This window comes from Micromonospora sp. ANENR4 (assembly GCF_015354395.1).
Classification (GTDB): domain Bacteria; phylum Actinomycetota; class Actinomycetes; order Mycobacteriales; family Micromonosporaceae; genus Micromonospora; species Micromonospora aurantiaca.
Map to the genome: position 1 here is coordinate 1 of NZ_JADKYQ010000024.1, position 56,073 is coordinate 56,073.

A 56,073-nucleotide genomic window follows, 5' to 3' on the forward strand; every position below is an offset into this window, starting at 1 on the left:
GGTCAGCTCGTGCCGCCAACTTCATGATCGCCCGTCGTGCCTTCAGCTTGTTCACCTCGCGCGGCTCTCCGCCGGAGATCTTGGAGGATTTCGGCCCCCATGAGGGCCGTTTCCTTCCAAGATCGGACATCATGTGCCGCCAACCTCATGATCGACGCGGCAGGGGCGGCCGAGCGGGCGCGACGTGAGCGGGCGCGACGCGAGTCGGCTAGCGGGCGGGGACGGGCGCAACGTGAGCCGGGGCGGGGGGTCGGGCGCGACGTGAGTGGGGGCGGGAGCAGGCGGCGGACGGCGGGAGTGTGCGTCGGCGGAGTGGGGGAGCGGGCGGGTCGAGGGCGGTGTCCGGGGTGAGTCCGGTGTCCGTTTCGGGGTGGTCGGGGACACCCGGGCGGCGGAATCGGCGGCGGGGCCGGGGCGTTATACCTGGTGAACGACCGCAGCAGCGGCCCCCGCACCCCGAGTACGCGGGCGGCAGCGTCCGGGAATGATCCCGGGCCGGCGGTCGTTGGACATGTCTCCGGCGCGACCAGTGCGCCCCGCACGCCACCCCCGGCGTCCGCGGGCCGCGTGAGAGCAAGGCGCCGGATCCCCCCGAAGACTTCCTTGAGCGCCTGACGGTGCCCACGCATCCACCCCCGGGTGCGTCGACCCCCGAACGGAGCCCACCATGAACAGCATCCTGCGTAAGAGCATCCTCGGTATCGCCGGTCTGACCGTCGCCGGTGGCCTCGCCGCCGGCCCGCTCAACCACGACACCAGCACCCCCACCGCCCGGGACGCCGCGGTCACCACGACGCAGGCCGCCGGCAAGCTGGACAGCGCCGCGCTCATCCCGCACGGTGTTCAGGGCGCCCAGTCCCACATCGACCTGAACGACGAGCAGACCGCCAACGTCAAGGCGATCATCGCGGCGACGAAGAAGGCCGGCATGGACGAGCGTGCCGCGGTCGTCTCCATCGCCACCGCCCTGCAGGAGTCGAAGCTGGAGAACCTCGGCCACCTCGGTGACCGGAACGACCACGACTCGCAGGGCCTGTTCCAGCAGCGCCCCTCCAGTGGTTGGGGCACGGTCGAGCAGATCACCGACCCCGAGTACTCCACCACCGCCTTCCTGAAGGGTCTGAAGCAGGTCGACGGCTGGCGCGACATGCCGCTGACCGCCGCCGCCCAGACCGTCCAGGTGTCGGCCTACCCCGACCACTACGCCCAGTGGGAACAGCAGGCCGCCGACCTGGTCGCCCAGCACTGGAACAGCTGACCCGGCGGTGACCGGGGTCACGACGAGCGAGCGGAAGAACCGTGACCCCGGTACCGTTGTGCAGAGCGTCGGTGTGTCCAGTGTCCCCGGGCCTCACCTAAATTGCCTTCGCGGAATACCGTTCGGCTGGAGCCGCGTCGCGCCACTCGCCGAGAGGCGACATGCACACCGACGCCCAGAGCCGCCCCGGCCATCCGGCCGGGGCGGCTCTGTCTGTGGGCTCGAGTCGCACGCCCCTGGTCGCTGGCCTAGGGTTACAGGCAGAGGTGAGCCGTTCTCGACGGAGAGGGGGTGCGCGGATGGGTTTCAAGACGTTCATCCAGGGGTGGCCGGTCTACCGGCAACTCACCGGCACCGACCCGCTCGGTCGCGGCGCCGCCGCCCAGTCGGCCCGCTCCGCGGAGCTGAGCCCTCGCACCGAGACCGCCGACGGCATGGCCCGCTCGGTCTGCCCGTACTGCGCGGTCGGCTGCGGGCAGCGCGTCTTCCACTCCGGCGGCAAGGTCACCCAGATCGAGGGCGACCCGGACAGCCCGATCTCGCGCGGCCGGCTCTGCCCGAAGGGCTCGGCCAGCAAGAGCCTGGTGACCAGCCCGCTGCGCCAGACCACTGTCCGCTACCGCCGGCCGTACGCGACCGAGTGGGAAGACCTGGACCTCGACGTCGCGCTCGACATGATCGCCGACCGGATCCTCGCCGCCCGCGCGGACACCTGGGAGGACGTCGACGACGAGGGCCGCCCGCTGAACCGGACGCTGGGCATCTCCAGCCTCGGCGGCGCGACGCTGGACAACGAGGAGAACTACCTCATCAAGAAGCTGTTCACCGCGATGGGGGCACTCCAGATCGAGAACCAGGCCCGTATTTGACACTCCGCCACCGTCCCCGGTCTGGGGACCAGCTTCGGTCGCGGCGGCGCGACGGACTTCCAGCAGGATCTCGCCAACGCTGACGTCATCATCATCCAGGGCTCGAACATGGCCGAGGCCCACCCGGTGGGCTTCCAGTGGGTGATGGAGGCGAAGAAGCGCGGCGCGAAGGTCTTCCACGTCGACCCGCGGTTCACACGTACCAGCGCGCTCGCCGACACGTACCTGCCGATCCGCGCGGGCACGGACATCGCGCTGCTCGGCGGCGTGGTGCGCTACATCCTGGAGAACGAGCTGGACTTCCGGGAGTACGTGCTGGCGTACACCAACGCGGCGAACATCGTCAGCGAGCAGTTCGCCGACACCGAGGACCTGGACGGCCTGTTCTCCGGCTACAACCCGGACACCGGCTCGTACGACCACGCGAGCTGGCAGTACGAGGGCCAGGAGGACAATGCCAAGGCCCGGGGCACCGGCAAGGAACGTGACTCGGCCTCCGGGCTGGAGCACGAGTCGCACGGCGAGCCGGTGCCGGCGCAGGCCCCGCGGGACGAGACGTTGCAGCACCCGCGCTGCGTCTACCAGATCCTGAAGCGGCACTTCGCCCGCTACACCCCGGAGATGGTGGCGCGCGTGTGCGGCATCCCGGAGGAGAAGTTCCTCGAGCTGGCGCGCGCCTGGACGGAGAACTCGGGCCGGGAACGCACCGGCGCGCTCGTCTACTCGGTCGGCTGGACGCAGCACAGCGTGGGCGTGCAGTACATCCGGACCGGCTCGATCATCCAGACGCTGCTGGGCAACATGGGCCGCCCGGGCGGCGGCATCCTGGCGCTGCGCGGGCACGCCAGCATCCAGGGCTCCACCGACATCCCGACGCTGTTCAACCTGCTGCCCGGCTACCTGCCGATGCCGCACCACGCCGACCACCCGACGTTCGACAAGTGGGTGGACAGCATCCGGCACCCGGGCCAGAAGGGCTTCTGGGGCAACTCGCGGGCGTTCGCGGCGAGCCTGCTCAAGGCGTACTGGGGTGACGCGGCGACGCCGGAGAACGACTTCTGCTACGGGTACATGCCCCGGATGACCGGCGACCACGGCACGTACCAGCAGGTCCTGAACATGATCGACGGCAAGGTGAAGGGCTACTTCCTGCTCGGCCAGAACCCGGCTGTCGGCTCCGCGCACGGCCGGGCCCAGCGTCTGGGCATGGCCAACCTGGACTGGCTCGTCGTCCGCGACCTGTTCATGATCGAGAGCGCCACGTTCTGGAAGAACGGCCCGGAGGTCGCCACCGGCGAGATCGTGCCGGAGGAGTGCCGGACCGAGGTGTTCTTCCTGCCGGCGGCCTCGCACGTGGAGAAGGAGGGCACCTTTACCCAGACGCAGCGGCTGCTGCAGTGGCGGGAGAAGGCCGTCGACCCGCCGGGCGACGCCCGCTCCGAGCTGTGGTTCTTCTACCACCTCGGCCGGGTGCTGCGGGAGAAGCTGGCCGGTTCCACCGCGCGCCGCGACCGGGCGCTGCTGGACCTGGCCTGGGACTACCCCACGCACGGTCCGCACGCGGAGCCGAGCGCCGAGGCGGTGCTCAGGGAGATCAACGGGTACGAGGTGGCGACCGGCCGCCTGCTGAACGCGTTCGGCGAGGCCCGCGACGACGGCTCCACGGCGATCGGCTGCTGGATCTACTCCGGCGTCTACGCCGACGGCGTGAACCAGGCGGCCCGCCGCCGGTCCCGCCACGAGCAGGACTGGGTGGCCGCCGAGTGGGGCTGGGCGTGGCCGGCGAACCGCCGCACGCTCTACAACCGCGCCTCCGCCGACCCGGAGGGCCGGCCGTGGAGCGAGCGGAAGAAGTACGTCTGGTGGGATCCGGACGCCGGCGAGTGGACCGGGTACGACGTGCCGGACTTCGAGAAGACGAAGCCGCCGTCGTACCGGCCGCCCGAGGGCGCCTCCGGCCCGGCCGCGCTCGCCGGTGACGACCCGTTCGTCATGCAGGGCGACGGCAAGGCGTGGCTGTACGCGCCGAGCGGCGTCCTGGACGGCCCGCTACCGACGCACTACGAGCCGGCCGAGTCGCCGATGCGCAACCCGCTCTACGGTCAGCAGGCCAACCCGACCCGCAAGATCTACGAGCATCCGATCAACCGGATGAACCCGAGTCCGCCGGAGCCGCACAGCCAGGTCTTCCCGTACGTGTTCACGGTCAGCCGCCTCACCGAGCACCACACGGCCGGTGGGATGAGCCGTACCGTGCCGCGCCTGGCGGAGCTGCAACCGGAGATGTTCGTCGAGGTGTCCCCGGAGCTGGCCGGCGAGCTCGGGCTGGCCCACCTGGGCTGGGCGCATCTGATCAGCGGCCGCGCGGTGATCGAGGCGCGGGTACTGGTCACCGACCGGCTCACCCCGCTGCGGGTGGACGGCCGGATCATCCACCAGGTCTGGTTGCCGTACCACTTCGGCACCGAGGGCCTGGTCACCGGCGACTCGGCGAACGACCTGTTCGGCATCACGCTGGACCCGAACGTGCTCATCCAGGAGAGCAAGGTCGGCACCTGCGACATCCGGCCCGGCCGTCGTCCCACCGGTCCGCCGCTGCTGGACCTGGTCGGCGACTACCAGCGGCGGGCCGGGATGACGCCGGATCGGAAGATCCCGGTGGTGACCACCGACGCCGTAGGCGGGGACGACGCCGCCGGCAGCACCGACGAGCAGTCGGCCGCCGCGCACCAGGACGGGGATCGGGATGCCTGACGCCAACAGCCTGTACGGCCCGCTCGATCCGGCCCCGGACGCGGGCTGGGTCGACGCGCCGCCCCGGATGGGTTTCTTCACCGACACCAGCGTCTGCATCGGCTGCAAGGCGTGCGAGGTGGCCTGCAAGGAGTGGAACGGCGTCCCGGACTCGGGTTTCGACCTGCTCGGCATGTCGTACGACAACACCGGCGCGCTCACCGCGAACTCGTGGCGGCACGTCGCGTTCATCGAGCAGCCCCGCCCGGCCGGGCACCGCACGCCGCCGTTCGCCGGCGACCCGACCGGCCCGGCGATCAGCCCGGCGTCGGCGGCGGCCGGGGCGGGCACGGCACCCGACACGGGTACGAATCCCGGTCTGCCGCCGGGGCGGCCGGAGGCGGCGGCGCGGATGGCGGCCGGTCCGGAGTTCCTCGGTATGCCCGGCGCCCAGCCGCCCGGGCGGGACAGCGGCGCGGAGTCCCGCACCGACTTCCGCTGGCTGATGATGTCCGACGTGTGCAAGCACTGCACGCACGCGGCCTGCCTGGACGTGTGCCCGACCGGTTCGCTGTTCCGCACCGAGTTCGGCACGGTGGTGGTGCAGGAGGACATCTGCAACGGCTGCGGCTACTGCATCTCCGCCTGCCCGTACGGCGTGATCGACCAGCGCAAGGGCGACGGCCGGGCGTGGAAGTGCACGCTGTGCTACGACCGGATCGGCGCGGGCATGACGCCCGCCTGCGCGCAGGCGTGCCCGACCGAGTCGATCCAGTACGGCCCGCTCGACGAGCTGCGGGAACGGGCCGCCACGCGGGTCGCCGCGCTGCACGAGCGCGGCGTGCCGGAGGCCCGGCTGTACGGCCACGACCCGACCGATGGCGTCGGTGGCGACGGCGCGTTCTTCCTGCTGCTCGACGAGCCGGAGGTGTACGGGTTGCCGCCGGACCCGGTGGTCACCACCCGGGACCTGCCGAAGATGTGGAAGCGGGCCGGGTTCGCCGCCGTGGCCATGGCGGCGGCTGCCGTCGCCGCGTTCGTCGGAGGATCGTCGTGAGCCCGGACCGCCCGGTCGGTGACCTGTTCCGCCGCTTCCGCGAGCGCCTGTCCACGGGACCGGAGGACCGTGGCGCCGCCGAGCGGGAGAACGGCAGCCGGGCCACCGCCGCCGGTCCCGGTGTGGGACGCACCGACGCGGGTTCCCGCGACGCCGGCCTGGCCCCGCACCCGCCCCGCGACGCGGCCCCGCGCCGACGCCGGGGCGGCAAGGGCGGCGGGGAGCAGCTCAACGTCCCGCCGGCCGAGTTCACCTCCTACTACGGCCGGCCCGTCCTCAAGCCGCCGGTGTGGCGGTGGGACATCGCCGCGTACCTGTTCACCGGCGGCCTCGCCGCCGGCTCGTCGCTGCTGGCCGCGGGCGGGCAGCTCACCGGCCGCCCGGCGCTGCGCCGCGCCGGCCGGGTCACCGCCCTGGCGGCGGTGGGCGCGAGCACGTACTTCCTGGTGAACGACCTGGGCCGGCCGTCGCGCTTCCACCACATGCTGCGGGTGGCGAAGGTGACCTCACCGATGTCGGTGGGCACCTGGATCCTCAGCGTGTTCGGCCCGGCCGCCGGGGTCGCGGCGATCGCCGAGGCGGCTCCGCTGCTGCCCGAGCGTGGCGTGCTGGGGCTCAGCCGCCGGCTGCTGCCGCCGGCCGGGCACGCCGCCGGTGTGGTCGCCGCCGTCACCGCGCCGGCGCTCGCCACGTACACCGGTGTGCTGCTGGCGGACACGGCGGTGCCGTCGTGGCACGAGGCGTACCCGGAACTGCCGGCCATCTTCGCGGGCAGCGCGCTGGCCAGCGGCGCCGGTGTCGGGCTGGTGGCCGCGCCCTGCGCCCAGGCCGGTGCGGCGCGGCGCCTCGCGGTCGCGGGCGCGGCGATGGAGCTGTGGGGTTCGCACCGGGTGGAGAACCGGCTCGGCCTGCTCAGCGAGCCCTATACGCAGGGCACGCCCGGCAAGCTGTTGCGCGCGGGCCGGGCGCTTACCGCCGCCGGTGTCGTCGGCGCGCTGGTCGGCCGGCGCAGCCGGATGCTGTCCGCGCTGTCCGGCGGTGCGCTGATCGCCGCGTCGGTGTGCACCCGGTTCGGGATCTTCCACGGTGGGGTCGCGTCGGCGCGCGACCCGCGGTACACGGTCGTGCCGCAGCGCGAACGCGCCGACCGGCGGGCCGCCGACCAGGTCTGACACCTCCCCGGGCGGCCCGCGCCGCGCTGTGGTTGACTGCTGAGTGGAGGCGTTCAGGCGGCTGGTGCCCCTCCCGGTCTTCAAAACCGGTGTGGTCCGGGACCCGGGCCAGGCGGGTTCGATTCCCGTCCGTCTCCGCCAAGTACCGTTCCCGGGAGTGCGCCGATGCGTGAGGTCGACCCGCGACGGCGGGTGCCGCGCACCGACGCGCTGCTCGCCGATCCCGCGCTGGCCGCCGCCGCCGCGACGCTCGGCCGCGACCGGGTCAAGGCCGCGATCGTCAGCGCGCAGACCCGCGCGCGGCGCGGCGAGCTGACCCCCGATCAGGTACGCGACGCGGCGCTGGCGGACCTGCCCGGCCGTACGCCCCGCCCGGTGCTCAACGCCACCGGCGTCGTGCTGCACACCAACCTGGGCCGCGCCCCGCTCGCCCCGTCGGCGGTGGATGCGCTGGTCGCCGCCGCCGGGCACACCGACGTGGAGCTGGACCTGCGGACCGGCCGGCGGGCACGGCGCGGCCGGGAGGCGCTGGACGCGCTCGCCGCGGCGGTGCCCGACGCGGGGGCGGTGCACGTGGTGAACAACGGCGCGGCGGCGCTGGTGCTGGCCGCGACCGCGCTTGCGGCCGGCCGGGAGATCGTGGTCAGCCGCGGTGAACTGGTCGAGATCGGCGACGGGTTCCGCCTGCCCGACCTGCTGGCCAGCACCGGCGCGCGGCTGCGCGAGGTGGGCACGACCAACCGCACCACGCGCGCCGACTACGAGGCGGCGATCGGCGAGCGCACCGGCTTCGTGCTCAAGGTGCATCCGTCGAACTTCGTGGTCACCGGCTTCACCTCGGCGGTGCCGGTGGCGGAGCTGGCCACGCTCGGCGTGCCGGTGGTGGCCGACATCGGGTCGGGCCTGCTCGCACCGGACCCGCTGCTGCCCGACGAGCCGGACGCGGCCACCACGCTGCGCGCGGGCGCGCACCTGGTCACCGCCAGCGGCGACAAGCTGCTCGGCGGCCCGCAGGCCGGTCTGCTGCTGGGCGACGCCGACCTGGTGCAGCGGCTGCGCCGGCACCCCCTCGCCCGGGCGCTGCGGGTCGACAAGCTCACCCTCGCCGCGCTCGCCGCCACCCTGTACGCGCCGTCCACGCCCACCCGGGACGCGCTGCACGCCGACCCGGTCCGGCTGCGGGAGCGGCTGGAACGGCTGCGGGACCGGCTCGGTGAGGACGGCTGCAAGGCCGAGGTGGTGCCGTCGGCTGCGGTCGTCGGCGGCGGCGGGGCACCGGGCGTGGAACTGGACTCGTGGGCGCTGAGCCTGCCCGAGCGGTACGCCGAGCCGCTGCGCACCGGCGACCCGGCGATCCTCGGCCGGGTGCTGCACGGGCGGCTCCTGCTGGACCTGCGCGCCGTGCCGGACGGCGCCGACGAGCGGGTCCGCGCCGCCGTGCTGAGCGTGGAGGACTGACCGGCATGTTCGTGGTGGCGACCGCCGGGCACGTCGACCACGGCAAGTCCACGCTGGTGCGGGCGCTGACCGGGATGGAACCGGACCGGTGGGCGGAGGAACGCCGCCGCGGCATGACCATCGACCTGGGCTTCGCCTGGACCACGCTGCCGTCGGGCGGCACGATCGCGTTCGTCGACGTACCCGGGCACGAGCGGTTCGTGCCGAACATGCTCGCCGGCGTCGGCCCGGTCCCGGCCGCGCTGATCGTGGTGGCCGCCGACGAGGGCTGGATGCCGCAGTCCGCCGAGCACCTGGCCGCGCTGGACGCGCTGGGCGTGTCGTACGGGCTGCTCGCGGTGACCCGCGCCGACCTGGCCGATCCCGGGCCGGCGGCGGCGCGGGCCCGCACGGAGATCGCCGCGACCTCGCTCGGTGAGGTGGAGGCGGTGTCGGTCTCCGCGGTCACCGGCGCCGGGCTGCCCGAGCTGCGTGCCGCGCTCGATCGCCTGACCGCCCGGCTGCCCGACCCGGCCCGGGACACCCCGGTGCGGCTCTGGGTGGACCGCGCGTTCACCGTGCGCGGCAGCGGCACGGTGGTCACCGGCACGCTCGGCGGTGGACGGCTGCGTGTGGGCGACGAGCTGGAGCTGGCCGCCACCGGCGAGGCGGTGCGGGTACGCGGACTGCACTCCCTCGGTGTCGCGCATACCGAGGTCGACGCGGTGGCCCGGGTCGCGGTGAACCTGCGCGGCCTGCCCCGGGACCGGGTCGGGCGCGGCGACGCGCTGCTCAGCCCCGGCCGGTTCGGGCGTACCGACCTGCTCGACGTGCGGCTGTCCGGCGACCCGGCCGCCGACCTGCCGGCCACGCTCACGCTGCACGTGGGCGCGGCGGCGGTGCCCGCCCGGGTCCGGCCGCTGGGCCCGGACACGGTACGGCTGCGCCTGGCCCGTCCGCTGCCGCTGCTGATCGGCGACCGGGCGCTGCTGCGCGACCCCGGGCGGCACCACGTCGCGGGCGGCGTGACGGTGCTGGACGTGGACCCGCCGCCGCTGCGCCGGCGGGGCGCGGCCGCCGCCCGCGCGGCGGTGCTGGCCGGCCTGGACGGGCGGCCGGACCTGCCCGGCGAGCTGCGGCGACGGCGGCTGATCCGGGCCGGGGACCTGACCCGGATGGGCGTGGCGCCGGTCGCGACGCCGGTGGCCGGGCAGTGGCTTGCCGACCCGGAGCACTGGCGGGACCTGGGCCGCCGCCTCACCGAGGAGGTGACCCGGTACGCCGCCGAGCATCCGCTCGCCGCGGGCGTACCCGTCGACGTGCTGCGGCACCGGCTCGACCTGCCCGACCGTGCCCTGGTGACGGCGCTGCTGCGCCCGCCGCTGCGGCTGCGCGACGGCCTGGTCACCGCCGCCCCGCAGGGCACGCTGCCGGACCCGGTGGCCCGGGCGGTGGACCGGGTCCGGGCCGAGTACGGCGACCGCCCGTTCCAGGCCCCCGAGGCGCACCACCTGGCCGACCTCGGGCTGGGTCCCCGCGAGATCGGCGCCGCGGTACGCGCCGGCGCGCTGCTGAAGCTCGCCGAGAACGTGGTGCTGCTGCCCGGCGCCCCGGACGACGCGGTGCGCGTACTCGCCGGGCTGCCGCAGCCGTTCACGCTCAGCGCCGCCCGGCAGGCGCTCGGCACCACCCGCCGGGTTGCGGTGCCGCTGCTGGAGCTGCTGGACCGGCGCGGCGCCACCCGCCGGCTGCCCGACGACGCCCGCGAGGTGGTCCACCCGCCCGGGTGAGCCAACAGGCGTCGCCCGCCCGCCCCGGTCACCTACCGTGGCGCCATGGACCCTTCCGCGGTCTGGCGGGACAAGAACCACAAGTGGCGGATCGAGGCGTACCGGGCACCGGACCTGCGTTTCGCCATCTACGCCACGAACGGCCCCACCGAGTCGGCGCCGTTGTGGCTGTTCGGGATGGCCGCGCTGGCCCGCTGGCTGATGACCCACGCGATCTCACTGGACGACCTGGAGACGGACTGATGGGTGTCCAGGTCGCGCTGGTGCTGGTGCTGATCCTCGTGAACGCCGCCCTGTCCGGCAGCGAGATGGCGCTGGTGAGCCTGCGGGAGGGGCAGCTGCGCCGGCTGTCGCGCTCCGGGCGGGCCGGGGCGCGACTGAGCCGCCTAACCCGCGAACCGAACCGCTATCTGGCCACCATCCAGCTCGGCATCACGCTCGCCGGGTTCCTCGCCTCGGCCGCCGCCGCGGTCACGCTCGCCGAGCCGCTCGTCGGCCCGCTGGGCTTCCTCGGCGGGGCCGCCCGCCCGGTCGCGGTGTTCCTGGTGACGCTGCTGCTGACGTTCCTCACGCTCGTGGTGGGCGAGCTGGCGCCCAAACGGCTGGCCATGCAGACGGCGGAACGGTGGGCGCTGATCAGCGCCGCGCCGCTGGACCTGCTGGCCCGGCTGTCCCGGCCGGCGGTGTGGCTGCTCGGCCGCTCCACCGACCTGCTGGTCCGGCTCGCCGGCGGCGACCCGCGCGCCAGCCGGGAGGAGGTGACCGAGGAGGAATTGCGGGAGATGCTGGTCAGCCAGCGTGGCCTGTCCGCCCAGCAGCGGGAGATCCTCGCCGGGGCGTTCGACATCGCCGGCCGTACGCTGCGGGAGATCCTGGTCGCGCGCCGCGACGTGACCACGCTGCCCGCCGACCTGCCGGCGGCCGAGGCGATGCGCCGCCTCGCGGCCACCGGCCGGTCCCGGGCGCCGGTGATCGGACCCGGCGGGCTCGACGACGTCCGCGGCACCGTGCACATCCGCGACCTGGTGGACGCCGACGGGGCGCGCGTCGGCGACCGGGCCCGCCCGCCGGTGCTCCTGCCGGGCACGCTGCCGGTGGCCGACGCGATGCGGCAGCTGCGCCAGCGACACGAGCAGCTCGCGCTGGTGGTCGACGAGTACGGCGGCGTGGACGGCCTGGTCACCATGGAGGACCTGCTCGAGGAGGTCGTCGGCGAGCTGTACGACGAGACCGACCGGGACGTGCGCCGCGCCGTGCGGGAGCCGGACGGCGCGCTGCTGCTGCCGGGCGACTTCCCGCTGCACGACCTGCCCGACGTGGGCGTCCGCGTGACGTTCCCGCTGTCGCGGGAGTACACCACGGTGGCCGGGCTGGTGCTGGCCGGGCTGGGCCGGCTGCCCGAGGGCCCGGGGGAGCGGGTGCGGCTGCCCGGCCTCACCGTCGAGGTGGTCGAGGTGGCCGGACGGGCGATCCGCCGGGTCCGGCTGCGCGGCCCCGCCGTCGGCCGCAGCCCGGACTGACACCCGGACGGGGGACAACCGCCCGATCCCTGTCCCGCGCCCGGCCGCCGATCGTACGGTGCGGGCGTGAAGGACCGAGGAATGCGGACGTTCATCACCGTGCTCGCCGGGCTGGCCGTGATCTACTTCGGCTTCACCGGAAGCCGCGACAGTGGCGGGGAGGGCGGCGTCTCCGGCGGCGTGGTGCTGCTCGCGCTGCTCGCCTCGCTGCTGGCCTGGAACCTGACCAAACCCGGCCCGGCCAAGTAGCCCTCAGTGGGCCGTGGCGGCGCTGCGGCTCACCTCGCCCGCCGACTCCTCGCCCAGGGCGACCCGCACCAGCGCCGACGCGAGCCGGCCGAAGTCGGCCTCGCCGACCAGCCCGACCAGCTCACCAGGGCTCGCGGGCAGGCCCAGCCGTTTCGCCCCGGCGAGCGTGCGCCGGTCGGCGTACGGGCGTACGTCCGGCCACACCGACTGCGCCTCGCGCAGGAAGATGTCCGCACCGGTGGGGCCGATGCCGGGGAACTCGGTGAGCAGTCGGCGCAGCACGGCCCGGTCCGCGTCGGCCTCCTCGTGCAGCCGGCGCAGGTCGCCGTGCCAGCGGTCCAGGCACAGCCGGGCGCCGGTGCCGAGCATGGTCGCGGTCCGCTCGTCGTAGCGCCGGTAGTGGCCCCGGCCCAGCGCGTCGACCCGGTCCTGCCAGGTCGCCGCCTCCATCGCCTGCGGGGTGCGGTAGCCCGCCGTGAACAGCTCCCGGGCGGCGGCCACCGCCACCGAGGCCCGGATCCGGGTGCTCAGCAGCGTGGTGAGCACCAGCAGCTGGTAGAGCGGGCCGGGCCGGTCCGCGAGGGCGATGCCGGCCTCCTCCGCGTACGTGCGGGACTGCCGGTCCAGCAGGGCCCGGGCGACGTTGCGATCGTCTGGCATCCACCCGGGTTACCCGCCCCGGCCCGGGCCAGACCCCCGAGCCGATCCGGAATGCGCCGGGCGGCGACGGGTACGCGGGCCGGGTGCGCGGTCGACGGCCGCGCGCTCCACCGGGAAGGAGAGACCCGTGGTCAAGCCGCAGCAGGAGGAACTGCGCCGGAACGACCTCGGCGCCACCAGTCAGGACAGCCGCAAGACGGCCACCCAGGCGGGCGGCCGTTCGCGTGGCAGTGGCACGTCGAACGCCGATGCGGGACGCCCCGTCCCCAGAGGACAGGTGTCGCCGTACGGCCCGGCCGGTGAGCCGGTGGCCGACGACGAGAGCTAACCGCGAGCCGACGTCGGCCGCAGCCGCCGCCAGGTGGCTGCGGCCGACAGCCCGTACGCCAGGTGCGGGATCAGGTCCGAGATCCAGTCGCTGCGCCGCCAGGTGCGTGGGTCGGTCACGCCGAGCGCTGTCATCGAGCCGTCCGAGGTGGCCATCACCCCACCGCCGAGCAGCACCGTGGCCAGCGGCAACGGCATCCGCCGCCGTGCGGCGAGCAGGCCGAACGCTGCGCCCGCGGCGATGCCGGTGGCGTAGCCGAGCAACGGCCCCAGACCGGAGCGGCGGTTCGCCGCCTCGTCGCCGGGGCCCAGATCGACGTGCGTGACGTCGGCCAGCCGTCCGGCGACCGATTCGGGGGTGCTGCTGGCCGGCCGGGCCCGCAGCGCCATGTCGAGGTACGAGACCGCGTTGAGGACGGCGCTGCCGACGGCGCCCGCGATGGCGCCGTCGACAACCGCTGCCGTCCTCACTTCGGGTCACCCGGTTCCCGGTTCCCCTTGGGGCCGTAGGTCCGTTCGCCCCGGACCACACCGCGTTGGCCCCTGTCGTCCTGGAGGATCCGGTTGGCGACCTGGTTCGCCTCCTTGTCGGACGCCCGTCCGGACTGCTCGACGAGGTCGCGAAGGCGTGCTCGCTGCTTGTCGTACGCGTTGCTGCCCGGCCGTGGTCCTGGCATCTCTGCCTCCTGCGGATCGCTGTCGGCTGACCGTAGGCGTCTACCCGCCCGGGCCGGGACCAACCGTTGCCGGGCGGATCCCCGCCAGGCCGGTCGGGCGGTCGGGCGCCGCTCAGCCGGGGCGCGCGGGCCGCCGCTCAGTCGGCCGCGCGGACCACAGCCACCGGGCAGGCGGAGCGGTGCAGGATCCCCTGGCTCACCGAGCCGAGCAGCAGCCCGCCCAGCTCGCCCCGGCCCTGCCGGCCCACCACGACCAGCTGGGCCTCGGCCGACGCGGCGGTCAGCGCCGCGACCGGTTTGGCGCGTACCGCCTCGGCGTGCACCGGCAGGTCCGGCCACCGTTCGCCGATCCCGGCGAGCGCCTCGGTGAGCACCCGCTCCGCCTCGGCGTCGTCCCGGCCGTGCGGGCGGGCGTGCACCGCGCGCAGCGCGGCGCCGCGCGCGGACGCGGTCTCGGCGGCGAACTCGACAGCGGCGCGCGACGGCGTCGAGCCGTCCAGGCCGGCCACGACCGGGCCGCCGTCGTGGGCGGTGCCGCGCGCGATCAGTACCGGGCAGTCGGCGTACGAGGCGACCTGCACCGCCACCGACCCGATCACGAGCGCGGCGAAGCCACCCAGGCCCCGATCGCCGAGCACGACCAGAGCGGCGGTGGGGGACTCGCCGAGCAGCACCGCTGCCGCCTCCCCGTCGATGATCTCGCCGGTGATGCGCAGCCCCGGCGACTCGGCCTCGGCCACCGCCACCGCGTCGGTGACCAGTTGCTCGGCCTGGTTGCGCAGCCCGGCGCCGGGTGGTGAGCCGGCCGGCGCGGAGACCGGTACGCGCAGCAGCGGCCAGATGAACCCGTGCACGACCCGCAGCGGGCGGTTGCGCAGCCGCGCCTCCCGGGCCGCCAGGCGGACCGCCCGGGTGGCCGGTTCGGAGCCGTCCACCCCGACCACCACCGCGGCCCCGTTCGCCGAGTTCACCAGTACCTCCTCGTGGCGGCGCTCCCGCGGCCAGTATCGCGGCCCGGACGGCGGCCCGGGGCGATACCGCCCGGGGTCGCCCGGTGGGTACGCTGGCGTGCAGCGCCCAGGGGAGGGAGCCCCGTCGATGGATCAGCCGGACGGACCGAGCACCGCCCGCATGATCGACTACTGGCTCGGCGGCCGGCACCACCGCCCGGTGGACGTCGCCGCGGCCGCCGCGTTCGAGGCGGCGTACGGGCCCTGCGCGGCGATCTTCCGGTCGCTGCGCGGATTCCTCGGCCGCACCGTGCGGGCCATGACGGCCGACGGGATCGACGGCTTCCTGGTCTTCGGCGCGGGCGTGCCCACCTGCGGCAACGTGCACGAGGTCGCGCCGGAGGCGACCGTGCTCTACACCGACGTGGACCCGGAGACGGTCCGGCTGGGCCGGAGCCTGCTCGACGGCAGCGACCGGGCCGGGTACGGCTACGGCGACGCCACCGACATCGGGACCGTCGACCGGGCGCTGCTGCACCGGTTCGTGCCGGGCTGGGGGAGACGGCCGGTGGGGGTGGTCTTCCTCGGGCTGGCGGCGTTCCTTGACGACGACACGCTCGCCCGTACGCTCGACGAGCTGTACCAGGCGGTGGCGCCGGGCAGCCGGCTGGCGATCGACTTCGACACCGAGGAACTGGCCGGGCACCCGGAGGCGCTGGCCATGATGGGTCCGGCGTTCCGGATGCGGGCGCCGGAGCGGTTCGCGCCGCTGCTGGGCCGCTGGCAGCCGACCGGCGACGGCATCGTGGCCGTGGCGCGGTGGCGGCCGGCCGGTGAGCCCGAGCCGGTGCCGGACGCGTTCCACGGTGCGCTGGCGGTGCGCCCGGCCGGCTGAGCCGGTCCCCGTCACGCCCGGCCGAGGCGGGGCGTTCGCCGTCGGGCGGCCTTCGTATGATGTTTGCCCTGTAGCAATAGTCGTCATCGGAGGATGAGCATGCCGGAGGCGTCCGGATCGGTGTCGCGTGCCCTGCGCACGGCGCCACCCGACCAGCTGGCGGAGACCGCGGACGCGGTGCTGCGCCAGACGCTCGGGGCCGCGCGGGCGGAGGTGTTCGTCGCCGACTACCGCGCCAGCGGGCTCTGGCCGGTGCTCGACCCGGACGTGCCCGACGGCGGCCCGCTGCTGGCCCACAGCGTCGCGCAGCGCTGTTTCAGCAGTCAGGAGCCGGTGCTGGACATCGTCGAGGAGGGCCGCTGCCGCGCCTACCTGCCGCTGTCGGTGTGGGGGGAGCGGCTCGGCGTGCTGATGGTGGAGCTGCCCGGCGACCCGGACGCCGCCACTGTGGAGGCCGCCCGCGACGCCGCCGGTGAGCTGGCCGTGGCGATCCGCGCGGCCGACCGGGAGACCGACCGCTACCGGCGCGCCCGGCGGCGGGAGCGGCTGAGCATGGCCGCCGAGATGCAGTGGGACCTGTTGCCGGGGCGCAGCGTACGGCTCGGTGACGCGCTGCTCGCCGGGCAGCTCGAACCGGCGTACACCGTGGGCGGTGACCACTTCGACTGGTCGGTGGACGGCGACCGCCTCACCCTCACCGTGCTCAACGGCACCGGCAGCGGGCTGGCCGCGTCGATGCTCACGGCGATGACGGTGAACGCCATGCGCAACGCCCGGCGTTCGGGCGGCAGCCTGGTGGAACAGGCGGAGCTGGCCTCGGACACCATCTACTACCAGCACCGGGGGAGCCGGCACGTGGCCACGCTGCTGCTGGAGCTGGACAGCCGGCGGGGCGTGATGCGCGCGGTGGACGCCGGGTCGCCGCAACTGCTGCGGCTGCGCGGGGGCCGCGTCACACCGATCGCGCTGGAGCAGCAACTGCCGCTGGGCATGTTCGCCGAGACCCGCTACGACGTGCAGGAGTTCACTCTGGAGCCGGGCGATCGCCTCTTCGTGGTCAGCGACGGCGTGTACGCGGCGGAGCCCGACGAGCAGGAGCCGTACGGTGTCCGGGCGATGGCGCGCGCGATGCGGTCGACTCGGCTGCAGCCGGCGACCGAGGCAGTTGGTACGGTGATGCGCGAACTGCATGCGTACCATGCCGACGCGGATCTCCGTGACGACGCGGTCGTCGTCTGCCTGGACTGGCGCGGCTCCAGCCGGTCCGACGACGTGACGGGGCAGTGACGGGGGCGGCGGAGCGGACACGAGCGGGACGATCGCAGGGGACAGCGAGTGGAGCGACCTCCGAATCTTGCCGCGGCCATCGAATCGGCTGCGGAGGCGCTCATCGGTGTGCTCGACTCCGCGACCTCCCGGCACACCGTCAGCGTCTCGCCCACCCAGTTGCGGGTGCTGTCGCTGATCGTGTCGCATCCGGACACCAACGTGAACCGGCTGGCCGAGCTGCTGGACGTGGTCCCGTCGTCGGCGAGCCGGCTCTGCGACCGCCTGGAGGCGGTCGGCCTGCTGCGCCGGGTGGCCGACCCGCGCGACCGGCGGGAGGTGCGGCTGATCCCGACCGCTGCCGCCGACACGCTGCTGCGCGACCTCCAGGAGAGACGGCACCGGGCGGTGCAGGCCGTGCTCGACCGGATGCCGAACCGGGTGCAGCACGAGCTGCTGCTGGCGCTGGTGGCGTTCAGCCAGGCTGCGACGGCCACCGCCCCGCAGGCCGGCTCGGACTCGACCGCCCGTACCGCCTGACCACTCGCACCGTCGTCCGGCCTTCCTTCCACTGCTCAACTAGTGTCCTAGGATGCCTTAGCGGTTGTGACGGTCGACACCGTGACACCACTGAGCAACCACGCAGCGGGCATCCGGGCGAGAACAGCGAGCCCGATATAGTGGCAGCGCAACTGGGCGGCCCGTGATCACCACGAGGACGGGCCGCGTCGGGGAGGTCCCAGCCCGGGATCACAGAGGGCGCCGGCGTCTGACCGGCCGGCAACGCGCACGTCCCTCCAGCGGCCGCTCATCCGGCTGCCGGACCGTGCTGCGAAGGGAGGGTTCGGTGTCGCGTCGGCCGGCTCCAGCGGAGGAACCGGATTCCGGGACCGCCACGGTCGTGGGAGACCGCGTCCTCACGCTGCCCAACCTGATCAGCTTCGTCCGGCTCGTCGGCGTGCCGATCTTCCTCTACCTGTTCCTCGTGGTCCGGGCCGACGTCGCCGCCATCGCGGTGCTCGCCGTGGGCGGCACCAGCGACTGGGTGGACGGCTGGATCGCCCGCCGTCTGGGCCAGGTGAGCCGGCTCGGTGAGCTGCTCGACCCGCTTGCCGACCGCCTCTACATCCTCGCCACGCTGCTCGCCTTCACCGCCCGCGAGGTGGTGCCCTGGCAGTTCACCGGGGCGCTGCTGGCCCGGGAACTGCTGCTGCTGGTGCCCCTCGGTGCGCTGCGCCGCTACGGCTACGGCCCGCCGCCGGTGCACTACGTCGGCAAGACCGCGACGTTCCTGCTGCTCGCGGCGTTCCCGATCCTGCTGCTCGCAGACGCGGTGCCGGACGCCGGCACCGCGGCCGGCGCGATCGGCTGGGGGCTGGCCTGGTGGGGCCTGGTCCTCTACTGGGTCGCCGGCGCGATGTACGTGGTGCAGGCGAGCCGTCTCGTGCGGGCCATGCGGGCTCGGCGTACGGAGGCACCGGCATGACCACGTCGCCGCCGCGGGACGCTCAGAACGAGCGCGACCCCTCGAACCGGGTGTACGCGCCGGACTTCCTGACCGAGCTGTTCCGCAATCCGCTGGACCCGGGATACGGGGACGCGGCCGCGCGTCGGGCGACGGGCTCGATGTCGCGGGTGCGGGAGGTGCTCGGCCGGCCGGTGAGCCTGCTGGTGCTGGCGCTGATCGGGTTCCTGTTCGCGGTGGCGTACCGGGAGACGATGGCGGAGGAGCCGAGCCGCGCGACGGCGCGGGCGGGCCTGGTCGCGGAGATCAAGGGGCGCGAGGCGGAGACCGACCGGTTGACCGAGCGGGCCGAGCAGTTGCGCGAGGATGTCAGCCGGCAGCGGGACGCGACGTTGAGCGGTTCGCAGGCGTCCCGGCTGCGCACGCTGGAGGCGGGTACCGGCCTGGCCCGGGTGCGCGGGGACGGCGTGGTGGTGCGGCTGGCCGACGCGGCGGCGGACCAGGACGGTGTGACGAACGGGGACGCGGGTCCGTCACGGGTGCTGTATTCGGATCTGCAGAAGGTCGCGAACGCGTTGTGGGCGGCGGGTGCCGAGGCGGTGGCGGTGAACGGCCAGCGGTTGACGGCGACGTCGACGATCCGGTCGGCGGGTGAGGCGATCCTGGTGGACTACCGGCCGGTGACGGGTCCGTACGAGGTGCAGGCGATCGGGCCGCGGTCGATGCGGGACCGGTTCGACGAGAGCCGGGCGGCTGCGTTGATGCGTGAGGTGGCGCGGAAGACGGGTCTGTCGTTCGGGGTGAAGCGGGTCGGTGACCTCACCCTGCCGGCGGCGCCGCAGCCGCGGCTACGCTACGCCGAGCCTCCGGCGACCCCGGGTCCGAGCGCGAGTGCGAGTGCGAGTGCGGGTGCGCGCCCGTCGGGTTCGGGTGCCGCCGGTTCGTCGAGTCCCGGGTCGTCCGGCCCGGGTGGTTCTTCCAGCCCTTCGGGAGGTGGCCGATGATCGCGGTGCTGGCGTTGCTCGCCGGTGTGGTGCTCGGGGTGTATCTGGACCCCACGGTGCCGGCGGCGTTGCAGCCGTATCTGCCGATCGCTGTGGTGGCCGCGTTGGACGCGGTGTTCGGTGGGGTGCGGGCGAAGCTGGACCGGATCTTCGACGACAAGCAGTTCGTGGTGTCGTTCATCTCGAACGTGCTGGTGGCGGGTCTGATCGTGTATCTGGGTGACCAGTTGGGCGTGGGCGGTCAGTTGTCCACGGGTGTGGTGGTCGTGCTCGGGGTGCGCATCTTCGGAAACGTGGCGGCGATCCGCCGGCACCTGTTCCGGGCGTAGGTTTGTGGCGATGAGCGAGGAACACAGGGAGACGGGTACCGGGTGGCCGCGGCCGGGGGAGCCGGCGCGGCCGTCGGGTCCGGCGGGTGAGCCGGATCCGCGCCCGGATGCGCCCGATCCGGACGAGTTGAGCCCGTTGGCGCCGGCGGAGCCGGTGCCGGACGAGGCGGTGGAGCCCGCGGAGCGGGAGGCGGTGCCGGAGTCCGAGCCGGAGCCGGGTGCGGCCGCGGGTGCGCCGTCGTTGGCGCGGCGGTTCTCGTCGGCGGGCGCGATGATCGCGGTGTTGCTGGCGTTGCTGGGTTTCACGCTTGTGGTGCAGTTCAAGACGACGTCGACGGATCCGACGCTCGCGGCAGCGCGGGAGGAGGACCTGGTGCGGATCTCGTCGGATCTGGATTCGCGGGAGCGGCGACTGCGCCAGGAGATCGAGTTGCTGGAGGAGAGCCAGCGGCAGCTGCGGTCGGGTGAGCAGGGCCGGCAGGCGGCGCTGGAGGAGGCGACGCGGCGGGCGGACGAGCTGGGCATTCTGGCGGGGACGTTGCCGGCGGTGGGTCCGGGTCTTGAGGTGCGGTTCTCGGGGCCGGCCGAGGCGGTGTCGTCGGCCGGGATCCTGGATGCGGTGCAGGAGCTGCGGGGTGCGGGCGCGGAGGCGATGCAGATCCAGGGTGCGGACGGTACGGCGGCGCGGATCATCGCGTCGACGTATTTCGTGGACGGGCCGGACGGTGCGCTGGTGGTGGACGGGCGGCGGTTGACGGGTCCGTTCACGATCATGGTGATCGGTGACCCGGCGACGATGCGTACGGCGTTGAACATTCCCGGCGGGGTGGTCGCATCGGTGGGGAAGGCCGGCGGTAACGTGACCTCCGAGGATCGTGAGGTTGTGGAGGTTTCGCAGCTGCACGCGCCGATCAAGCTGGACCACGCCCGGCCGGTCTCGTGACCGGTCGCGGCCGCGCCGGTTTCTCCGGTGCACCGATGACGAAGGACGCAGTTGGTGATTCCTGAGGATCTGCGGTACACCGCCGAGCACGAGTGGGTGGTCGGCGGTGACGGTGGTGTCGTCCGCGTCGGTATCACGCACTTCGCGCAGGACGCCCTGGGTGACATCGTGTTCGTGCAGCTGCCGGACGCCGGTGCGGTGGTGGCGGCTGGTGAGTCGCTGGGCGAGATCGAGTCGACGAAGAGCGTGTCGGAGATCTACGCGCCGCTGAGTGGCACGGTGACGGCGCGCAACGAGGCGCTGGCCGACACCCCTGAGGTGATCAACACGGATCCGTACGGTGCGGGGTGGTTGGTGGAGATCACTCCGGACGATCCGGCGGCGGTCGAGGGTCTGCTGACCGCCGATGCGTACCGCGAGCTCACCGAGAGCTGAGTTCGTGCTTGTCCGGGCGGCGGCGAGGTTCCGCGCGTCCGGTTGCCCTGCATTTCGGCGCTGGCTAGGCTCGCCCAGTCGACCGAGAACCAATAGTTTGAGCGTTGCGGAATGCGCCTTCCCGGGCACGGGGAGCCAGCCGCCGGGTGTGGTGTTGCCCGGCGGCCAGACCCGCCATTCCCTGACGCCGACCGAACAGATCCGTGAGGTGGTCCCATGACGCGCCCAGACGACGAGTTCCCCCCGCTCGACGTCACTTCGACGCTCAATCTCGGCTCGCTCGACGAAGTGCTGGAGGGCCCGGACACCGATGTGGTGCCGAGCCGGATGTCCGGTTCGTTGCCGCCGGGTATGGCGTTGCTGGTGGTTCGCCGGGGTCCGAATGCGGGTGCCCGGTTCCTGTTGGACCACGATGTGACGACGAGTGGGCGGCACCCGGACAGTGACATCTTCCTGGACGACGTGACGGTGTCGCGGCGGCACGCGGAGTTCCACCGTGACGCCGGGACGTTCACGGTGCGGGATGTGGGCAGCCTGAACGGCACGTACGTGAATCGTGAGCGGGTCGAGGCGGCGACGCTGAGCAACGGTGACGAGGTGCAGATCGGCAAGTTCCGGGTGGTGTTCATCGCCGGTCCGCGCCCGGAGGAGGAGGCCGGCCGGGGGTGAACGAGCCTGCGGCTTCGACGCCGTCCGGGGCGGCGCGGGCGCCTGCGCTGATGAGTATCGGCGAGGTGCTGGCGCAGTTGCGGCCGGAGTTCCCGGACGTCACGATCTCGAAGTTGCGGTTCCTGGAGGCCGAGGGCCTGGTGGAGCCGCAGCGGACGCCGGCGGGTTATCGGAAGTACGGCTGGGACGATGTGGCGCGGTTGCGGTTCGTGTTGACCGCGCAGCGGGATCAGTACCTGCCGTTGCGGGTGATCCGGGAGCAGTTGGCCCAGTGGGACGGGTCTGGTCCGTCGCCGGGGCGGGGGCGGCCGAATCTGGTGGCTGTGGGTCCGGGTGGTGAGGTTCCGGGCCGGGAGCCGGTGGAGTCGGTCGAGTCGTCGGAGGTGCGGCTGGACCGGGCGGGTCTGATCGCCCGTAGTGGTGTGGAGGAGTCGACGCTCGCGGAGTTGGAGCGGCTGGGTGTGCTGGTGTCGGATCCGCCGGGGTGGTACGACGCGGATGCGTTGATCATCGCGAGTGCGGTGGCGGGTCTGGCGGCGTACGGGCTGGAGCCTCGGCATCTGCGGGCGTACCGGTCGGCGGCGGATCGTGAGGTCGGGTTGTTCGCGCAGCTTGTGGCGCCGCTGGCGCGGCAGAGTGATCCGGCGGCGCGGGCTCGGGCGGCGGAGACGGCGCGGGAGTTGGTGGCGTTGTCGCAGCGGTTGCACGCGGCGTTGGTGCGGGTGGGGCTGCGGTCGACGTTGGGCCGGTGAGGTCGGTGCGAGGGGCCGGGTGCGGTGTGCGCCCGGCCCTTCGTCGTGTGTGGGCGCGGAAAGATCTGGTCCGCGGAGCGTGTCGTAGGCTTGCCGGGGTATGCCCGTCCGGCGAGGCGTGGTGCACGTAGCGCGTGGGACTCCCGTGTCCTGGTCCGTGTACCGTGCAGGGAAGGGCGCGGTGCAAGGTGACGACGACACGGAGGCGGCGGTGCGCGAGCTGAGCGTGGTCGGAGTTCGGGTGGAGTTGCCCAGCAACCAGCCGATCGTCCTGCTGCGGGAGGTCGAGGGGGACCGCTATCTGCCGATCTGGATCGGCGCGGTCGAGGCGACGGCGATCGCTTACGAGCAGCAGGGGGTCAAGCCGGCCCGGCCGTTGACGCACGATCTTCTGCGGGATGTGCTGACGGCGTTGCAGGCGCCGTTGCGGGCGGTGGAGATCACCGAGTTGAAGGAGAACGTGTTCTACGCGGATCTGCTCCTCGGTGACGGTGTGCGGGTGTCGGCGCGGCCGAGTGACTCCATCGCGTTGGCGTTGCGGGTGGGTGCTCCGATTCGTTGTGCGGAGCAGGTCCTCAGCGAGGCGGGGATCGTGATTCCGGACGAGCAGGAGGACGAGGTCGAGAAGTTCCGGGAGTTCCTGGAGCAGGTGCGTCCGGAGGACTTCGCGGGTTGAGGTGTCCCGCCCGGGTGGTGGCGCGGCGTGTCGCGGTGTCTCCTGCGGGTGAAGTGCGGGGGGCGGCGTTAGGGTTGCCGTGTCGAGTGGTGCGCGTACGGGGAATCGACGCGGCACCGCCACGGGCGCGGGGAGGTTGGTCCGATGCACGAGCCGCGGGATCCTGGTCCGGGTGTGGAACAGCAGGCGGGTGTGGGGCTCGATCCGGCTGGTGACGGCGAGGTCGGCTACCGGGGTGTGACCGCGTGTTCGGCGGTGGGGATCAGTTACCGGCAGCTCGACTACTGGGCGCGTACGGCGCTGGTGGTGCCGAGTGTGCGTGACGCGTCGGGTTCGGGGACGTCGCGGTTGTACTCGTTCCGCGACCTGGTGGTGTTGAAGGTCGTGAAGCGGCTGCTGGACGCCGGGGTGTCGTTGCAGAACATCCGTAAGGCGATCGAGGCGTTGAGGTCGCGTGGGGTGGACGATCTGGCGGGCATCACGTTGATCTCCGACGGGACGACTGTGTACGAGTGCCGGTCGCCGGAGGAGGTGGTCGACCTGTTGCAGGGCGGCCAGGGCGTGTTCGGCATCGCGATCGGTGGTGCGTTCAAGGAGATCCAGGGTTCGTTGTCGCATCTGCCGGCGGAGCCGGTGGGTGGGCAGGAGCCGGCCGTGCCGGCGGCGGAGCCGGAGTCGGACTCGGTGGGTGACGAGCTGGCGGCGCGGCGGGCGCGGCGCCGGGCCGGGTGACCTGCGTCGCGTCTCGGTGACGGGATCGCGCCGCGCCCGAAAAGGGTGTGGCGCGATTCGTGTTTTGGTGACGGGGTGTGGTCCTTTCTGGCGTGCCGGGGCGGGTGGACGGCGCGGGCCGGGGCGGGTGTGAGTCGTCGCAGGTCACGGCCCGTGCGTGCGGGATGTCCGAAAAGGACGGTGTGTCGTCCACGTTGACGTTGCGTGTCCGCCTGGCTGCGGTGCGTCCATCGATTGGCGCGGTGTCGTTCACTGTCCGTGATTGACAGTTCTCGGGATCGGCACAGGGTGGTCGTGAAGTGTGCCAGCGGGCGCGCTATGGTCCGTTCCGGTCGTCGGCGTGTCGACGTCACGGTGGAACGCTGTGTGACGCCCGCGCCGGACGGCGAGCCCCTGCCGCGGCGCTGCCCGCGGACCCCTGGTGGAAGGACCGAGCATGACGGTGACGAGCGAGACCACCCCGATCTCCCACTACGAGCGCATCGGCGGCGCGGCCGCGGTGAAGGCCGCGGTGGAGCTGTTCTACGACAAGGTGCTGGCCGATCCGGATCTGGCGGGCTACTTCGCCGACGTGGACATGGTGGAGCAGCGGCGGCACCTGGCGCTCATGCTGGCGGTGGTGCTCGGCGGCCCCAACGAGTACGCGGGCCGTGGGCTGGACGAGGCGCACCAGCCGCTGAACATCACCGGTGAGCACTACGCGAAGGTCGGTGAGCACCTGACCGCGACGCTGGTGGAGCTGGGTGTGCCGGCGGACGTGATCGCCGATGTGCAGGTCGTGCTCGGGCAGGTGCGGGAGCAGGTCGTGTCGGCGGGGGACGCCTGAGCGTGGACGTCGCACGGCTCAAGCAGAGCTGGTCCCTGGTCGCCGCGCACGGCGACCAGGTGCCGCTCTACTTCTATTCGACGCTGTTCCTGGCGCATCCGGAGACCCGGCAGATGTTCCCCACGAACATGGCCGGGCAGCGGGACCGTCTGGTGGCCGCGCTGGGGCATGTGGTGTCCCACGTGGACCAGGTGGACCGGCTGGTCGGGTTCCTGCGGGACCTCGGCGCGGATCACCGGAAGTTCGCGGTGCGCGCCGAGCACTACCCGGCGGTCGGTGAGGCGCTGCTGGCGACGTTGCGGCACTTCTGCGGCGACGCGTGGACCGAGGAGCTGGCCGCCGACTGGGCCGCCGCGTACGGGCTGGTGGCGCAGGTGATGACCGAGGGCGCGCAGGCCGCGGAGTCGAAGTCGCCGCCGTGGTGGGTGGCGGAGGTGCTGACACACGAGCAGCGCACGTTCGACGTGGCGGTGCTGACCGTACGTCCGCAGTATCTGCTGCCGTTCACGCCCGGCCAGTCGATCGGGGTGTCGCATCCGGCGGTGCGGTCGTGGCGGTACTACTCGCCGGCGAACGCGCCCCGTCCGGACGGCACGGTGGAGTTGCACGTGCGGGCCGCGCCGGGTGGTGTGGTGTCGTCGCGTCTGGTCTACGGGTGCGCGGCCGGTGACCAGATCCACCTGGCGTCGCCGGTGGGTGACCGGTTGACGTTGTGGCAGGCCGGGGCGTCGGATCTGTTGCTGCTGGCCGGTGGTACCGGCTGGGCGCCGGTGAAGGCGCTGGTGGAGCAGGTCGCGGCGGAGGGTTCGGGGCGGCGGGTGGACCTGTACGTGGGTGCCCGGTCGCGGACGGAGTTCTACGACAGCGAGGCGATCGACAAGCTGGCGGCGACGCATCCGTGGCTGCGGGTGTCGTACGTGGCCGGTGCGGATCCGGCCCGGCCGGGTGAGTCGGTGCGTATCGCCGACCGGGCGCTGGCCGACGGGGACTGGCGGTCGCGGCACTTGTACGTGTGCGGCTCGGACGAGATGGTGGGTCATTCGGTGGCGGCGTTGACCGGCGCCGGGTTCCAGCCGGGTCAGGTGCATCACGAGGGTTACGGCAAGCACTGGTACGGCCCGGCGTGGCGGACGATGACCGGCGCGGACGGGCCGGGAACGACGGAGGTGAGCCGGTGAGCGCGAGGAGTGAGCCGGTGTTGCGAGCCCCGCAGTCGCGAACGGAGGTGTGCCGGTGAGCGCGGGTCCGATCAGCAGTTACGACGCGCAGCAGGTGTCCGGTCCGGTGCAGGTGCGGTTGACCTCGGACCGGGTGCGGCGGTGGGAGTTCGGGTCGGCGGCGTTCACCCGCCGCGGCTACGACCAGACCGATGTGGACCGCTTCCGGTTGCAGGTGGCCGACGAGCTGGATCTGCTGGCGGCGCAGGTGGCGAACCTGCGGGCGGAGAACGAGCGGCTCAACGATCATCTGGAGCTGCACCGGCACGGGGTGATCCCGAGCACGGAGGCGGCGGGGGCGCCGACGGCGAAGGAGGTCAACCTGTTGTCGGCGGCGCAGCGGGAGGCCGAGCAGATCATCGCGCAGGCCCACGACTACGCGCGCCGGGTCGCCGAGTACGCCCGTACCCAGTATGAGAGTTACATGCGGGCGGCGGCGGAGGAGGCGAAGCGGGAGGCCGAGCGGGCGGTGACGGAGTACCGCAGCGCGGCCGGGAGCGGCTTCGACGACTCGGTGGCGACGCGTGAGGCGTTGCGGATCTTCGGCGAGATGATGATCTCGCACATGCAGGCGGCGGCCCGGCACCTCGACGACGGCAGTGAGCAGTTGTCGCGCACGATGGAGCGGATCGCCCGGGAGTTGCCGCAGGGCGGGGGAGCGCCGCAGCCGGCGTTGTCGCGGCACCAGCGTTGAGCGGTGTCCCGGCCCGCGCGTGATCGCGGGCCGGGACGCGCGGGCGGGTGTCAGGCGGTGACGGCGGTGATCGCGTCGGCGATGGGGGTGTCTCCGCCGACGAGTTCCAGGGTGTGCCCGGCGGTGGCGGGGGCGTACAGCAGGGCGAGCAGGACCCGGGCCACGTCGGCGCGGCTGATCGCGCCGGCTTCGACGTGCCGGGCCAGGGTGATCCGGCCTTCGGGTTCGTCGTCGGTGAGGCGGCCGGGCCGCAGCACCGTCACGTCGAGGTCCCGGGCGGTGACGTCGTCCTCGGCGGCCTTCTTGGCCCGCAGGTACGCCGCCCACACGTCGTCGGTGCCCTCGGACGGCGCGGCGTCCACGCCCATGGAGGAGACCAGCAGGTAGCGGCGTACGCCAGCGCGGGTGGCGGCGTCGGCGAGGAGCACGGCGGCGCCCCGGTCGACGGTGTCCTTGCGGCCGGCGCCGCTGCCGGGTCCGGCGCCGGCGGCGAACACGACAGCGTCGGCGCCGGCCAGGTGGGCGGCGAGGGTGCCGGCGTCGGTGTGTTCCAGGTCGCACACGACTGGTTCGGCGCCGGCGGCGCGCAGCGCGGCGGCGTGGTCGGGGTTGCGGATCAGCCCGAGCGCGGTGTCTCCGCGTCCGGCCAGTTCCCGCTCCAGCAGCTTGGCGATCTTTCCGTGCCCTCCGGCGATGACGACGCGCATGGGCTCAACCTAGCCCGGACCCGGCGGCCCCGCCGGGTGACCGGCCTCGTCGATCATGAGGTTGGCGGTGCGACACGCCGGGCCGGACCACCGCCAACTTCATGATCGACGGCATCGGTCGGGTGAGCGGGTGGGAGGTGCGGGGCCGGCGAGGGACGATGGACGGGTGAGTGAGGCGTTCGAGGAACTGGCGCGGCTGGTGACGGCCGGGGACGTGGTGGTGCTCAGCGGTGCGGGCCTGTCCACCGAGTCGGGCATCCCGGACTACCGGGGGCCCAGCGGCGCGGCGCGCGGGCACACCCCGATGACGTACCAGGAGTTCACCCGGGATCCGCTGGCCCGGCGGCGGTACTGGGCGCGCAGCCATCTGGGCTGGCGGACCATCGCCCGGGCGGCGCCCAACGACGGGCACCGGGCGGTGGCGCGGCTGCAGGCGGCCGGGCTGCTCGGCGGGATCATCACGCAGAACGTCGACGGGCTGCACACCGCCGCCGGCGCCACCGGCGTGATCGAGCTGCACGGCCGCCTCGACGAGGTGACGTGCCTGGACTGCGGCAACGCCACCGGCCGCGACGAGCTGCACCGGCGCCTGTCGGAGGCGAATCCGGGTTTCGACGCCCGGGTGGCGCGTGTCAACCCCGACGGTGACGTGGACCTGCCCGACGAGGCGGTGACCGGGTTCCGCACCGTCGACTGCGCGCTGTGCGGCACCGGCACGCTGAAACCGGACGTGGTGTTCTTCGGCGAGACGGTCCCCGCGCCGCGTGTCGCGGACTGTTTCGCGCTGGTCGAGCGGGCCCGGGCGCTGCTGGTGCTCGGGTCGTCGTTGACGGTGATGTCGGGCCGGCGGTTCGTGCTGCGGGCGGCCCGCCACGGCATCCCGGTGGCGATCGTCAACCAGGGCGTCACCCGCGGCGACCCCTACGCGGCGCTGCGTTTGGACGCGCCGCTGGGCGCCACCCTGTGCGCGCTGGCCGACCGGGTGGCGGCGGCTCCGGCGCCGGTGTGACCAACCCCGGGACATGAGCCGGAAACACGCCCGCTGGTAGCGTTGGGGGTGCCGGTACCACCCACGTGGGAGAGACCGTCGACCCGACGGCGCCGAAGGGGCAGATTCTCCCCGGAACCTCTCAGGCAAAAGGACCACGTGGGCAGGCGCTGTGGAGCGCGTCAGCGCGACTCAGGGGGAGGCCGACCCGTCGACCTCGCCCCACCAAGGAGCGCAGCGCATGACCGCAGAGCAGTTCGCCGACCGGCACATCGGTCCCGGCCGCGACGACGAACGCCGGATGCTGGACACCGTCGGTTACGGCTCCGTCGACGAGCTGATGGACGCGGCGATCCCCGAGGTGATCCGCTGGCACGGCACCCTCGACCTGCCCGCCCCGGCCGGTGAGCGGGAGGCCATCGCCGAGCTGCGTGCCCTCGCGTCGCGCAACACCGTCGCCGTGTCCATGATCGGCCTCGGGTACCACGGCACGCACACCCCGGCGGTGATCCGCCGCAACGTGCTGGAGAACCCCGCCTGGTACACCGCGTACACGCCGTACCAGCCGGAGATCAGCCAGGGCCGGCTGGAGGCGCTGCTGAACTTCCAAAGCATGGTGTCCGGCCTCACTGCGCTACCAGTCGCGAACGCGTCGATGCTCGACGAGGGCACCGCCGCGGCCGAGGCGATGACGCTCGCCCGCCGCGCGTCCAAGAGCAAGAGCCCGGTGTACGTGGTCGACGCCGACGCGTTGCCGCAGACCGTCGCGGTGATCGCCAGCCGCGCCGAGCCGCTCGGCATCGAGGTGCGCGTGGTCGACGTGGAGCGCGACGACCTGCCGGCGGAGTTCTTCGGCCTGCACCTGCAGTACCCGGGCGCGTCCGGGGCGGTCCGCGACCACCGTGCGCTGGTCGACGCGGCGCACGGCGTGGGCGCGCTGGTGACCGTGGCGGCGGACCTGCTGGCGTTGACGCTGCTGCGCCCGCCGGGCGAGATCGGCGCCGACATCGCCGCCGGCACCACACAGCGCTTCGGCGTACCGATGGGCTTCGGCGGTCCGCACGCCGGTTACCTGGCGGTGCGCTCGGGCCTGGAGCGGATGCTGCCGGGCCGGCTGGTCGGGGTGTCCCGCGACGCCGACGGCAACCCGGCGTACCGGCTGGCGTTGCAGACCCGCGAGCAGCACATCCGCCGGGAGAAGGCCACCAGCAACATCTGCACCGCCCAGGTGCTCCTCGCGGTGATGGCCGGCATGTACGCCGTCTACCACGGCCCGGACGGGCTGCGCGCCATCGCCCGGCGTACCCACGAGGCGGCGGCTCGGCTCGCGGCCGGGCTGCGCGCCGGGGGCGTGCGGGTCGCGGACGTCGCGTTCTTCGACACCGTCACCGCGACCGTGCCGGGCCGGGCCGCGCAGGTGGTCGCCGCCGCCGCCGAGCGCAACGTGAACCTGCGGCTGGTCGACGCCGACCGGGTCGGCATCTCCTGCGACGAGACCACCACGCCCGCGCACCTCGCCGCGGTGTGGGCGGCGTTCGGCGTCGACGGGTTCGACGGGGAGGTGGACGCGGCCCTGCCCGACGGGCTGGCCCGCACGTCGGACTTCCTCACCCACCCGGTGTTCCACAGCCACCACTCGGAGACGGCGATGCTGCGCTACCTGCGCCGCCTGGCCGACTTCGACTACGCGCTGGACCGCGGCATGATCCCGCTGGGTTCGTGCACGATGAAGCTCAACGCCACCACCGAGATGGAACCGATCACCTGGCCGGAGTTCGCGCACCTGCACCCGTTCGCGCCGGACGCGCAGACCGCCGGGTACCGGGAGCTGATCGCGCAGCTGGAGGGCTGGCTGGCCGAGGTCACCGGCTACGACGCGGTCAGCGTGCAACCCAACGCCGGATCGCAGGGCGAGCTGGCCGGGCTGCTGGCGATCCGCGGCTACCACCGGGAGCGCGGCGAGGCCCACCGGGACGTGTGCCTGATCCCGTCGTCGGCGCACGGCACCAACGCCGCGTCCGCCGTCATGGCCGGCATGCGGGTCGTGGTGGTCGGCTGCGACGCCGACGGCAACGTCGACCTGGTCGACCTCGACGCGAAGATCGACAAGCACCGGGACGCGCTCGCCGCGATCATGGTGACGTACCCGTCGACGCACGGCGTGTACGAGACCGGCATCGCCCAGCTGTGCGCGAGGGTCCACGACGCGGGCGGTCAGGTGTACGTCGACGGCGCGAACCTCAACGCGCTTGTCGGGTTCGCCAAGCCGGGCCGGTTCGGGGCGGACGTGTCGCACCTGAACCTGCACAAGACGTTCTGCATTCCGCACGGCGGCGGTGGCCCCGGCGTCGGGCCGGTGGCGGTGCGTTCGCACCTGGCGCCGTTCCTGCCCGGTGACCCGCTCGGTGCGCGCGCCGACCGGCGGCCGGCGATCTCGGCGGCCAACCACGGGTCGGCGGGGATCCTGCCGATCCCGTGGGCGTACCTGCGGATGATGGGCGCCGACGGGCTGGCCCGCGCCACCGGCGTGGCGGTCCTGGCGGCGAACTACGTGGCGGCGCGGCTGCGCAACCACTTCCCGGTGCTGTACGCCGGCAACAAGGGCCTGGTCGCGCACGAGTGCATCCTGGATCTGCGTCCGCTGACCAAGGCCACCGGCGTGAGCGTCGACGACGTGGCGAAGCGGCTGATCGACTACGGCTTCCACGCGCCGACGATGTCGTTCCCGGTGGCCGGGACGCTGATGGTGGAGCCGACCGAGAGCGAGGACCTGACCGAGCTGGACCGCTTCTGCGACGCGATGATCGCGATCCGGGCGGAGATCGACAAGGTCGGCTCGGGGGAGTGGCCGGCGGGGGACAACCCGCTGTCAAACGCGCCGCACACGGCGGCGATGGTGTCGGCCGACGAGTGGCCGCACCCGTACCCGCGGTCGGTGGGCGCCTACCCGGCGGGTGTGGACCGGGCGGGCCGGTACTGGCCTCCGGTGCGGCGCATCGACGGCGCGTACGGCGACCGGAACCTGGTCTGCTCGTGCCCCGCGCCGGAGGCGTTCGAGGACTGAGCGGCTGACGCCGGGGCGGTGGGCTGTCGCCGCCCCGGCCGGTGCGCGCGCCGGTCATGACCGGCGCGTACGCTCACTGACGCTGCGTGATCGCTCAGGCGACGAGGGCGTGGCGGGCCGGACCCCGGTGCGGGGCGATGGTGCGCCCGTCGGGGAGCAGCTCACCGGTGTCCTCGAAGACGATGACACCGTTGCAGAGCAGGCTCCAGCCCTGCTCAGGGAAGCAGGCGAGGACGCGGGCGGCCTCTCGGTCGGTTGCGTCGGCGGAGGGGCAGGTGGGCTGGTGCTGACACATCGGGTTCTCCGGACTGTGGGGGCACTGTGTCATGGTTCACATGACCAGTGACGCACAGTACCAAGGAAAACTGAGCGGCAACGAGCAAGGATGCGTCTTGTTCACCCAGAATGGGCTGAACGGATGACCCGTAACGGCCCGGACGTCGTGGAAGCGCTCCCACAGGTGGAGGTCGATGCACCCGGCGCGCCGCCCGGATGTCGCCGCTGGCTCGTCGAGACCGCCCGGCTGCACTGGTCGATCGGCGACGGCGGCGACCCCGCCGACCTGGCACAACGCTTCCTCGCCGCACACGGCATCGACCGCAGCGACCTCGCCCGGCCCGGCCGGCACGACCCCGGCGCCGCGGTGTGCGGCGCCGCGCTGTATTTGTCCGCCGCCGCCGGCGCGTACGCCATCGGCGTGTCGCCCGGCGCGCCGAGTCCCGCGCCGGCGCTGCCCGACCTGGTCGTGGTCGTCTACCACCACACCGACCGCCCGGCGGCACCCCGGCCACCGGCCCCGGCACCGTGGCGGCTCGGGCCCTGGCGCGACAGCTGGACCAAGGCCGCGCACGCCGACGCCGTCGGCGCGGTCCGCGCCGCCATCGCCCGCGGCGACGTCTACCAGGTCAACATCGTCGGCCACGCCGCCGCCGGCTACACCGGCGACCCGCGCCCCGCGCTGGCCCGCCTCGCCGCGCTGCCCGGCGCCCGCTACGGCGGCACCCTGCACGGCCCCGGCTGGACGCTCGGCTGCGCCTCCCCGGAGACCCTCATCGCCGTCGAGCACGGCCGGCTGGTCACCCGCCCCATCAAGGGCACCCGCCCCGCCACCCCCGCCGGACGCCGCGACCTGCTCGCCTCGGCCAAGGAACGCGCCGAACACGTCATGATCGTCGACCTGGAACGCAACGACCTGGCCCGCGTCGCCCGCACCGGGTCGGTGCGCGTCGACGAGCTGTTCGCCGTACGCCGCTGGTGTGACCTGTGGCAGGCGGAGTCCACGGTGTCGGCGGCGCCCGCCGACGGCCTCGGCCTGGCCGACCTGCTGCGCGCCGTCTGCCCCGGCGGCTCGGTCACCGGCGCACCCAAACACGCCGCCCTGGCGCAGGTCGCCGCGCTGGAGCCGGTCGGTCGCGGCGCGAGCATGGGCGCGCTCGGCTGGGTCGGACCCGACTGCCTCGACCTGGGCCTGACCATCCGCACCGCCGCCGCCGACGGGAACCTGCTGCACCTGTGGGCCGGGGGAGGCATCACCTGGGACAGCGACCCCGCCGCCGAGGTCGCCGAGGCCGCCGCCAAGGCCGCCCCGATCCGCGCCCTGCTCGCCGGCTGACAGGCTGTCCGCCGCCCCGGCTGCCCGGCCCCGGGCGGCGGCTCTAGCCGTCGGCGGGGCTCCGGCCGGCGGCGAACGCGTCCAGGGCGGCGACGACCCGCTCGCCGATACCGTGCCCGCCACCGTGCCCGCCGGACTCCACGATCTCCAGCCGAGCGTCCGGCCAGCCCTGGGTCAGCTGCCAGGCGATGTCCGGCGGGCCGCTGACGTCCAGCCGCCCCTGCACCAGCACCCCCGGAATGCCGGCCAGCCGGCCCGCGTCGCGCAGCACCTGCCCATCCGGCTGGAAACCCCGGTTCGCGAAGTAGTGCGTCACCAGCCGGGCGAACCCGTACCGGAACACCGGGTCGGCGAACCGGGGACTCGGCGCGTACCCGCCGGCGAGGGACACGTGCACGTCCTCCCAGCCGCACCAGTCCCGCGCCGCCTTGTCCCGCACCGCCGGGTCCGGGTCGTTCACCAGCCGCGCGTACGCCGCCGACAGGTCACCGTCACGGTCGGCCTCCGGCACCCCGTCACGGAACCGCGCCCACTCCTGCGGGAACACCCGCCCCATGTCCCGGGTCACCCACTCGATCTCCCGGTTCGTGTTGGCGACCACGCTGAACAGCACCAGCGCGCTCACCCGACCCGGGTGCCGCTGCGCGTACGCCAGGGCAAGGGACGACCCCCACGACGCGCCGCACAGCAGCCACCTGTCGATCCCCAGGTGCGCCCGCAGCGCCTCCATGTCGGCCAGCAGATGCCCGGTGGTGTTCACCGACAGGTCGGTGGACGGATCCGACGCCGGGGGAGTGCTGCGCCCGCAGCCACGCTGGTCGAACAGCACGATCCGGTACGCGGCCGGGTCGAACAGCCGCCGCCAGGACGCGCCCGCGCCCGAACCCGGCCCGCCGTGCACCACCAGCGCCGGCCGGCCGTCCGGATTACCGCACGTCTCCCAGTACACGCGCTGCCCGTCCCCGGCGTCCAGCATGCCGTGGGCGTACGGCTCGATCGGTGGATACATCAGTGGCCTCCCCGGAGCAGATACAACAGCGCTGTTACATTAGTGGACGTGACCGCCCCCGACCGCGACGCCCTCGGCACCCTGCTGCGCCACGTCCTGGACGTCCTCGACGGCGACGTCGCCGCCGTCCACCAGCGGCTCGGCCTCACCGACTACCGGCCCCGCTACTCGCCGGCCGTCCGCGCGCTCGTCGCCGACGGCCCGCTGTCCATCCGTGACCTCGCCGCCCGCGTCGGCGTCACCCACTCCGCCGCCAGCCAGACCGTCGCCCAGATGCGCCGCGCCGGCCTCGTCGACCTGAGCCCCGGCGCCGACGCCCGCCACCGCATCGTCACCCTGACCGACCGCGCCCGCGCCCTGCTGCCGGCCGTCGAAGCCGAATGGGCCGCCACCACCGCCGCCGTACGCCACCTCGACACCGAACTGCCGGTACCACTCGCCGACGAGCTGCACGCGGTCCTCGCCGCCCTGCGCCGCCGGCCCCTGCGCGACCGCATCGCCGACACCGGGCTGCTGGACACCCCACCGGACACCCGCGAACGGTAAGCAACGGATAGCCTTCCGGACATGACTATGCGCCCGATCCGGATCATCGGCGACCCCGTGCTGCGCACCCCCAGCGAACCCGTCACCAGCTTCGACGCCGAACTGCGCGCCCTCGTCACCGACCTCATGGACACGCTGCTCGGCGCACCCGGCCGCGCCGGCGTCGCCGCACCCCAGATCGGCGTCAACGCCCAGGTGTTCGTCTACGACGCCGACGGCCACCGCGGCCACATGGTCAACCCCACCCTGGAGGTGTCCGACGAACTCCAGGACGACGAGGAAGGCTGCCTGTCCATCCCCGGCCTGTACTTCCCGACCCCCCGCGCCATGCACGCCACCGCACACGGCTACGACCAGCACGGCGAACCGCTCACCGTCACCGGCAGCGGCTTCCTCGCCCGCGCCCTGCAACACGAGACCGACCACCTGCGCGGCCGCCTCTACGTCGACACGCTGCGCGGCGACACCCGCCGCCGCGCCCTGCGCGAGATCCGCGCCGGCCGGTTCGACTCACCCAGCCGCGGCCGCTGACGTCAACGCGCACTCGGTGAACCCGGCCACCCGGGAGAACCCCAGCCGCTCGTACAGCCGCACCGCCGCCGCGTTGTCCGTCCGCACGTTCAACGTCACGTGATCCACCGACGCGCGCAGCCGGGCGCACAACGCCGCCACCACACCCGCACCCAGACCCCGCCCCCGCACGTCCGGATGCGTCGTCACGTTCCCCAGCGCCGCCACCCGCCACCGCGGCGAGAACACGTGCACCCCCGCCACCGCCACCAGCCGGCCACGCTCCCGAACCCCCACGTACTGGCCCGTCTCCAGCATCCGCGGATCGAACCAGTTCCCCGGATACGCCACCGCGTACAACCCGGCCAGCTCCGCCGCGTCCGCCGGCCCCAACGGCTCACCCACCGCCGGCACCGCCGCCAGCCGGCCCGGATCCGTCAACGCCATCCGGTGATGCGCCGCCGCCTCCGACACCACGAACCAGCGCGACACCACCGCCTCCAGACCGGGGGACAGGTGCGCCCACATCCGCGCCGGCAACACCGGCGCCGCCTCCGCCACCAGCGCGGCGAGATCCGCCACCCGATCCGGCGCCGCGAACGCCAGCAACGTCGGCAGCTCGACCCCGTGATACAGCAACACCACCTGGTCGCCACGCCGGAACCACGACGTGTACGGCCAGAAGAAATCGTCCAGATCACCCAACTGGTACGCGTGCAACACCGGATCCCGGCCCAGCAGACCCGCCAGCACCGCCCGGTCGTGCTCCGCCCGCACCGCCACCGCGATCAGCCCGCCATCCACTGGTCGTAACCCAGCCGGGCCACCAGCGCCAGCACCACCACCAGCAGCACCACCCGCACGAACCCGGCACCCCGCCGCAACGCCATCCGCGCGCCCACCGCCGCCCCCACCACGTTGCACACCGCCATCGCCGCACCCAACGCCCACCACACGTGCCCGGTCAACCCGAACACCACGAGCGCACCCAGATTCGTGCCCGCGTTCACCACCTTCGCCATCGCCGAGGCGTGCACGAAATCCGAACCCAGAATCGCCGTGAACGCCAGCACCAGGAACGTCCCCGTACCCGGCCCGATCAACCCGTCGTAGAGGGCGATGCCCACACCGGCCACCGCCACCGCCACCACCACCCGCCGAGGGGTCCGTCGCTGCGGCGACGCCACCACACCCAGCGACGGCCGCGCCAGAACGAACACCGCCACCGCCACCAGCACCACGAGCACCACCGGCCGGTACGCGCTACCCGGCACCGCACCCGCCAACGCCGCACCCAGCCCCGCCGTCAGCACCGCCAACCCGGCCGCCGGACCCGCCACCGCCCAGTCCAGCTTCGTCCGCCGCGCATACGTCACCGCCGCCGTCGACGTACCGAAGATCGCCGCCAGCTTGTTCGTGCCCAACGCCGTCGCCACCGGCACACCCGGCGCCGCCACCAGCAACGCCGGCAACAGCAACAGACCACCGCCACCCACCACCGCGTCCACCCACCCGGCCAGCAGGGCAGCAGTCAGCAACGTCGTCAACGACAGCGCATCCACCGCCGCATTCTGCCCACGCCACCACCAGCGACAAGGCCCCCTGTGGCCAGCCTCACCGCCCCCGGCGACGCCGCAACCACACCCCCACCGACCCCACCGCCACGAACACCAGCATCGAACAGCACAACAGTTTCAGCACCCGGCAAGACTCCCACGACGACGTAGGGTGTCCAGGTGCGCCTGGCCACCTTCAACCTGCTGCACGGCCGATCCCTCACCGACGGGCTCGTCGACCCCGACCGGCTCACCGCCGCCGTCACCGACCTCGACGCCGACGTCCTCGCCCTCCAGGAAGTCGACCGCGACCAGACGCGCAGCGGCAAACTCGACCTCACCGCCGTGGCCGCCCGCGCCCTGCACGCCGACCACCACCGCTTCGCCGCCGCCGTCGTCGGCACCCCCGGCGAACAGTTCCGTCCCCTCACCCACGACGACGACGGCCACGGCGAACCCCTCTACGGCATCGGCCTGATCAGCCGCCACCCCGTCCGCTCCTGGCAGGTCACCCGCCTGCGCGCCGCCCCCGTCCGCTCACCCATCTACGCACCCGGCCCCGGCGGCGGACTCGTCCTGCTCCGCGACGAACCCCGCGTCGTGCTCGCCGCCGTCCTCGACACCCCCCACGGCCCCCTCACCGTCGCCGCCACCCACCTGTCCTTCGTCCCCGGCTGGAACGTCTGGCAGCTACGCCGCGTCGTCCGCGTCCTGCGCACCCTGCCCGCGCCCCGGGTCCTGCTCGGCGACCTCAACCTGCCCGCCGGACCCGCCGCCGCACTCACCCGCTGGCGGCCCCTCGCGAGGCGCCCCACCTACCCGGCCGGGCAACCCCGCGTCCAACTCGACCACATCCTCGCCGACCGCCACGGCCTCGACCGGCTCCCGCCCGTCACCGCCGTCCACACACCGCTGGCCACCATCTCCGACCACCGGCCCCTCGTCGTCGACCTCGGCTGACGCTCAGCCCAGCCCACTCTGCCGCCGCGCCGCGTCCACCGCGTTACGGAACAACATCGCCACAGTCGTCGGACCCACCCCGCCCACACGCGGCGTGATCGCACCCGCCACCGCGGCACACGACTCGTCCACGTCCGGCAGCAACCGCCGTCCCTCGTACCGCACCCCACCACCGACCACCACCGCGCCCGGCCGCACATGCTCCGGCTGCACGATCCCCGGCACCCCCGCCGCCGCGATCAGGATCTCCGCCCGCCGCGCGTACCGCGGCCAGTCCGCCACACCCGTGTGCACCACGGTCACCGCCGCGTTCGCCGTCGGCCGCTTCTGCGCCAGCAACATCGCAAGCGGCCGCCCCAACGTCGCACCCCGGCCCAGGACCACCACCTCCCGGCCCGCCACCGGCACACCGTGGAACGCCAGCAACGCCTCGATCCCCGCCGGCGTACACGGCAACGGACCCGGCAACCCCAACGCCAGCCGGCCCATGTTCACCGGATGCATCCCGTCCACGTCCTTGTCCGGATCCAGCTCCGCCAACGCCCGGTCGTAGTCCAGATGACCCGGAATCGGATACTGCACCAGCACCCCGTGCACCGTCTTGTCCGCGTTGAAATCCGCCAGCACCGCGTGCAGATCCACCTGCGACGCCGACGCCGGCAGATGCACGTGCGGCGACACGAAACCCAGGTCGGCCGCCTGACGTTGCTTGATCCGGATATAACCCGCGCTCGCGTCGTCGTCACCCACCAGCACCGTCGCCAGCGCCGGCGTCACCCCCGCCGCACGCAGCTCCGCCACCGACGCGGCGACCTCCGACAACACCCGCTCCGCCACCGGAGCACCCGGCAGCAACCGCGCAGAAGACATACGACACCTCGCCCGCGGAGGCCCAGGCGGTCGACCCCCGCGACGAGCTCCCCGATGGTTCACCCATCCCCGTGCCGCCAGTCGCGTTCCCCTCAGCCTGCCACAGCCTCCGCCGCCACCGCATCCACCACCGCCTGCCACCCCGGCAACGCCGCCAGCAGACCGTCCGCCCGCCGCCGCCGATCCGCCGCCGACGCCACCCCCAGATCCGCCAGCGCCGCCCCGAACGCCCGCTCCCGCTCCGGCGCCACCGGACCCGACACCACATGACACCGCGCGTACGTCACCAGCACCCAGAACATCGCCTCCCGATGCCGGCCCGCCTCGATCAGCTCAGCCGCACCGTCGAACACCACCGGACGCCCCGCCGCACCCAGATCCGCCCCGAACGCGTACCCCTCCCGCGGCAACCGCGCCACCTCGTCGAACACGACCGCCAACCCGGCCAGATACTCCCGCACCCGCGCCGCGTCCACACCCGCCCCGCCGCCGTCGAGCGTGTCCAGCAGCCCCGGATACCGATCCGCGAACCCGAACCGCGACAACACCCCCTCCGCCCGCACGTACCGCCGCCGCACCGTCGGATCCACCAACCCCGCCACCGCCGGCCACACCGCCAGCAACGACGTCGGAAACACCCACGCCAGCACCTGCTCCGCCACCGGCGCCGGCGCCGAACCGCCCACCGCCCGCAGTCCGCCCTCGATCCGCCGCCGCACCCCGGCGCACCGCGCCCGCACCCACACCGGATCCGCGAACCCCGCCGCCACCCGCTCCCGCACCGCCGCCAGCCGCCCCGACGGATCCGCGATCACCCCATCGGTACGGAACATCGGCGCGAACACCCACGACCCCAGCACATCCTCCGGGCCACCCAACTCCGCCCACGTGACAGTGCTGACCTCCAGCAACACCCCCCGGTGCACGAACTTGCCCACCTTCACACCGGGCTCCCGGCGCACCAGCAACACGTCCACGTCCGACCACACAGGCAGCACCGCGTCGTCCGGCAACCCCACAGTCGACCCGCTGAACAACGCCCCCTCGATCGACGGATCCGCCCGCATCCGCTCCCGCACCCACTCGACCGCCACCGCACGCGCCGTATCCACCCGCATCCGCCCGATCCTGCCAGCCCGGCAGCGCACCGACAGACCCCATTCTGGATACGTACGGTTGTCGATCGGGCACAGAACGTGGAATATCGACGTAAGTGACTGTCGTCGAAATCGTGTGGGGCGATGCGAATGACGGGCTACCACCCGATCCTCAAAGGACGCCAAGCCGAACTCCAGGCCGTCAGCCACGTCCCCGACGAACTCGCACCACACATCCTCCCGATCTTCGACCTGCCACCCTCCAAGCACGGTCCGATCACCGACGCATGCACCTTCAGTCAACGCGCACAGGACAGCATCCCGCGTGACATGGCCATCGCCGTCGACGTGCGCCACCTCCCCGAACCCACCACCGGCACCCGCCGGCCACTCCGCGACATCGCCGACGACCTGCACCCGTGGGGGATCCCCGCGCTGCCCGTCGCCCACCTGAACGACACCCCCGCACAACTGGCCGACGTCCGTTACGCCGCCGCGCCCTACGGTGGCGTTCTCCGGCTCGCCGCCCACCACACCGAACCGGACGACGCCGAAACCGACGCACGACTGAGCCAAGTCCTATCCGCCACCGAACTGCGACCCGAGAACTGCACCCTCGTCATCGACGTCGCCGAGGTGGCATCCGACCGGCACCTCACGACAGCCGAACCCCTCGTTCGCAAACACCTCGTGTGGGCCGGACGCCACCCCTGGAAGGCGGTCGTCGTCGCCGCCGGAGCCATGCCCGCCACGATCTCCCACGTACCAGCCGGCACCGCCATCCCGCTCCGCAGGCGGGACTTCGACCTCTGGCAGCGGCTCAAGGACCATGACATCCAGTTCGCCGACTACGGCGTCACTCACCCCGGCGCCGGATCGGGACGCCGAGGGCCAGCACCCAACATCCGCTACACCCACCAGGACACCTGGTGGACCTACCGTGCGCCCAGCGACGGCATGGACAGCGGCAACACCGGCATCTACGACATCTGCCAGGCCCTCATATCCGCCGACCACTGGCCGCCCACCGGGCGTCACTTCTCCTGGGGCGACGAGCAGATCGCCCTGCGCGCCGCCCGCCACGCCGGCCCCGGCACCGCCACCCAATGGATCGCCTGGGCAACGTCACACCACCTGTCGTACGTCGCCGACCAACTCGGCCTGACAGCTATCGCTTGACCAACCCCGACAACGCCCTGTTGGTACGGTTCGCCGCCACCGCCGCCCGCTGCTGACCCGCCGTCACCTCGATGTACGTCTGCGACGACGCCAACGACGCATGCCCCAGCAACCGCATGATCTCCGCCGCGCTCGCCCCGTCCTCCGCCAACCGCGTCGCGAACGTGTGCCGCAACGCGTGCAACCGCGCACCCCGCGGCACCCGGTCACCGATGCCCGCCCGCCGGTAACACGACTCCACCAGGTACTGCAGACCGCCCCGCCGCAACGCCTCACCCTGACGATCCACCAGCAACGGCGAATCCGGCCGCACGCTGCGCGACCCGAACCGGAGCCGCCGGCTGTCCAGATAACCCGCGAGCACCCGGTCGACGCCGTCCTCGATCGGGACCGTACGCGGCCGCCCACCCTTACCCGCCACGTCCACCCGCCGCTCGCCGACGCGCCCGGCCACCGACGACACCCGCAGCGCCAGCAGCTCCGACAGCCGCAATCCCGCGCACAACGCCAGCGCCAGCACCGCCAGGTCGCGCTCCGGCCACGGATCGCGCTGCCGACCCTCCGCGCGCGCCACCGCCGACAGCAGCTCCTCCGGGGTGTCCTCGCCGCGCAGCGGCTTGGGCCGGGGGAGCGGCGTGCGGGGCCGCCCCACCGCCGGCATCGGATTTCCCGGTGCGACACCCTCGGCCACCAGGAACGTGAAGAAGCTGTTCCATGTCGACCAGGCACGGTGGACCGAGGCGGCGGCCCGGGGAGCGGCGAACCGCGCGAACGCCGCGCGCATCACCTTGGGGGAGAGGGCGCTGACGGGTACGTGCAGGGGAGAGGCATCACCATCGGTGGCGACCAGCTCGGCCACCGTGGTCAGATCCCTGCGGTACGCGGCCTGGGTGTGGGGGGAGGGCTTACGGGTGGCCCGGGCGGTCAGGAACTCCTTGATCAGGGTCTCCAACGTTTCGTCCGGTTTGTCATGCATAAGGGATATTATGCATGATTCTCGCGTTCCCGCCAGGAGTTCACAACAGGGGGGCGGGGGCGACCAACGCCATGATCAACTCCATCTCGCCGAGATGGCGGTAACCCCAGTGCTCCGATGCAGCCACATCGGCGAACTGGCGCCGCGCCAGCGATCATGAGGTTGACCGGAAGTGCTGTCTGATGTGTCGCCGCTAGCTTCATGATCGGCGGACGGCGGGTGGAGTGAGGTGGGATTCGGCGGGGGCGCTCGGGTCGGCCGGTGGATGGGCCGGCCCGATGACCGGTGCCTGGACGCAACGGCGGCGACATCGTGTCTGGAGGCGTGAGCCGGCTCGCGGCGAGCTCGCTGCCGCTGCCAACGCGCGCCAAATTGAGCACGCGGCCCGGCGGCACGACAGGGGGTGACTGCGTGACACTCCGGCGCCCCCGAAAGCCCGCAAAGGCGGTCACCTGCCTCGCGCGGGCGCTCGGGGAGCTCCCGCCTCAGCTGTACTTGACATAATGTACATTATCGAACAGTGAGGTCAGGTTCGGGCACGACACCGATCCCGCCGAATTCCAGTTGCTCGCTAGCCGACCACTTAGCCTGAAACCGCAGTCCCGGGCGGTCGTCAGGAGCGTTTCGATGGACAACCGGCACGATGACGCCGAGCAGCGGGACCCACGCCCCGAGTCCTGGAAGGTCCGGTCCCCGCATCGGATCTTCAGCAAAGCCCGAGTCGCGCCCTCGCCCCTGCCGATCCCGAAACCAGTGCCCTGGCTGGTCCTCGGAACTCTCAGCACGGTGACGCTGCTTCTGGCACTCGGTGGCCTTGCGCGGTCCGCTGCCGTCCCGGCGGATCACAGTGGTTGGGGGTTCCTGGAGCCGTTCCGCCTTCTTCTGATCGGCGTGGCTCGTGCCTTCGGCAAGCCGCCCACTGAGCTGTGGCAACGGCTCGGGATCCTGATCCTGTTCCTGGCGGCCTTCGTCGCGTGGCGCAACTTTCGCCGTGAGTGGCTCGCACACCGCCCCGGGGCGGTCGACGTGCGTGACTTCGAGAATGCCGCGGACGCGAAAGACACCGGCCGGGCGGCGTACCTGAAGAGCCGGTTCTGCCGTCAGCTCGCCACCACCAGCATCTACCCGCCATATGCGGGCCCGACGACTCTCCCTGCGCAGAACTTCCTCGATGTCCTCGGCGAGGAGCCGGGAACGTTGACGAACCCGTTGGCGGTCCTGCCCAAGTTCATGGCACGGCTCTGGCCTCGGACGGGTTACATGATCAGGGCAACTCTCCAGGAGCGGAAGCAGGAGCCCTGTTGCGGCGTCTCGGTCACGGTCACGTCGTTCGCGGGTGCCACAGGCAGTGCGACGACTACCGAGTGGGGCATGACATGGGAAGACGCAACCTGTAAGGCGGCCTACTGGACGATGGCCAAGATCCTGCCAGTGACCCGCCTGGCTGATGAGGCGCCGTGGCGGACGTGGCGGCTCCGGGACCTGCCGACCGGACTCTTCGAGGCGTACAACGAGGCCAAGAAGCGGCACGACGAGCGGCGTCTCGACGACGCGCTCTGGTGGTATCGGGAAGCCCTTCGCCTGGACCCCTTCAACTCCGATATCCGCATGATGGTGGCCAGCGTTCAGGAGGATCTGGGTCTGTTCCTCGCCGCCCTGGACACGTACCACGGCGCGCTCTGCCTCGGTGAGTTGGAGAGCCGCTACACCGCCTCACTCTGGACCCGCAGACGAGATCGGTGGAGGCACCCGTTCCGCTACCCCATCTCGATGCTGTGGGCCATCCGTCGGCGCCGGGAACTCATTCGCCTGCGCTATCAGTACGCGAAGACTCTGGCGTACTCGGAACGCACCGTGGAGGACTGGTTCGCCACCGATGCCGTCGGCGAGCGGAAGGTTCTCCGTGACCAGATCAAGGATCGGTTGATCGCGGCCTTCGTGGGTCGGTACTGGCCGTTGTTGTCTTCCTTTCGCGATGCAGCGGACCGTGCCGAGGCGCAGCGGCAGGTCAAGGAGATGCTGGGCACTCCGGCCACCGCTCGGGTGCTGCTCAACCTGGCCGCGCTCCAGGAGTTTCACCGGCTGCACGAGGACGCATTGCTGGCGTGGTTGGTCCCCGGTACCCGCTCCGAGGTGACCAGGGGCGCGCTTCGCTTCGCGCGGGACGTGTGGGCGCCGCTCCGGCTCGCCCGCGCCGTACATGATCTGGCCCAGGACCAGCTCACTGTTGCGGGTGTCGAGGTCGGCTGGTTCGCCGAGCAGAGGCTGGTCGCGATGCGGAACCTGCGACCCTGGTGGCCACGACGCCTGTACCGGCGAGTCGAGACGATGGTGGGGAGTTGGCCCGTCCAGCCGGTGTTGCTTCGCGACGCAGTCGCCCGCGCGCAGCGTCGTCATCGGCTCGGCCCGGGACGGCTTGGCTACCTGGACTACTACCAGGCGGCGACTGCCTATGCCTACGGCCTGTACGGCTATCTCCCTGTTCCCCCACCGAGCCCGGAGGCGGAGGTGGCTCCGATTCCTCCCGGCGATCTCGGCGAGGACCGGCGTCAGCACCTGCTGACCGAGTACGCGGTGATCGAACTCCAGGCCGCTCTGGCCAGCGCTGGAAGCAAGGTAGCCGGGCAGGTCTCGCTACAGGCCACCACGCAGACCGGTGTGGCCTCACGGCTGCGCAGTTGGATCGCCAGCAGTGACCCGGACTTCGGTCGCCTCCGCGGCAGTGACGAGTTCCGGTTCCTTCAACTGGACCTGTACCAGCCGATGCGATCGGTCCTGCGTCGCCCCGAGAACGTCACCCGTATCCGGATCGCGGCGTACGTCAAGAAGCTGCTCCACGACGGGGCGGCGCTGCTGGAGCAAAACTGGCACCAGCGCTGTGAGCCACCGTGGCCAGGGGATGTCCACGATCTGATCAAGTAGCTCGACGTGGACGACCGGACATGGCGCCTGCTGGCGAGGATGGCGGAGGACCGCGCTTGGTACTGGCTGCACCGGGCGGAGTTCTGTCGCCTCGTCACCGAGGCGGTGGAGCTTGTGTACGTCGCGGATCTCCGCTTCCCGCCACCCGTGCCGGTGTTCGACGAGTTGGTCATCGAGAAGCCGGACGGCCTGGAGTCGCTGTCTCGACGCGACGAATCCGTCGAAGCCCGGGTGGATGAGCTGACCCGGCACGTGGACGAGGTCGTCCAGCAGGTGGGCCGCGTGACCGCGAAGCTGAGCGCCGCCACCGCAGAGTTCGGCCTGGCGACCTTGAGGCGGGTCGATGCGGAAGGAGACCGGCCGGGCGTCGAGCACCTGCGCGCGGTCTGCAGCCGGCGTGCCGCGCACTGGCAGCGGGTTGTCGACATCCTGTCCGATGATCGGCTGCGGGTCGAGTTCGTCGATCCGGTGAACATCCAGCTCGAGCCCTGAACGGAGGTGTGCCCGCGCGTCCTCGTCGTGGGGTCCTCCGCTGAGTGTTGTCGGTGCCTCTCCCCTGCTCCTGGTACGGCGGTCAGGCGCCGACGTAGTCGGCCAGGTGTTCGCCGGTGAGTGTGGACCGGGCCGCCACGAGATCCGCCGGGGTGCCCTCGTACACGATCCGGCCGCCGTCGTGACCGGCGCCCGGGCCGAGGTCGATGATCCAGTCGGCGTGTGCCATGACGGCCTGGTGGTGCTCGATCACGATGACGGACTTCCCGGCGTCGACGAGCCGGTCGAGCAGGCCGAGCAGTTGGGCGACGTCGGCCAGGTGCAGGCCGGTGGTGGGTTCGTCCAGGACGTACACGCCGCCCTTGTCCCCCATCCGGGTGGCGAGCTTGAGGCGTTGCCGTTCGCCGCCGGACAGCGTGGTCAGGGGTTGACCGAGCGTGAGGTAGCCGAGGCCGACGTCGGCGAGCCGGTCGAGGATGGTGTGTGCGGCCGGGGTGCGGGCGTCGCCGTCGCTGAAGAACGTCTCGGCTTCGTCGACGGACATGGCGAGGACCTCGCTGATGTCGCGTCCGCCGAGGTGGTAGTCGAGGACGGCGGGCTGGAAGCGCTTGCCTTCGCAGTCCTCGCAGGTGCTGGCGACGCCGGCCATCATGCCGAGGTCGGTGTAGATGACGCCGGCGCCGTTGCAGGTCGGACAGGCGCCTTCGGAGTTGGCGCTGAACAGGGCGGGTTTGACGCCGTTGGCCTTGGCGAAGGCTTTGCGGATGGGGTCGAGCAGGCCGGTGTAGGTGGCGGGGTTGCTGCGGCGGGAGCCGCGGATGGCGGTCTGGTCGATGCTGACGACGTCCTCGCGTTTGGCCAGTGAGTCGTGGATGAGGCTGCTCTTGCCGGAGCCGGCGACGCCGGTGACGACGACCAGGACGCCGAGGGGGATGTCGACGTCGACGTCGCGCAGGTTGTGGGTGCGGGCGCCGCGGATCGGCAGGGCGCCGGTGGGCGTACGCAGCTTGTCCTTGAGGGTGGCGCGGTCGTCGAGGTGGCGGCCGGTGGTGGTGCCGCTTTCGCGCAGGCCGGCGACTGTGCCTTCGTAGCAGATGGTGCCGCCGGCGGTGCCGGCGCCGGGGCCGAGGTCGACGACGTGGTCGGCGATGGCGATGGTCTCGGGTTTGTGTTCGACGACGAGGACGGTGTTGCCCTTGTCGCGGAGTTGGAGCAGGAGGTTGTTCATGCGGGCGATGTCGTGCGGGTGCAGGCCGATGGTGGGTTCGTCGAAGACGTAGGTGACGTCGGTGAGGGACGAGCCGAGGTGGCGGATCATCTTGGTGCGCTGGGCCTCGCCGCCGGAGAGGGTGCCGGCGGGGCGGTCGAGGCTGAGGTAGCCGAGGCCGATCTCGACGAAGGAGTCGAGGGTGTCCCCCAGTGCTTTGAGCAGCGGGCCGACGGAGGGTTCGTGGAGGTCGCGTACCCAGGTGGCGAGGTCGCTGATCTGCATGGCGCAGGCGTCGGCGATGTTGATGCCGTTGATCTTCGAGGAGCGGGCTTCGGGGGCCAGGCGGGTGCCGTCGCAGTCGGGGCAGGTGGTGAACGTGATGGCGCGTTCGACGAAGGCGCGGATGTGCGGCTGCATGGCGTCGACGTCCTTGGCGAGCATCGACTTGCTGATGGCGGGGATGAGACCGGTGTAGGTGACGTTGATGCCGTCGACTTTGATCTTTGTGGGTTCCTTGTGGAGCAGGTCGCTCAGCTCGCGTTTGGTGTAGTCGCGGATGGGCTTTTCGGGGTCGAACAGGCCGCTGGAGCGGAAGATGCGGCCGTACCAGCCGTCCATGCTGTAGCCGGGGATGGTGATGGCGCCCTCGTTGAGGGAGAGCTTCTCGTCGTAGAGGACGGTGAGGTCGAAGTCGGTGACGGCGCCGCGGCCCTCGCAGCGGGGGCACATGCCGCCGAGGCGGTTGAAGGTGCCCTTCTTGGTCTGGGTCCTGCCGGGGCCGCGGTCGACGGTGATGGCGCCGGCGGCGCGGACGGAGGGGACGTTGAAGGAGTAGGCGTTGGGTGGGCCGATGTGGGGGTCGCCGAGGCGGCTGAACAGGATGCGGAGCATGGCGTTGACGTCGGTGGCGGTGCCGACGGTGGAGCGGGGGTCGGCGCCCATGCGTTCCTGGTCGACGATGATGGCGGTGGTGAGGCCTTCGAGGACGTCGACTTCGGGGCGGGACAGGGTAGGCATGAAGCCCTGGACGAAGGCGCTGTAGGTCTCGTTGATGAGGCGCTGGGACTCGGCGGCAATGGTGCCGAAGACCAGTGAGCTCTTGCCGGAGCCGGAGACGCCGGTGAAGACGGTGAGGCGGCGTTTGGGTATCTCGACGTCGACGTTGCGCAGGTTGTTCTCGCGGGCGCCGTGGACGCGGATGATGTCGTGGCTGTCGGCGTGGTGCAGGCCGGTGGTGGCCTTGCTCATTGTGCTCTCCGTCCGGTGGTGCGGGTGTCAGTCGAGCCAGCGGCCGTCGCGCATCAGGGTGCGGCCGGGTAGTTCGTCGGCTTCGCGCCAGGCCTGGATGCGGTGTGGGGTGATGCGGTACCAGTGGTAGGGCGTGGTCAGGGTACGGGGGTCGAAGCCGGTTCGGGTGGCGAAGCGGTCACCTCGGTCGGTGGGCAGGGCGTCGATGGTGAGGGTTTCAACGTGGCCGTCGATCATGGTGACGTCGCGGGTGGGGCCGAGGCCGACGCGGGCGTGGCCGCCGGCGAGGTTGCGGCCGGTGGGGCTGTCGGCCGGGGTGGCGACGAGCAGGGTGTGGCCGTCCCAGTCGAAGGACAGGGGCACGAGGTACGGGGTGCCGTCGGGGCCGGCGGTGGCGACCCAGCAGTCGATGTCGTGGTCGAGGCGGTGGGTGGTGTCGTGGCGCCGCTGGGCGCGGGGGCGGGGCGCGTCGGTCACGGGTCAGCGCTGCTCGTTGATGCGGATGAGGTTGCCGGTGGGGTCGCGGAAGGCGCAGTCGCGGACGCCGTAGGGCTGTTCGGTGGGTTCCTGGACGACGTCGGCGCCGCTTGCCTGGAGGCGGTCGAACAGGCCGTCGAGGTCGTCGGTGGCGAGGGTGAGTGCGCCGTAGCTGCCCTTGGCGATGAGTTCGAGGATGGTGCGGCGTTCGTCGTCGCTGATGCCGGGGTCGACGGCCGGTGGGTGCAGGACGATGCCGGTCTCGGGCTGGTTGGGTGGGCCGACGGTGAGCCAGCGCATGGTGTCGCCCTGGCCGACGTCGTTGCGGAGTTCGAAGCCGAGGGTGTCGCGGTAGAAGGCGATGGCGGTGTCGGCGTCGGTGTGGGGCAGGAATGCGTAGTGAATGGTGATCGTCATGGTGGTCACGCTAGTGGTGGTCGGCCGGTGCGGGCTTCTCGATTCCTGATCGGTCGGGTGGCTTGTTTGGTGAGGCAGGGTGGTGGTTCGGCGGTGTCGGGGGCGTGGCGGGCGCGGTAGGCGCTGGGTGGTTCGCCGACGAGTTCGGTGAAGCGGGTGCTGAAGGTGCCCAGGGACTGGCAGCCGACGGCGAAGCAGACGTCGGTGACGCTGAGGTCGCCGCGGCGCAGCAGGGCCATGGCGCGTTCGATGCGGCGGGTCATGAGGTATGCGTACGGGGATTCGCCGTAGGTCTGGCGGAACTGGCGGCTGAGGTGGCCGGCGGACATGTGTTCGCCGCGGGCGAGGGCTTCGACGTCGAGGGGTTTGGCGTATTCGCGGTCGATGCGGTCGCGGACGCGGCGTAGCCGGGTGAGGTCGCGCAGGCGCTGGGCGAACGCGGGGTCGTCGGTTGCCGGGTGCGGTGGCACGTCCGCATCCTGCCTGGTGGGCGGTGGGGTCGTCCACCTGTTCGAGCGGCGAGTCGCCGCCGGGGTGCACCCGGGCGGCGGGTGCACCCGCGCTGTCGGTCAGCGCAGCCGGCGAGCGGTGAAGCGGGTGGGTGGGTCGGCGATGGCGTCCTGGGTGGCGACGATCTGCAGTTCGCGGGTGCCGGCTTCGAGTGTGGCCTCGAGTACGGCGTAGATCGAGTTGGTGGTGCGTTCCAGGGCGGTCTGTGGTGAGCCGGTGGTGGCGAGGTGGGCGAGGTAGAGGGCGGCGGTGACGTCGCCGCCGCCGTTGGGTGCGATCGGCAGCAGCGGGGTGGTGACGGCCCAGGCGCCGTCGTCGGAGACGGCGACGACTTCCAGGTGGCCGGCGGGCAGGTCGCCGTGCAGGACGCTGGTGACCAGGACGTGCCGGGGGCCGGTGGCGCGGACGGCGTCGACGGCGGCGAGCAGGTCGTCGATGGTGTCTGTGGTGCGGCCGGCGAGGAACTCCAGCTCGAACTGGTTGGGGGTGACGATGTCGGCGCGCGGGACGACGGTGTCGCGGAGGTATTCGGGGATGCCGGGGCGGACGAACATGCCGCGGCCGACGTCGCCCATGACCGGGTCGCAGCAGTAGAGGGCGGCCGGGTTGGCGGCCTTGACCTGGGCGACGGCGTCGAGGATGACGGCGCCGACGGCGGGGTCGCCCTGGTAGCCGGAGAGGACGGCGTCGGCGGTGCCCAGTACGCCGCGGTCGGCGATACCGGCGATGACGTCGGCGACGTCGGTGGGGGCGAGCAGGGGGCCGCGCCAGGCGCCGTAGCCGGTGTGGTTGGAGAAGTGCACGGTCAGGACCGGCCAGACCTCGTGTCGGAGGCGTTGCAGTGGGAACACGGCGGCGGAGTTGCCGACGTGGCCGTAGGCGACCGACGACTGGATGGACAGGATCTTCACCTGGTCATCGTCGCATCTCCGGACGGGCGTGACCGCTGGTGGTGGGGTGATGACGGGCCGGGACGGCGGTGACCGTTCGGCTCAGGGTTTCGACCGCCGGGCGCGGGGCGGGTTTGGGCGCAGCGTGCGGTGGGGGCATGAACTCCGGTGTTCTCGCCTTCTGGACGGAGGAAGCGTTGATGCTTTCCGCACTCGATCGTCGGCACACCGTCGCGCCGCCGGGGTACAGCCGCTGGCTGATACCTCCGGCGGCGCTGGCGATCCATCTGTGCATCGGGCAGGTGTACGCGACGAGCGTGTACAAGAACTCCCTGATTGCGCATTTCGACACGAGTCAGACGGCGATCGGGGTGATCTTCAGCATCGCGATCGTGATGCTGGGGTTGTCGGCCGCGGTGGCCGGTACGTGGGTGGAGGCGAACGGGCCGCGTAAGGCGATGTTCGTCTCGGCGTGTTTCTGGGCGGCGGGGTTCCTGGTCGGGGCGCTGGGCATCGCGACCGGGCAGCTGTGGCTGCTGTATCTGGGGTACGGGGTGCTGGGCGGGATCGGTCTGGGAATCGGGTACATCTCCCCCGTCTCCACGTTGATCAAGTGGTTTCCGGACCGGCCGGGTCTGGCGACCGGGCTCGCGATCATGGGATTCGGTGGTGGGGCGATGGTGGCCTCTCCCCTGTCCCGGCAGCTGCTGTCGTTCTTCGACTCGGGTTACGACCCGTCGAACAGCGGTTCCACGGCGTCGGGTTCGGCACTGGTGTGGCTGTTCGTCACGCTCGGCGTCGGCTACTTCGTGATCATGATGTTCGGGGTGTTCAACGTGCGGGTCCCGGCGCCGGGCTGGCGGCCGGCCGGTTTCGACCCGGCGACGGTGGCGGAGAAGCCGCTGGTGACGACCGCCAACGTGTCGGCGGCCAACGCGGTGAGGACGCGGTCGTTCTGGCTGCTGTGGGTGGTGCTGTTCTGCAACGTGACGGCGGGTATCGGCATCCTGGAGCAGGCCAGCCCGATGATCCAGGACTTCTTCCGCGACAACGGGACCTCGGCGGTGTCGGTGGCGGCGGCCGGCGGGTTCGTGGGAGTGCTGTCGCTGTTCAACATGGCGGGCCGGTTCGTGTGGTCGTCCACGTCGGATCTGATCGGCCGCAAGCCGATCTACGTGGTGTACCTGGGTGTGGGCATGGTGCTGTACCTGCTGCTGGCGCTGGTGGGGCAGACCTCGACGGCGTTGTTCGTGCTGCTGGCAGCCGTGATCCTGTCGTTCTACGGTGGCGGGTTCGCGACCATTCCGGCGTACCTGCGGGACATGTTCGGCACGTTCGAGGTCGGCGCGATCCACGGCCGGCTGCTGACCGCGTGGTCGGCGGCGGGCGTGGCCGGGCCGCTGATCGTCAACGCGTTCCTCGACGCGCAGGGCGAGCCGGGCACGCTGACGGCGGCGGCGTAGCGGCCGGCGCTGTTCACGATGGTCGGGGTGCTGGCGGTGGGTCTGGTGGCGAACCTGCTGGTGCGGCCGGTGCCGCAGCGCTACCACGAGCCCGCGTCGGGGCGGGACGAGACGGTGCAGGGGACCACGGAGAGGAGCGGATCGTGAACGAGCGCAGCGGAGGCGGGCAGCAGGTCCGCCTGGTGGTGTCGTGGCTGGTGGTGTCGGTGCTGCTGGGCTACGGGGTGGTGCAGACGCTGATCACGGCGGCGAAGCTGTTCACCCGGTAGGAGACGCGACGCGGCGGCCTGGGGGCGGGAAACCCCCGGGCCGCCGCCGGGTCAGAGACCGCCGCCGACGCGCAGGACCGCGCCCGTGGTGTACGAGGCGTCCGGGCCGAGCAGGTGCGCGATCGCGCCGGCGACCTCCCCGGGTTCGCCGGCGCGGCCCATCGGGATCCGCCCGGCGGCGCTGTCCGGGCGGTCGGGCACGCCGGAGCGGGCGTGGATCGTGGTGCGGATGATCCCGGGGGCGACGGCGTTGACGCGGATGCCGTGCGGCGCGAGTTCCTTGGCGAGCCCGACGGTGAGGGTGTCGGTGGCGGCCTTGACTGCGGCGTAGTGGATGTACTCGCCGGGCGAGCCGAGCGTGGCGGCGACGGAGGAGACGTTGACGATGGCGCCGCCGCGGGTGAGCCGCCGGGCCGCCTGCTGGGCGCACAGCACGTACCCGATGAGGTTGACGTCGACGACCTCGCGCAGGTCCTCGACGCGCAGGTCGGTGAACGGGCCGATCGGGCTGGTGACGCCGGCGTTGTTGACCAGGCCGGTGAGCGGGCCGAGCCGGTCGGCGGCGTCGAAGATGCGGCGTACCTGGTCGGGGTCGCATGTGTCGGCGGCGACGGTGACCGCGCGGCGGCCGGTGGCGCGCACGTCGGCGGCCACGGATTCGGCGGCGGTGTGGTCGGTGCGGTAGCCGATGACCAGGTCGTGGCCCTCGGTGGCGAGCCGGCGGGCGGTGGCCGCGCCGATGCCGCGTCCTCCCCCGGTGACGATGGTGACGGAGGTCAATGCCCTTCTCCCCTGTCGTGCGGTGGGGGCGACGTTACCGTGGGCGGGACCATCCGGGGTGGAGAGGACTGTCACATGGGGCGCGCGTTGGTGCTGGGTGGCGGCGGGGTGACCGGGGTGGCCTGGGAGCTGGGTCTGCTGGCCGGGCTCGCCGGGCACGGCCTGCGGCTGGACGAGGCGGACCTGGTGGTGGGCACGTCGGCCGGGTCGGTGGTCGGGGCGCAGGTGCGTTCGGGTACGCCTCTGGCGGAGTTGTACGAGGCGCAGCTGCGGCCGCCCCGCGAGGAGGTGCCGGCGCGGCTCGGGACGGGCGTGCTGTTGCGCTGGGCGTGGGCCGGTGGGCGGGGCCGGGACGCGGCGCGGGCCCGGGCGCGTATCGGCGCGATGGCGTTGTCGGCGCGTACCCCGTCGGAGCAGTCGCGGCGGGCGGTGATCGCGGCCCGGTTGCCGTCACCGCAGTGGCCGGCGGCGCGGTTGCTGGTCACCGCCGTGGACGCGGCCTCCGGCGAGTTCGTGGTGTTCGACGCGGACGGCGGGGTGCCGCTGGTGGACGCCGTCGGCGCGAGTTGCGCGGTGCCGGGGGTGTGGCCGCCGGTGACTGTCGGCGGCCGGCGCTACGTCGACGGTGGGGTCCGCTCGCCGGTGAACGCGGATCTGGCGGCCGGGTGCGATCGGGTGGTGGTGCTGGCGCCGACGCGCGCGGCGGTGGGGCCGATGCCTCGGCTGGCGGCGCAGGTGGCGGCGTTGCGGGAGGCGGGGGCGCGGGTGGCGGTGGTGTCGCCGGACCGGGCGGCGCGGACGGCGATCGGCCGTAACGTGCTGGACCCGGCGCGGCGGGCGGCGTCGGCGCGGGCCGGGTTCGCGCAGGCCGACGCGGTGGCCGCCGAGGTGGCCGGGGTGTGGCGGTGACCGCGATCAGGAGCCGCTGATCAGGCGCGCCAGCCGCCGGTTGAGGTAGCGCTGTTCGGGCAGGCTGCCGGTGAGCCGGGCGGCCAGCCGGTAGTGCTCGGCGGCGGCCTGCGGGTCGCCGCGGAGTTCCAGCAGGTGCGCGCGCACGGCGTGCAGCCGGTGGTGGCCGCGCATCGCCGGGTCGGCCAGCAGCGGGTCGAGCAGGGCCAGCCCGACGGCGGGGCCGTGCGCCATGGCCACCGCGACGGCCTGGTTGAGCGTGACGAACGGGCTGGGGGCGACCCGGCTCAGCATGTCGTAGAGGACGCTGATCTGCAGCCAGTCGGTGTCGCCGAAGGCCGGCGCCTCGGCGTGCACGGCGGCGATGGCCGCCTGGAGCTGGTAGCGGCCCACCGGGCCGTGGGGCAGGGCCCGGCCGAGCAGCGTGACGCCCTCGTCGATGAGGTCGCCGCGCCAGCGGGAGCGGTCCTGGTCGGCCAGCGGTACGAGGTCACCGGCGGCGTCGGTACGGGCCGCCGACCGGGCGTGGGTGAGCAGCATCAGCGCCAGCGCGCCGGTGACCTCGTGGTGGCCGGGCAGGGCGGCGTGGACCTGCCGGGTGAGCCGGATCGCCTCCTCGGCGAGTTCGACGTCCAGGAGCTGGTCGCCGGAGGTGCGGGTGTAGCCCTCGCTGAACACCAGGTGACACACGTCCAGCACGGCGGCCACCCGGTCGGGCAGCGCGTCCGGTGGCGGCATGGTGAACCGGGCGCCGGCCTCGCGCAGTGTCGCGCGGGCGCGGCTCAGCCGCTGCGTCATGGTCCGGGCCGGAACCAGGTAGGCCGCGGCGATCTGCTCCACCCGCAGTCCCGCCACGGCGCGCAGGGTCAGCGCGACCTGGGAGGGGCGGCTCAGCGCCGGGTGGCAGCACAGGAACAGCAGCCGCAACGTGTCGTCGGCGCCGGTCACGGGCGTGTCGTCGTCGACGGGCGGTACCACGCCGGCGCCGGGTTGCCGGCCCGCGTCGAGCTGCTCGCGGCGGGTTCGGGCCGCCTCGGCGCGCATCCGGTCGATCAGCCGCCGCGAGGCGACCTGGATGAGCCAGGCGCGGGGTTCGTCGGGGACGCCGGTGAGCGGCCACCGCGCGGCTGCGGCTTCCGCCGCGTCCTGGAGGGCGTCCTCGCAGGCGTCGGGGTGCCCGTAGCGGCGCAGCAGCGCGGCGCGGACGTGCGGCGCCTCCCGGCGCCACACGTCCGCGAGGGGCGTGGCGTCACTGATCGGAGCCGCCCGGCCACATCAGGGGCCGCAGCTCGACGGTCTCGCCCGGGCCGGCGAACTTCGCGGCGACGGCCTCGGCGCGGGCCTGGTCCTCGACGTCGATGAGGAAGAAACCGGCGAGGTGTTCCTTGGCCTCGGAGTACGGGCCGTCGGTGGCCAGCGGTGCGCCGTCGCGCCACCGGTAGAGCCGGGCGGTGCGGGGGTCGGCGAGCGCCTCGCCGACGACCAGTTCCCCGTTGGCGTGCAGCTCGGTCATCACCTGCTCGAAGTCGGCGTTGAGCCGGTCGCGTACCTCGGCGGGAAGCTCCTGGTGGGCGGCGAGGTATTCGGAGGTGGGGTGGCCCCACGGCTCCGGGTTGGAGTGGATCATGATCACGTACTTCACTGTCGGTCCTTCGCGTCGTGCGGCGGTGCCTCCCCGCCGCTCGCCCGGTACGACGGAGCGGGATCGCCGATGTCTACATATCCTCGCGTCATGAGTGACGCGGTTGGTGTCGGTGACCTGGTCGAGGATTTCACGCTGCCGGACGAGACGGGTACGCCACGGCGGCTGTCGGAGTTCCTGGCCGCCGGTCCGGTGGTGCTGTTCTTCTATCCGGCGGCGATGACGCGGGGCTGCACGGCGCAGAGCTGCCACTTCCGGGACCTGGCGGCGGAGTTCGCGGCGGTGGGCGCGTCTCGGGTGGGGATCAGCCGGGATCCGGTGCAGCGGCAGGCCGAGTTCGCCCGCCGGCACGGGTTCGACTATCCGCTGCTGTCCGACGCCGACGGGACGGTGGCGCGGGCGTTCGGGGTGCGGCGGCGGTTGCCGCTGGGCGCGCTGAGCACCCGGCGGATGACGTTCGTGATCGGCACCGACCGGCGGGTCCTCGCCGTGGTGCACAACGAGCTGAACATGAACGAGCACGCCGACGCGGCGTTGCGGGCCCTCGGGGGCTGATCATCGCGGTGTCGCAGCCGGCTGGTATCAAGGCTGCGTCAAACAGGTGTACGGAAGAGGGCGTGATGGCGGGTCAGGGTTTGTCCACTGACGAGGTTCAGGGAATCCGGGAGGCCCTTGCGGCGGGCCGCAAGCCCCGGGTGGTGTTCACCGAGGCGGCCGGGCAGATGGCCGGGCAGCTCGGGCAGGTGGTGGAGCTGACCGACCCGGCGGCGTCGGAGGAGTTCGTGGTGGTGCGGTTCGGCCGCGACGAGCTGCCCTTCTCCCCCGCCGACGTGGCGATCGCCCCCAAGGGCGCCGGGCGGCGTCCGGCCGCCGAGGCGAAGCCGGAACCGGAGCAGCCACCGGCGGCCCCGCCGGAGCCGGAGTTCGTGCTGGACACGCCGCGGGTGCCGGCGCCGCGGCGGGAGGAGCCGAAGGCCGAGCAGCCGGCGGCGGAGCCGAAGCCGGCGAAGCGGGCGGTGAAGGCCGCGAAGCCGAAGACGCCGCCGGGGCTGACCGTCACCCTCGCGTACGCCGAGGGCGAGTGGACGGTGGCCGCGCAGCAGGGCACGAAGGCGCTGGCCCGGCCGTACGTGGTGAAGCCGGCCGAGGCGCTGCGGATGGTGGCGCT

General features: G+C 72.8%; 58 protein-coding genes, 1 tRNA gene, 1 pseudogene and 1 riboswitch (1 of these 61 only partly in view). Of the genes and pseudogenes, 40 read left to right on the forward strand and 20 right to left on the reverse strand.

Translation table 11 applies throughout. From position 1 onward, the window contains the following. Positions 1-667 precede the first annotated feature (667 nt). From IRY44_RS28995 to IRY44_RS29045, 10 genes are all read left to right on the forward strand, one after another. Positions 668-1,258, forward strand: a complete 591-nt coding sequence (locus IRY44_RS28995) for a hypothetical protein (RefSeq protein ID WP_194803335.1) — start codon at positions 668-670, stop codon at positions 1,256-1,258. Between the two features lie 299 nt (positions 1,259-1,557). Beyond that, entirely contained in the window at positions 1,558-4,881 is a 3,324-nt protein-coding gene (fdh, locus tag IRY44_RS29005; protein ID WP_228533040.1) for a formate dehydrogenase, read from the forward strand. Further along, positions 4,874-5,917, forward strand: a complete 1,044-nt coding sequence (locus IRY44_RS29010; RefSeq protein ID WP_194803338.1) for a 4Fe-4S dicluster domain-containing protein — start codon at positions 4,874-4,876, stop codon at positions 5,915-5,917. Before fdh ends, IRY44_RS29010 begins: the two co-directional genes overlap by 8 nt. Beyond that, entirely contained in the window at positions 5,914-7,089 is a 1,176-nt protein-coding gene (gene nrfD, locus IRY44_RS29015; RefSeq protein WP_194803339.1) for an NrfD/PsrC family molybdoenzyme membrane anchor subunit, read from the forward strand. Before IRY44_RS29010 ends, nrfD begins: the two co-directional genes overlap by 4 nt. A 45-nt stretch (positions 7,090-7,134) precedes the next feature. Further along, positions 7,135-7,230: transfer RNA gene (locus tag IRY44_RS29020), tRNA-Sec, on the forward strand. A gap of 24 nt (positions 7,231-7,254) precedes the next feature. Then, the gene (gene selA, locus IRY44_RS29025; protein WP_194803340.1) at positions 7,255-8,547 is read left to right on the forward strand and encodes an L-seryl-tRNA(Sec) selenium transferase; all 1,293 of its coding nucleotides are present in this window, start codon (positions 7,255-7,257) and stop codon (positions 8,545-8,547) included. Positions 8,548-8,552: 5 nt separating this feature from the next. Then, the gene (selB, locus tag IRY44_RS29030; protein ID WP_194803341.1) at positions 8,553-10,316 is read left to right on the forward strand and encodes a selenocysteine-specific translation elongation factor; all 1,764 of its coding nucleotides are present in this window, start codon (positions 8,553-8,555) and stop codon (positions 10,314-10,316) included. Positions 10,317-10,361: 45 nt separating this feature from the next. Further along, positions 10,362-10,559, forward strand: coding sequence for a hypothetical protein (locus tag IRY44_RS29035; RefSeq protein WP_030503909.1), 198 nt, complete (start codon positions 10,362-10,364; stop codon positions 10,557-10,559). Beyond that, on the forward strand, positions 10,559-11,836 hold the full coding sequence (locus IRY44_RS29040) for a hemolysin family protein (protein WP_194803342.1): 1,278 nt from the start codon (positions 10,559-10,561) through the stop codon (positions 11,834-11,836). The genes IRY44_RS29035 and IRY44_RS29040 overlap by 1 nt, the downstream gene beginning before the upstream one ends. Before the next feature lie 66 nt (positions 11,837-11,902). Continuing rightward, complete coding sequence (locus IRY44_RS29045; RefSeq protein WP_194803387.1) at positions 11,903-12,085, forward strand: hypothetical protein; 183 nt, start codon at positions 11,903-11,905, stop codon at positions 12,083-12,085. Positions 12,086-12,088: 3 nt separating this feature from the next. On the opposite strand, the gene IRY44_RS29050 is transcribed toward IRY44_RS29045, so the two are convergent. Then, complete coding sequence (locus IRY44_RS29050; RefSeq protein WP_194803343.1) at positions 12,089-12,745, reverse strand: hypothetical protein; 657 nt, start codon at positions 12,743-12,745, stop codon at positions 12,089-12,091. A 127-nt stretch (positions 12,746-12,872) separates the two neighbouring features. On the opposite strand from IRY44_RS29050, the gene IRY44_RS29055 reads away from it, so the two are divergent. Then, positions 12,873-13,073: a hypothetical protein gene (locus IRY44_RS29055; protein ID WP_194803344.1), complete on the forward strand. Its 201-nt coding sequence runs from the start codon at positions 12,873-12,875 to the stop codon at positions 13,071-13,073. Here IRY44_RS29055 and IRY44_RS29060 read toward each other — a convergent pair. The 3 genes from IRY44_RS29060 to IRY44_RS29070 all read right to left on the reverse strand — a co-directional run bounded on the left by IRY44_RS29060 (position 13,070) and on the right by IRY44_RS29070 (position 14,720). Then, complete coding sequence (locus tag IRY44_RS29060; RefSeq protein WP_194803345.1) at positions 13,070-13,543, reverse strand: hypothetical protein; 474 nt, start codon at positions 13,541-13,543, stop codon at positions 13,070-13,072. The genes IRY44_RS29055 and IRY44_RS29060 overlap by 4 nt on opposite strands. After that, entirely contained in the window at positions 13,540-13,749 is a 210-nt protein-coding gene (locus IRY44_RS29065; protein WP_013286381.1) for a hypothetical protein, read from the reverse strand. The genes IRY44_RS29060 and IRY44_RS29065 overlap by 4 nt, the downstream gene beginning before the upstream one ends. Before the next feature lie 137 nt (positions 13,750-13,886). Continuing rightward, positions 13,887-14,720 (reverse strand): universal stress protein, encoded by an 834-nt coding sequence (locus tag IRY44_RS29070; RefSeq protein WP_194803346.1) that lies wholly within the window; start codon positions 14,718-14,720, stop codon positions 13,887-13,889. Positions 14,721-14,847: 127 nt separating this feature from the next. On the opposite strand from IRY44_RS29070, the gene IRY44_RS29075 reads away from it, so the two are divergent. From IRY44_RS29075 to IRY44_RS31120, 15 genes are all read left to right on the forward strand, one after another. Continuing rightward, a complete protein-coding gene (locus tag IRY44_RS29075) occupies positions 14,848-15,594 on the forward strand; it encodes an SAM-dependent methyltransferase (protein ID WP_194803347.1) in 747 nt (248 codons plus the stop codon). Between the two features lie 99 nt (positions 15,595-15,693). Beyond that, on the forward strand, positions 15,694-16,881 hold the full coding sequence (locus tag IRY44_RS29080) for a PP2C family protein-serine/threonine phosphatase (RefSeq protein WP_194803348.1): 1,188 nt from the start codon (positions 15,694-15,696) through the stop codon (positions 16,879-16,881). 48 nt (positions 16,882-16,929) lie between these two features. Next, positions 16,930-17,400: a MarR family transcriptional regulator gene (locus IRY44_RS29085; protein WP_194803349.1), complete on the forward strand. Its 471-nt coding sequence runs from the start codon at positions 16,930-16,932 to the stop codon at positions 17,398-17,400. Between the two features lie 307 nt (positions 17,401-17,707). Beyond that, a complete protein-coding gene (locus IRY44_RS29090) occupies positions 17,708-18,346 on the forward strand; it encodes a CDP-alcohol phosphatidyltransferase family protein (RefSeq protein WP_370585036.1) in 639 nt (212 codons plus the stop codon). Further along, positions 18,343-19,329 (forward strand): DUF881 domain-containing protein, encoded by a 987-nt coding sequence (locus tag IRY44_RS29095; RefSeq protein ID WP_194803351.1) that lies wholly within the window; start codon positions 18,343-18,345, stop codon positions 19,327-19,329. The genes IRY44_RS29090 and IRY44_RS29095 overlap by 4 nt, the downstream gene beginning before the upstream one ends. After that, positions 19,326-19,658: a small basic family protein gene (locus tag IRY44_RS29100; protein ID WP_007071104.1), complete on the forward strand. Its 333-nt coding sequence runs from the start codon at positions 19,326-19,328 to the stop codon at positions 19,656-19,658. Before IRY44_RS29095 ends, IRY44_RS29100 begins: the two co-directional genes overlap by 4 nt. Before the next feature lie 10 nt (positions 19,659-19,668). Continuing rightward, entirely contained in the window at positions 19,669-20,601 is a 933-nt protein-coding gene (locus IRY44_RS29105; protein ID WP_194803352.1) for a DUF881 domain-containing protein, read from the forward strand. A gap of 54 nt (positions 20,602-20,655) precedes the next feature. Next, on the forward strand, positions 20,656-21,036 hold the full coding sequence (gene gcvH, locus IRY44_RS29110; RefSeq protein WP_135240202.1) for a glycine cleavage system protein GcvH: 381 nt from the start codon (positions 20,656-20,658) through the stop codon (positions 21,034-21,036). Between the two features lie 216 nt (positions 21,037-21,252). Continuing rightward, positions 21,253-21,705: an FHA domain-containing protein gene (locus IRY44_RS29115; RefSeq protein WP_107076656.1), complete on the forward strand. Its 453-nt coding sequence runs from the start codon at positions 21,253-21,255 to the stop codon at positions 21,703-21,705. Between the two features lie 50 nt (positions 21,706-21,755). Continuing rightward, on the forward strand, positions 21,756-22,457 hold the full coding sequence (locus IRY44_RS29120) for a MerR family transcriptional regulator (RefSeq protein ID WP_194803353.1): 702 nt from the start codon (positions 21,756-21,758) through the stop codon (positions 22,455-22,457). Positions 22,458-22,668: 211 nt separating this feature from the next. Next, positions 22,669-23,133 (forward strand): bifunctional nuclease family protein, encoded by a 465-nt coding sequence (locus tag IRY44_RS29125; protein WP_036311069.1) that lies wholly within the window; start codon positions 22,669-22,671, stop codon positions 23,131-23,133. Positions 23,134-23,277: 144 nt separating this feature from the next. Then, complete coding sequence (locus tag IRY44_RS29130; protein ID WP_194803354.1) at positions 23,278-23,865, forward strand: MerR family transcriptional regulator; 588 nt, start codon at positions 23,278-23,280, stop codon at positions 23,863-23,865. Positions 23,866-24,301: 436 nt separating this feature from the next. After that, positions 24,302-24,691, forward strand: a complete 390-nt coding sequence (locus IRY44_RS29135) for a group 1 truncated hemoglobin (RefSeq protein WP_194803355.1) — start codon at positions 24,302-24,304, stop codon at positions 24,689-24,691. Between the two features lie 2 nt (positions 24,692-24,693). Next, the gene (locus IRY44_RS29140) at positions 24,694-25,869 is read left to right on the forward strand and encodes a globin domain-containing protein (protein ID WP_194803356.1); all 1,176 of its coding nucleotides are present in this window, start codon (positions 24,694-24,696) and stop codon (positions 25,867-25,869) included. A gap of 55 nt (positions 25,870-25,924) precedes the next feature. Continuing rightward, a complete protein-coding gene (locus tag IRY44_RS31120) occupies positions 25,925-26,602 on the forward strand; it encodes a DivIVA domain-containing protein (RefSeq protein ID WP_194803357.1) in 678 nt (225 codons plus the stop codon). A 50-nt stretch (positions 26,603-26,652) separates the two neighbouring features. Here the strand turns inward: IRY44_RS31120 and IRY44_RS29150 are convergent, their stop codons facing one another. Beyond that, the gene (locus IRY44_RS29150; protein ID WP_194803358.1) at positions 26,653-27,309 is read right to left on the reverse strand and encodes an SDR family oxidoreductase; all 657 of its coding nucleotides are present in this window, start codon (positions 27,307-27,309) and stop codon (positions 26,653-26,655) included. A gap of 166 nt (positions 27,310-27,475) precedes the next feature. Between IRY44_RS29150 and IRY44_RS29155 the strand changes: the two genes are divergently transcribed. Both IRY44_RS29155 and gcvP read left to right on the forward strand, forming a co-directional pair. Then, positions 27,476-28,318 carry an NAD-dependent protein deacetylase gene (locus IRY44_RS29155; RefSeq protein ID WP_194803359.1) on the forward strand — a complete coding sequence of 281 codons (843 nt, stop codon included), beginning with the start codon at positions 27,476-27,478 and terminating at the stop codon, positions 28,316-28,318. Positions 28,319-28,374: 56 nt separating this feature from the next. Next, a riboswitch (glycine riboswitch) is annotated at positions 28,375-28,465 on the forward strand. A 73-nt stretch (positions 28,466-28,538) separates the two neighbouring features. After that, entirely contained in the window at positions 28,539-31,361 is a 2,823-nt protein-coding gene (gene gcvP / locus IRY44_RS29160) for an aminomethyl-transferring glycine dehydrogenase (RefSeq protein WP_194803360.1), read from the forward strand. A gap of 94 nt (positions 31,362-31,455) precedes the next feature. On the opposite strand, the gene IRY44_RS29165 is transcribed toward gcvP, so the two are convergent. Then, the gene (locus IRY44_RS29165; protein ID WP_013286363.1) at positions 31,456-31,656 is read right to left on the reverse strand and encodes a DUF5999 family protein; all 201 of its coding nucleotides are present in this window, start codon (positions 31,654-31,656) and stop codon (positions 31,456-31,458) included. A 123-nt stretch (positions 31,657-31,779) separates the two neighbouring features. Between IRY44_RS29165 and IRY44_RS29170 the strand changes: the two genes are divergently transcribed. Further along, positions 31,780-32,973 carry a chorismate-binding protein gene (locus IRY44_RS29170; protein ID WP_194803361.1) on the forward strand — a complete coding sequence of 398 codons (1,194 nt, stop codon included), beginning with the start codon at positions 31,780-31,782 and terminating at the stop codon, positions 32,971-32,973. Positions 32,974-33,016: 43 nt separating this feature from the next. Here the strand turns inward: IRY44_RS29170 and pip are convergent, their stop codons facing one another. Further along, positions 33,017-33,982, reverse strand: coding sequence for a prolyl aminopeptidase (gene pip / locus IRY44_RS29175; protein ID WP_194803362.1), 966 nt, complete (start codon positions 33,980-33,982; stop codon positions 33,017-33,019). A 48-nt stretch (positions 33,983-34,030) separates the two neighbouring features. On the opposite strand from pip, the gene IRY44_RS29180 reads away from it, so the two are divergent. After that, positions 34,031-34,528, forward strand: a complete 498-nt coding sequence (locus IRY44_RS29180; RefSeq protein WP_194803363.1) for a MarR family winged helix-turn-helix transcriptional regulator — start codon at positions 34,031-34,033, stop codon at positions 34,526-34,528. 21 nt (positions 34,529-34,549) lie between these two features. Continuing rightward, entirely contained in the window at positions 34,550-35,059 is a 510-nt protein-coding gene (gene def, locus IRY44_RS29185; protein WP_194803364.1) for a peptide deformylase, read from the forward strand. On the opposite strand, the gene IRY44_RS29190 is transcribed toward def, so the two are convergent. Both IRY44_RS29190 and IRY44_RS29195 read right to left on the reverse strand, forming a co-directional pair. Continuing rightward, on the reverse strand, positions 35,039-35,842 hold the full coding sequence (locus tag IRY44_RS29190) for a GNAT family N-acetyltransferase (protein WP_194803365.1): 804 nt from the start codon (positions 35,840-35,842) through the stop codon (positions 35,039-35,041). The genes def and IRY44_RS29190 overlap by 21 nt on opposite strands. Continuing rightward, positions 35,827-36,600 carry a TSUP family transporter gene (locus IRY44_RS29195; RefSeq protein WP_194803366.1) on the reverse strand — a complete coding sequence of 258 codons (774 nt, stop codon included), beginning with the start codon at positions 36,598-36,600 and terminating at the stop codon, positions 35,827-35,829. Before IRY44_RS29195 ends, IRY44_RS29190 begins: the two co-directional genes overlap by 16 nt. A gap of 174 nt (positions 36,601-36,774) precedes the next feature. Here IRY44_RS29195 and IRY44_RS29200 point away from each other — a divergent pair, with 174 nt between their 5' ends. Beyond that, complete coding sequence (locus tag IRY44_RS29200; RefSeq protein ID WP_194803367.1) at positions 36,775-37,554, forward strand: endonuclease/exonuclease/phosphatase family protein; 780 nt, start codon at positions 36,775-36,777, stop codon at positions 37,552-37,554. 3 nt (positions 37,555-37,557) lie between these two features. Here IRY44_RS29200 and IRY44_RS29205 read toward each other — a convergent pair whose 3' ends face one another. Continuing rightward, entirely contained in the window at positions 37,558-38,424 is an 867-nt protein-coding gene (locus IRY44_RS29205) for a bifunctional 5,10-methylenetetrahydrofolate dehydrogenase/5,10-methenyltetrahydrofolate cyclohydrolase (protein WP_194803368.1), read from the reverse strand. 92 nt (positions 38,425-38,516) lie between these two features. Next, positions 38,517-39,542, reverse strand: a complete 1,026-nt coding sequence (locus IRY44_RS29210) for a hypothetical protein (protein ID WP_194803369.1) — start codon at positions 39,540-39,542, stop codon at positions 38,517-38,519. A 129-nt stretch (positions 39,543-39,671) separates the two neighbouring features. On the opposite strand from IRY44_RS29210, the gene IRY44_RS29215 reads away from it, so the two are divergent. Then, entirely contained in the window at positions 39,672-40,700 is a 1,029-nt protein-coding gene (locus IRY44_RS29215; RefSeq protein ID WP_228533051.1) for a beta family protein, read from the forward strand. Here the strand turns inward: IRY44_RS29215 and IRY44_RS29220 are convergent. Next, a complete protein-coding gene (locus IRY44_RS29220) occupies positions 40,690-41,676 on the reverse strand; it encodes a tyrosine-type recombinase/integrase (protein ID WP_194803371.1) in 987 nt (328 codons plus the stop codon). The genes IRY44_RS29215 and IRY44_RS29220 overlap by 11 nt on opposite strands. Before the next feature lie 786 nt (positions 41,677-42,462). On the opposite strand from IRY44_RS29220, the gene IRY44_RS29225 reads away from it, so the two are divergent. Together IRY44_RS29225 and IRY44_RS29230 are read left to right on the forward strand one after the other, a co-directional pair. Then, on the forward strand, positions 42,463-44,598 hold the full coding sequence (locus IRY44_RS29225; protein WP_194803372.1) for a hypothetical protein: 2,136 nt from the start codon (positions 42,463-42,465) through the stop codon (positions 44,596-44,598). A gap of 6 nt (positions 44,599-44,604) precedes the next feature. Beyond that, positions 44,605-45,090: a hypothetical protein gene (locus IRY44_RS29230; RefSeq protein ID WP_194803373.1), complete on the forward strand. Its 486-nt coding sequence runs from the start codon at positions 44,605-44,607 to the stop codon at positions 45,088-45,090. 82 nt (positions 45,091-45,172) lie between these two features. Here the strand turns inward: IRY44_RS29230 and IRY44_RS29235 are convergent, their stop codons facing one another. The 5 genes from IRY44_RS29235 to pdxY all read right to left on the reverse strand — a co-directional run bounded on the left by IRY44_RS29235 (position 45,173) and on the right by pdxY (position 49,863). Beyond that, the gene (locus IRY44_RS29235; RefSeq protein WP_194803374.1) at positions 45,173-47,548 is read right to left on the reverse strand and encodes an excinuclease ABC subunit UvrA; all 2,376 of its coding nucleotides are present in this window, start codon (positions 47,546-47,548) and stop codon (positions 45,173-45,175) included. A 27-nt stretch (positions 47,549-47,575) separates the two neighbouring features. Next, a complete protein-coding gene (locus tag IRY44_RS29240) occupies positions 47,576-48,025 on the reverse strand; it encodes a pyridoxamine 5'-phosphate oxidase family protein (RefSeq protein ID WP_194803375.1) in 450 nt (149 codons plus the stop codon). A 3-nt stretch (positions 48,026-48,028) separates the two neighbouring features. Then, a complete protein-coding gene (locus IRY44_RS29245; protein ID WP_194803376.1) occupies positions 48,029-48,442 on the reverse strand; it encodes a VOC family protein in 414 nt (137 codons plus the stop codon). 5 nt (positions 48,443-48,447) lie between these two features. After that, positions 48,448-48,912 carry a helix-turn-helix transcriptional regulator gene (locus IRY44_RS29250; RefSeq protein ID WP_013286348.1) on the reverse strand — a complete coding sequence of 155 codons (465 nt, stop codon included), beginning with the start codon at positions 48,910-48,912 and terminating at the stop codon, positions 48,448-48,450. Positions 48,913-49,011: 99 nt separating this feature from the next. Then, entirely contained in the window at positions 49,012-49,863 is an 852-nt protein-coding gene (gene pdxY / locus IRY44_RS29255; protein WP_194803377.1) for a pyridoxal kinase PdxY, read from the reverse strand. Positions 49,864-50,042: 179 nt separating this feature from the next. On the opposite strand from pdxY, the pseudogene IRY44_RS29260 reads away from it, so the two are divergent. Together IRY44_RS29260 and IRY44_RS31125 are read left to right on the forward strand one after the other, a co-directional pair. Further along, positions 50,043-51,452: pseudogene (locus tag IRY44_RS29260) on the forward strand (OFA family MFS transporter). Further along, complete coding sequence (locus IRY44_RS31125; protein WP_255533244.1) at positions 51,449-51,574, forward strand: hypothetical protein; 126 nt, start codon at positions 51,449-51,451, stop codon at positions 51,572-51,574. Before IRY44_RS29260 ends, IRY44_RS31125 begins: the two are co-directional and overlap by 4 nt. A 51-nt stretch (positions 51,575-51,625) precedes the next feature. On the opposite strand, the gene IRY44_RS29265 is transcribed toward IRY44_RS31125, so the two are convergent. Then, positions 51,626-52,354 carry an SDR family NAD(P)-dependent oxidoreductase gene (locus IRY44_RS29265; RefSeq protein ID WP_194803378.1) on the reverse strand — a complete coding sequence of 243 codons (729 nt, stop codon included), beginning with the start codon at positions 52,352-52,354 and terminating at the stop codon, positions 51,626-51,628. A gap of 75 nt (positions 52,355-52,429) precedes the next feature. Here IRY44_RS29265 and IRY44_RS29270 point away from each other — a divergent pair, with 75 nt between their 5' ends. After that, a complete protein-coding gene (locus IRY44_RS29270) occupies positions 52,430-53,263 on the forward strand; it encodes a patatin-like phospholipase family protein (protein ID WP_194803379.1) in 834 nt (277 codons plus the stop codon). A 6-nt stretch (positions 53,264-53,269) separates the two neighbouring features. On the opposite strand, the gene IRY44_RS29275 is transcribed toward IRY44_RS29270, so the two are convergent. Continuing rightward, positions 53,270-54,493, reverse strand: coding sequence for a DUF6596 domain-containing protein (locus IRY44_RS29275; protein WP_194803380.1), 1,224 nt, complete (start codon positions 54,491-54,493; stop codon positions 53,270-53,272). A gap of 19 nt (positions 54,494-54,512) precedes the next feature. Next, complete coding sequence (locus IRY44_RS29280; protein ID WP_194803381.1) at positions 54,513-54,905, reverse strand: YciI family protein; 393 nt, start codon at positions 54,903-54,905, stop codon at positions 54,513-54,515. A gap of 90 nt (positions 54,906-54,995) precedes the next feature. Between IRY44_RS29280 and IRY44_RS29285 the strand changes: the two genes are divergently transcribed. Together IRY44_RS29285 and IRY44_RS29290 are read left to right on the forward strand one after the other, a co-directional pair. Next, complete coding sequence (locus IRY44_RS29285) at positions 54,996-55,460, forward strand: peroxiredoxin (protein ID WP_194803382.1); 465 nt, start codon at positions 54,996-54,998, stop codon at positions 55,458-55,460. Positions 55,461-55,525: 65 nt separating this feature from the next. Next, positions 55,526-56,073: the 5' portion of a hypothetical protein gene (locus IRY44_RS29290; RefSeq protein ID WP_194803383.1), read on the forward strand. 142 nt of this gene lie beyond the right edge of the window; the window shows 548 of its 690 coding nt (coding positions 1-548); it begins with the start codon at positions 55,526-55,528; the stop codon falls past the right edge of the window.

Coding starts and splice junctions, on each gene's coding strand:
- IRY44_RS28995 (WP_194803335.1), top strand. CDS start 668: ATGAACAGCATCCTGCGTAAGAGCATCCTCGGTATCGCCGGTCTGACC.
- IRY44_RS29010 (WP_194803338.1), top strand. CDS start 4,874: ATGCCTGACGCCAACAGCCTGTACGGCCCGCTCGATCCGGCCCCGGAC.
- selA (WP_194803340.1), top strand. CDS start 7,255: ATGCGTGAGGTCGACCCGCGACGGCGGGTGCCGCGCACCGACGCGCTG.
- selB (WP_194803341.1), top strand. CDS start 8,553: ATGTTCGTGGTGGCGACCGCCGGGCACGTCGACCACGGCAAGTCCACG.
- IRY44_RS29035 (WP_030503909.1), top strand. CDS start 10,362: ATGGACCCTTCCGCGGTCTGGCGGGACAAGAACCACAAGTGGCGGATC.
- IRY44_RS29040 (WP_194803342.1), top strand. CDS start 10,559: ATGGGTGTCCAGGTCGCGCTGGTGCTGGTGCTGATCCTCGTGAACGCC.
- IRY44_RS29050 (WP_194803343.1), bottom strand. CDS start 12,745: ATGCCAGACGATCGCAACGTCGCCCGGGCCCTGCTGGACCGGCAGTCC.
- IRY44_RS29065 (WP_013286381.1), bottom strand. CDS start 13,749: ATGCCAGGACCACGGCCGGGCAGCAACGCGTACGACAAGCAGCGAGCA.
- IRY44_RS29075 (WP_194803347.1), top strand. CDS start 14,848: ATGGATCAGCCGGACGGACCGAGCACCGCCCGCATGATCGACTACTGG.
- IRY44_RS29080 (WP_194803348.1), top strand. CDS start 15,694: ATGCCGGAGGCGTCCGGATCGGTGTCGCGTGCCCTGCGCACGGCGCCA.
- IRY44_RS29095 (WP_194803351.1), top strand. CDS start 18,343: ATGACCACGTCGCCGCCGCGGGACGCTCAGAACGAGCGCGACCCCTCG.
- IRY44_RS29100 (WP_007071104.1), top strand. CDS start 19,326: ATGATCGCGGTGCTGGCGTTGCTCGCCGGTGTGGTGCTCGGGGTGTAT.
- IRY44_RS29105 (WP_194803352.1), top strand. CDS start 19,669: ATGAGCGAGGAACACAGGGAGACGGGTACCGGGTGGCCGCGGCCGGGG.
- IRY44_RS29115 (WP_107076656.1), top strand. CDS start 21,253: ATGACGCGCCCAGACGACGAGTTCCCCCCGCTCGACGTCACTTCGACG.
- IRY44_RS29120 (WP_194803353.1), top strand. CDS start 21,756: ATGAGTATCGGCGAGGTGCTGGCGCAGTTGCGGCCGGAGTTCCCGGAC.
- IRY44_RS29130 (WP_194803354.1), top strand. CDS start 23,278: ATGCACGAGCCGCGGGATCCTGGTCCGGGTGTGGAACAGCAGGCGGGT.
- IRY44_RS29135 (WP_194803355.1), top strand. CDS start 24,302: ATGACGGTGACGAGCGAGACCACCCCGATCTCCCACTACGAGCGCATC.
- IRY44_RS29150 (WP_194803358.1), bottom strand. CDS start 27,309: ATGCGCGTCGTCATCGCCGGAGGGCACGGAAAGATCGCCAAGCTGCTG.
- gcvP (WP_194803360.1), top strand. CDS start 28,539: ATGACCGCAGAGCAGTTCGCCGACCGGCACATCGGTCCCGGCCGCGAC.
- IRY44_RS29165 (WP_013286363.1), bottom strand. CDS start 31,656: ATGTGTCAGCACCAGCCCACCTGCCCCTCCGCCGACGCAACCGACCGA.
- IRY44_RS29170 (WP_194803361.1), top strand. CDS start 31,780: ATGACCCGTAACGGCCCGGACGTCGTGGAAGCGCTCCCACAGGTGGAG.
- pip (WP_194803362.1), bottom strand. CDS start 33,982: ATGTATCCACCGATCGAGCCGTACGCCCACGGCATGCTGGACGCCGGG.
- def (WP_194803364.1), top strand. CDS start 34,550: ATGACTATGCGCCCGATCCGGATCATCGGCGACCCCGTGCTGCGCACC.
- IRY44_RS29205 (WP_194803368.1), bottom strand. CDS start 38,424: ATGTCTTCTGCGCGGTTGCTGCCGGGTGCTCCGGTGGCGGAGCGGGTG.
- IRY44_RS29210 (WP_194803369.1), bottom strand. CDS start 39,542: ATGCGGGTGGATACGGCGCGTGCGGTGGCGGTCGAGTGGGTGCGGGAG.
- IRY44_RS29215 (WP_228533051.1), top strand. CDS start 39,672: ATGACGGGCTACCACCCGATCCTCAAAGGACGCCAAGCCGAACTCCAG.
- IRY44_RS29220 (WP_194803371.1), bottom strand. CDS start 41,676: ATGCATGACAAACCGGACGAAACGTTGGAGACCCTGATCAAGGAGTTC.
- IRY44_RS29235 (WP_194803374.1), bottom strand. CDS start 47,548: ATGAGCAAGGCCACCACCGGCCTGCACCACGCCGACAGCCACGACATC.
- IRY44_RS29245 (WP_194803376.1), bottom strand. CDS start 48,442: ATGACGATCACCATTCACTACGCATTCCTGCCCCACACCGACGCCGAC.
- IRY44_RS29270 (WP_194803379.1), top strand. CDS start 52,430: ATGGGGCGCGCGTTGGTGCTGGGTGGCGGCGGGGTGACCGGGGTGGCC.
- IRY44_RS29285 (WP_194803382.1), top strand. CDS start 54,996: ATGAGTGACGCGGTTGGTGTCGGTGACCTGGTCGAGGATTTCACGCTG.